Genomic DNA, 40961 nt, shown 5'->3' with positions numbered 1-40961 from the left:
ATTCAATATACAGAATTTAATTTTCAAAAGTGTTCAATTTGAAATTGCAATTTTCCAAAATAAAAAAAGAGACATCACAGTCTCTTTTTGCAAATTAAAACTACTTGTTCAATTTTTTCATTAAATTATTAACTAATTTTTCGTTGTCTTCAGCAGTTTCTGATACATAACAAGCTTCGTTAGCTAATTCCTTAATGTCAGCAGTGTTCAATTTCTTCATTAAGCTTCTGATACGTAAGATTGAAGTTGCACTCATTGAGTATTCATCAAGTCCCATTGAAAGTAAGATTGGGAACATAGTGTTATCACCAGCAGCTTCACCACACATACCACACCAAATACCGTTTTCATGAGCACCATCAATAGTGTGCTTAATCAAACGAAGTACTGATGGGTTATATGGTTGGTACAAGTATGACACATTATCATTACCACGGTCAGCAGCCATAGTATATTGAATTAAGTCATTAGTACCAATTGAGAAGAAGTCAACTTCCTTTGCAAATTGATCAGCTAAAACGGCTGCAGCAGGTACTTCAATCATCATACCGACTTGCAAGTCATCACCAATCTTAACGCCTTCTTTAGCGAGCTTATCTTTTTCTTCAGCTAAAATTTGCTTAGCTTCACGTAATTCTGCTAAAGTACCGATCATTGGGAACATAATTCCTAATGGACCGTATGCAGATGCACGAAGTAAAGCTCTTAATTGAGTTCTAAAGATATCCTTGTATTGCATAGAAAGACGGATAGCACGAACACCTAAGAATGGGTTCATTTCTTCTGGAAGATCCCAGTAATCAAGGTGCTTGTCACCACCGATATCACAGGTTCTGATAATGGTTTGTTTACCATTCATACCTTCAATAACTTCCTTGTAGGCATCAAATTGAGCTTCTTCAGTTGGAAAGTCACTAGAGTCCATGTACAAGAACTCTGTTCTGTACAAACCAATGGCTTCCGCACCATTATCCTTTACACCTGGCATATCATTAGGTGTACCAATGTTAGCAGCAATGATAAATTTCTTGCCATCTGCAGTAACTGATGGTTCATTCTTAAGCTTAGCCCATTCTGCCTTTTGCTTAAGGAATGCTTCACTCTTTTGCTTGTAATCAGCTACTTGAGCGTCACTTGGATCAATAATTGCATCCCCGTCAAGACCATCAGCAATTAACATATCGCCGTTCTTAACATCCTTAGTAATTGAGTCAGTACCAACAACAGCTGGCAATTCAAGTGAACGAGCCATAATAGCTGAGTGAGCTGTACGACCACCAATATCAGTAACAAAACCCTTAACATACTTTTTGTTAAGTTGAGCAGTGTCACTTGGAGTTAAGTCGTGAGCTACAACAATTACTTCATGATCGATTGAAGCAGGATTTGGTAATTCCTTACCAAGAAGGTGAGCCATAATACGCTTTGAAACATCACGTACGTCAGCAGCACGTTCTTGCATGTAAGGATTATCTGTCATCCCTTCAAAAATAGCAATAAACTTCTTAGCAGTCTCATCAAGAGCAGCTTCTGCGTTGATCTTTGAATCCTTAATTTCATTCTCAATGGCACCAGTAAATTCTGGGTCATTTAAAATCATTAAGTGTGCTTCAAAAACTTGAGCTTCTTCATCGCCCAAGCTTTCTTTAGCAATATCATGAATCTTTTCAACTTCAGCAGTTGAAGTCTTAATTGCATCGTTGTAACGAGCTACTTCAGCTTCAACATCAGCAATTGAAGATTTAGAGAATGAAAGATCAGGCTCCACAAGAAGATATGCTGGAGCAATAGCGATACCATCACTTGCAGCAATTCCTTTTAAAGTCTTGGTCATTATTCAGCTAAACCTTCTTTTTTCATAGTGTCGGCAATTGCGTCCAATGCGTCCTTTTCGTCATCACCTTCAGCAGTGATAGTAACATCAGCATTTTGACCAACACCAAGTGACATAACACCCATGATTGACTTCAAGTTTACTGACTTACCGTTGTATTCCAAGTTAACATCTGAGCCAAACTTTGAAGCAGCTTGTACTAAAAGAGTAGCTGGACGTGCATGAATACCTGTTTCTGCAATGATATGAAAATCGCGTTTTTCCATTATAAATATCTCCTTTAAATTGAAAAATTAAACTGGTAATAAATACCCATTCGAGTATTAGATTATCATGTTTTTACAGATTAGACAACTGCAATGTAACAGTTTACATTATTTATTCATCGGTATTCGTAGCGGTATACACAATCGCGCCGCCTCTTTCTGCCCTACCGGTAATATATTGTCTTTTTCCATAATTTCTAATAGTCTTTTGAAGATCAAACGCATCTTTTGGCTCAACTTTATACTCTTTTATCTCACCTGAGACTAATTGATCTAGAATTTTCTGATAATCCAAAAATATCACCACTCTTTTAAAATTTTATAATTTTTCCACTATTAATTCTACTATTTATATTCAATTTTCAAAAATATTAATATTTTGTTTGCGGTAACAAAAGCATTTCTTACAAAAAATAAGTGTTTGAGTCTTAGCACTTGACTACCAAGAGTGCTAATAATATAATTTTGGTACAGTTGAAAAGAAAGGCGGTACTATATTTTGCTTTGCCAAAATTGTCATGAGCGGCCCGCTTCTATTCACCTTTTCACTAAGGTTAATGGCCAAAGCCGCGAAATAGATTTATGTCAACACTGTTATCAAGAATTAAAAAATCAACAAGGAAATCAAGGAAAAATGAATAATAATGAATTTTTTGGCGACTTTGATGATTTATTCAACGCATTAAACGGAAATAACAACAATGCCGCAAACAATAATAATGAAATGAGAAATAACGATCCTAGAATGCAAATGGGGGGAGGCGCTGGTAATGGTGGTCAAAACGGCAGAAGCCTACTTGACCAATACGGAACAGACTTAACTGCCCTTGCTAAAAAAGGCAAAATTGACCCAGTAATCGGTCGTGATAAAGAAATTGCTCGGGTTATCGAAATTTTAAATAGAAGAACTAAGAACAACCCTGTTTTAATCGGTGAAGCAGGTGTTGGTAAGACTGCCGTTGTCGAAGGCTTAGCTCAAGAAATCGTAGATGGATCAGTACCAGCAAAATTGCAGAACAAACGAATTATTTCATTAAATGTTGTTTCACTTGTTCAAGGTACCGGTATTCGTGGTCAATTTGAACAAAGAATGGAACAATTAATTAAAGAATTACAACAAAACGACGATATCATTCTTTTTATTGATGAAATTCACGAAATCGTTGGTGCCGGTAATGCTGAAGGTGGCATGGATGCCGGTAACATTATTAAGCCAGCTTTGGCTCGTGGCGAATTGCAATTAGTTGGTGCTACTACCATCAAAGAATACCGCGATATTGAAAAAGACTCTGCTTTAGCTAGACGTTTTCAACCAGTTGAAGTTAAAGAACCTTCAATTGACGAAACAATTCGCATCTTAAAAGGTATTCAAAAATGCTACGAAGACTATCACCATGTTCACTACACTGATGAAGCCATTGAAGCTGCCGCAAAACTTTCAGCACGTTATATTCAAGATAGATTTTTACCAGACAAGGCTATTGACCTTCTTGATGAAGCAGGTTCTAGAATGAACTTAACCATTCCTTATATTGATAAGGATAAAATGCAAGAAAGAATTAATGCCGCAGAGCAATTGAAGGAAGAAGCCTTAAAAAACGAAGATTACGAAAAAGCAGCCTACTACCGTGATCAAATTGAAAAATATGAAAAGGTTAAAGATCAAAAGGTAGATCCTGACAAGTCCCCTGTTATTACTGATAAGATCATGGACAAGATCGTAGAAGAAAAAACAGGCATTCCTGTTGGTGATATTCAAAAGCAAGAAGAAAACCAACTGCAAAATCTAGCTGCTGATTTAAAGGCTCACGTTATCGGCCAAGACAAGGCTGTTGAAAAAGTAGCTCGTGCCATTCGTCGTAACCGAATCGGTTTCAACAAGTCAGGCCGTCCAATTGGTTCATTCCTCTTCGTTGGTCCAACTGGTGTCGGTAAAACTGAGTTAGCTAAGCAACTGGCTAAGCAAATGTTTGGCTCAGAAGATGCAATGATTCGTTTCGATATGTCTGAATACATGGAACAATACTCAGTTTCCAAATTAATTGGTTCTGCTCCAGGTTACGTAGGCTACGAAGAAGCTGGTCAATTAACTGAACAAGTTAGACACAACCCATATAGTTTGATCTTGCTTGATGAAATTGAAAAAGCTCACCCAGATGTTTTGAACCTCTTCTTGCAAATTCTTGACGATGGTCGTTTAACTGACTCACAAGGTAGAACAGTTTCATTCAAGGATACCATCATTATTATGACTTCTAATGCAGGACAAGGCATTAAGAACGCTAGCGTTGGCTTTACAGCAGAAAACGAAGATGAAGCTAATGAATCTGCTAGAAATAATATGAGCCAATTCTTTAAGCCAGAATTCTTGAACCGTCTTGATGATGTAATCGAATTTAATGAATTGACTAAGCCAGACTTGCTTAAGATTGTTGACTTAATGTTGCAAAATACCAACAATATGGTTAAGGATCAAGGCCTACACATTGATGTAACTGCTGCTGCAAAAGATAAATTAGTTGAAGATGGCTTTAATCCTGCCTTAGGTGCTCGTCCTCTTCGTCGTACCATCCAAGAAGAGATTGAGGATAATGTGGCTGATTTCAAACTTGATCATGCACAGGCTAAGAATTTAAAAGCCGATGTTGTTGATGGTAAAATTGTAATCAGTGATGAAGCAAATAATGAATAGGATTTAATAAAAGACAAAGTCCAAGTTATACCAAAAGATTTCGAAGCAATATTAGAAATCTTTTTTCTTAAAAATAAAAATATGCTACTCAATTTGAGGTATACTAAATTTGAAGAAGTAAAGCTAACAGAAACAGGTGAATTCCATGCATTTAATTGATGTAACCAATAATTACTCTGATTTGGTTCACAGTCAGCTCAACACTACCGATGCAAACTATGTTAAAGTTTATTCTCTTGGTAATACTTCAGTTATTTATACTGAAAGTAAGGATTCTATCGGTATTGCACTTGAAAACCATGACCGTCGTGTTCGCGAAGATGAGATTGAATTCGTAATCAAGCGTTTAATTAAAGATTATGATTCTTCATACACTTTGACTGTAGACAAGAGTCGTCATGTAATCGAAATTCACGTTGACAAGTAATCCAAATATTGTTGTATCAAAAGTGTCTGGAAAAAATAACTTCCAGATGAATGAAAACGATCAAGATTTTCTTTTTCAAGAATCTTGATCGTTTTTTCGGTCTCTTTAAATTTTTAACAATAAAAGATGGTCCTTCATCCATCTTCTTTGCCCATATTTGTTCAAAACCATCATAAAGGCCAATATCGGTTTCGACCTCTTTTTGCCTCGCAGATGCGTTCTGCGCATGCCAAATACGTTCTTCAAATGCCCGAAAACTGGCTCTAAGGTTTTAAAATCTGTTGGGTTAGGAAAAATGGCATAATCTACTACATATTGATCAGTAGTCGCTGCTTGAATATTGTAGCCTGGCTTCAACTGACCGTTTTTCATGTGGTCTTCCTTCATATGCATAAAGGTAGCGTCATGATCGGTCTTAGAGTAGCTGTTACGCCTAGCAGAAATTCTTCAGTCAGCTGGTTAATTTCTTCTTCAGTTTCTCGAGCCAATTTCTCCAAGCCTTGACTAGTTTGAACCTTTTCTTTTTCCATTTTTTTGACTACTTCTTTTTCTTTAGTAATCAATTCATCGTAAAGCTCAACTGCTTGACCTTTCAGCTTTTCATGATACTTTTCAACCGCTTTGCGCCAAACAAAAGTATAGCGGTTGGCATCAGCTTCGATTTTCGTACCATCGATAAAGACAGCACCTTCATTGATTAAGCCTTCATCTTCCAAAAGGTTGGTAAAGTAGATGAAGCTCTTTTTAATCAGTTCATTGGCATGATTGCTTGATTTATTTGTCCAATTAGCCGGTAAAGTATCTTACACGCGATTGTACTGCCATGTTTAGTAATGCTTAAACTTAGAGTTCATCTCTCCAGATTGATACCGCTCACGATCGATCCCAATAAAGACACTGATCTTATTTAGATTAGAAAATCTGCGTACATCGCCTAGTTCAGCCAGGACTCTGACTGCCATGTTTTGGGCAAAAACAGGTATGCTTTCCAAGCTTTCTCTTTTTTGACTGAGCTTGATCAATCTTGTTACATAATATTTACCTGCAAGATTTCTACGCTATAACTGGCAGCCACAGGGTAAGCCTCTAACATTTCTTTAGCTTAGCAGCAGTATTTCGTGCATATCTTGTACCAAAGCCCTTTAAATCTAATAGCCAGTTAACAAGATTCTCTTCTTCTGTTTGCCGCACTAAATTGCAGTGAGGACAGTACTCGATTATTTTCCAGTAATTATAGCCTGAAGTCGTACTGAATAAAGTTTCTATTTCAAGCAAAGTGGATTGCAGTACTTGATATAACAGTTACTTGCGGTCCGTTATTATCGATTTGAGTATTACTAAAATCTAATTAAGAAATCTTACACTACGGTAGTTATTACTGCATAAAATGGTAATAAATTTTTATTACGTTTAAATTTGTCTATCTTTTCCCAATTTTTTGGTATAACTTGCTTAACCGGTCTATTTACAACATGATTACTAGAATTATTCATACATATAGTCTGTGCAAGAGCACCTATTTTTTCAAGGTAAATTTCCAAATTGTGAGTATTACATACACTTAAGTTTAATGCTAAAACTGTAATTACAGATTCGAAAGTGGGATGCAAAAATGGATATTCCTTTTGAATAAATTCATCGGTTAAATAATTCTTTGAATCTTTATGATTCGTATAAGAAATAGGAATTACACTTTGAACATTTTCATCTGTTAATTTTGAAATTCTAGCTATATCAAAATTAGAAATTTCATTAAACTTATAGTTATTACGATTTAAATTCCAATTTGAAAGCATCCCATAGTATCTACCACTAGAGCGATGCTTAAATTTATCTATTACGAACCCAAATTTATCATAAATATTAGCTAATTTTGAAATATTTGTAAATGTAACAGTATTATAATCATCATAGTCTTTAAAAACAAAACTACAATCAAATAAAGTACTAATATAATTATAACATCCTAAAACATGCCCACTTTCAAGTACTTGCAGTGAATTATGAATAGAACTATAAGTACTTAGTGCTATTTCACGTTCTTTTACTATGTAAATTCTATATTTCTCAAACTCTAAACTATTACTTACATAATGACCCACATTTGAAGTTCCTGGAATTAATCCTACTAACTCTCTATTAGATATTCCAACAAAAATTTTAATTGTATAAAATAAACGTGCAGAAGGATAACCTAAATGTTCAATTTATTATTGCAATTTACGTTAAAAAATATTTACCAATTTTCCATTTTCTAAGTCAAAATGATGCGTAAATTTCTTCATCGTCGTTGATGAAATATGGTGGTCAATTTCAATTACTGTTAATGGTGAATTCAAAAAGACATTATGAATTTGCTCAGCAGTTTGCGGATCAAGTGAAGCAGTTCCTTCATCAACTACTAAAATTTCTCTTTGGAAGAGAAAAGCACGCGCTAATTCAATTCTCTTTCTTTCCCCACCTGAAAGATTATGCCCATTTTCTTCAATTACGGTATCTAAGCCATGTTTTTGAAGGTAATTAGTTAATCCTGCTTGTTGAGCCGCAGCCACGATTTGCTTTTGATCAAATTGTTTACCAAGAGTTAAATTAAAGCGTAAAGTCTCATTAAAAATTTGCGAAGATTGTTGAACTTCACTAAAAATTTGCGTTTCAACAGCCTGATCATTAACCAAAACTCTTCCCTTCTGCGGAGATAATTTACCCATTAACACCTTAAGTAAAGTAGATTTACCTTCACCAGACTTTCCAGTTAACAGAATTTTATCTCCTTTATTAACACATAAACTCACATTATTAAGCACTGGACTATCAGCTTGATAGCCGAAAGTTACATTGTCCATATTTAATTGCTTAAATTTGACTGGAGCTTCATCTTGCTTAGTCGTTAAAGGCTTGAAAGATAACAACTTAGCGGTCATTGGTTTAGTAGCAGCAATCTGATTACGAATACTATTAATACTAAAGAAACTATTTACAATCCAGGCACTAGAGTATTGCACGGCCACAAAAGAAGCCAAAGCAATGTGTCCTTGAATTACCATAATAATGCCGATTCCAATTGGTAAGAAGTCTAGTGAGTAAGCTAATAAATCAACGTAAAAATCACTTTTAGCAATTGTATCGTCACGTTCACGTTTATTCTCAACAGAATTTTTAATTACTTTACTACCCTTCTTTACAAATAGAGATAATACATTGTAATTTAAAACCGTATTGATATTTTTGAGTAAATCCGACATAAACGTTACATAACTACCTGTTGATTTACTCCAATTGGATGACTGCTTGGCTGTTTTCTTGCTAAACAAACTAGGAATAAGGCTTGAAAGACTGGCAAAAGCAACAAAGACTAATGTCAGGACTACACTATTTATCAGCGCAACAGTAACGATACCAACAATTTTAACCACAGTAGATACTAGTGAAAATAACTGTCTAAAGTACTTTTCTTCAATCAGGTTAAGATCATTATTAATGAAAGAAATTCGATTAGAAATTTCTTTTTCTCCTGTTTTTACAAAATCCGTCTGCATCAGATACTCACGAACTTCTTGATTAAATAGTGCTACATTACGATTAATTACTCGATTATTTAAGTATTCTACAATTACAAGTAAGATTTGCAATACTGTAATTACGATAATCATTCTCACCGTATTTGGAATACTTTTACCTGTAATTAACGCAAAAATTTCGGAGTATGACCATGTGCTAAAAGGCAAAGATAATCCGCTTAAACATGACAGAATAATACTGAGCGAAAACCATTTGAGGTCAATAAACTTTTTCATAAATGAATCTCCCTTTCAATTAAGTTGGATTCATTATCTGCTTTAGTTCACGATAAAAATAGCTTTCTGCAAAAATGATCTTCAATCTGCATATATGCAGATTATTCTGGAAGAATAGACAGAATATTTTCTAAATTACTTGCCTTGATCAATTTCTTAATAGCTAATACCTGCTCTGTATCTCCAGCAAAATAGCATTGATAAAAATGACCAATGATTTTATATAAGACTAAAGATGGCGTTTGACTTAATTGCCCAAGTAAATAAATAGGCTCTTTATTATCTTTTACAAATTTATTTTCAGCACAAGTATATAAATAATTCACACAAATAGTGGCAATTGTTGTTTGCATTTTTTCTGTCTGCTCAGACATTTTATCATTATAAGTAGTGAAAATTTTTTGAAAGAAAAAAGTAAAATCATCATGAGTAAAGATAGAAGCACCAAAATTTGCTAACAAATCTAAACTAAATTCATCTTGAAGCCAATTATCGCCTGCAAATAAACGCTGCAATATTATATTTTTATCTTTGACATCAAATTTACGTTTTCCTTCAAGTAAGGTAAAAATCAACTTAGCTTTGATTTTTAGAAGATCATGATGCGGCAGTTGTTGAATTTTTGTTACCAATTTTCTAACTTGGTTAAGATCTTGATTATAATAAGCAATCTGTAATTGATCACCTAAACTGTTTTCATCGTCAGCTTGTGAGATCATATTTTGCTTAAAGAATTCAGCAAATGAAATTTTATTTTTCTGCAAAATTGCCATTAAGTCCTTAGCTGATATTTCATGCAAGCCACGCTCAATTTTAGAATAATGAGCTGGTGATAAAATTCCTGCTACAAATTGTTCTTGTGTCAGTCCCCGCGATTGACGTGCTTTTTTTAGTGCCGCATTAATTCCCATAGCTTTTATTTTGCTTTAAAGTTTTTCTGTTAATTCAACATCTGGATATTTGTCATGGAAGAAACGTTCCGCAAATTCATTTTCAAATAAGAATAACGGATTACCATAACGGTCCTTAACTAATAAGTTACGAGTATTAGACATGCGTGGGTCAAGCTGTTCCGGATCAATCCAGCGCGCAACACGATGACCAATACTGTTCATTTCAACTTCAGAATTATATTCATTCTTCATTCTGAATTGGAACACTTCAAACTGCAATTGACCAACAGCACCAAGAATATACTCATCCGTTTGATAATTGCGGTAAAGCTGAATTGCACCTTCTTGGACTAGCTGGTTCATACCCTTATGGAATGATTTTTGCTTCATCACATTCTTAGCAGTTACTCGCATAAATAATTCAGGTGTAAATTCTGGTAATGGTGGATAAACAATCTTGCGCTTACCAGCATAAATACTGTCACCAATTTGAAAATTACCAGTATCGTATAAGCCAACTATATCGCCAGCTACCGCATCAGAAACTTGTACTCGCTCGCTTGACATGAATTCAGTCGCATTATTTAAACGAATTGGCTTATCAGTTCTAGCTAAAGTTACATCCAAGCCTTTCTTGAATTCACCAGAACCGACTCTAACAAAGGCGATTCGGTCACGGTGATGAGGATTCATATTAGCCTGAATCTTGAAGACAAAGCCTGAAAATTCTGGATTTTCTGGACTTAGCTCCTCATCCCCATTGACTGTGTGACTCTCTGGTGCTGGAGCCAAATCAACAAAGCTGTTCAAGAATGTCTCAACCCCAAAATTGGTCAAAGCTGAGCCAAAGAAGACAGGAGTTTGATCACCCATAGCAATCTTCTCGCGGTCAAACTTGTTCCCAGCTTCTTTAATCAAATCAATTTCATCCAGAGTATCCTGGAATTGAGGATCTTGACTAAGTGGCTCACTATCAGGCAACTTACCATCTTGATCTAATGGTAAAAAGCGATCTTGATCATTTTTGCGGTAAAGCTCAACACGATTATTAGCGATGTCATATAGACCCTTTAAAGTTTGACCTGAACCAATTGGCCAGTCCATTGCTACACCCTCGATACCAAGCAAATCTTCCAATTCCGCAATTAAATCTAATGGTGGACGTCCATCACGATCAAGCTTGTTCATAAACGTGAAAATTGGAATACCACGTTGCTTAACAACCTTAAACAACTTCTTTGTCTGTGGCTCGATACCTTTAGCAGAGTCAATTACCATGACAGCTGAGTCAACGGCCATTAATGTACGGTAAGTATCTTCTGAGAAGTCCTGGTGTCCTGGCGTATCCAAAATATTGATACGTTTGCCTTGATATTCAAACTGCATAACCGAACTAGTAACAGAAATCCCACGCTTCTTTTCGATTTCCATCCAGTCACTAGTAGCAAAATTGCCAGTTTTACGTGCCTTAACCGTACCTGCTTTACGAATTACCCCACCAAACAAAAGCATTTGTTCAGTAATCGTTGTCTTACCTGCATCGGGGTGAGAAATAATTGCAAATGTTCTTCTCTTTTTTACTTTATCTGCTAACTCTTTGTCCATTAGTCCTCGCTATCTTCTTCCTTTTTTGATTCATCAATCGTTAATAATACCGTCAACAAGCGTGACCCCTTCATCCTTCTAGTGGTCAAAGTCATCCCATCACCAATATCAACTGTTAACTTTTCTTCCTTAGCTGGAATCACTTTTAAAGTATTGATCACATAGCCTGCTATCGTATCAACATCTTCCATTTGAAGATTAGTACCAAATTGCTCATTAAAATCATCTAATGGCATCTTACCGTAAATAATGTACTTATTTGGAGCTATTTGGTTAAAAAGAATCTCAGTGTGATCAACTTCATCATCAATATCGCCCACAATCTCTTCAACCAAATCTTCAATTGTAGCTAAACCAGTTACACCGCCATATTCATCTGTCAAAATTGCTAATTGTCGTTGCGTTTGCTGCATTTCCATCAACAAATCGCCCAGCTCGGCAGTTTCTGGTGCAAACAGCGGCTCAGTCATGACATCTTTATAGTCAAGATTATCAAAACCCTTTTGTTTAGCCTTTCGTAAAACCGTTCTGATATGAATAATCCCTACAATCTTATCCTTATCACGTTGATAAACGGGAATTCTAGAATATGGCTCACGAAGGATTTCATCTAGATTGTCTTGAAAACTGACTTCTCGATCAACCATGAAAGCATCCGTTCTAGGTACCATTACTTCACGGGCTGTCTTACCCTGAAAGTCCAAAATACCTTCTAGCATTGAAAATTCTGTATCATCAATTTTATGACTTTCATGTAAAGTAACAATTTCTTTTTCTAAATGATCTTTAGTCCCCACTTTTTTATCGCCGGATAATCTATTTTTTAAGCGACCAAACAGAGTTCCCGCTCCAGGATCACTATTCATTTTCGTACTCTCTTTCTTAAAAAAGTTATCTAAATATAGCTATTATAGCATAGAGCCAATAACAATTATGTTAAAATAGCACATAAGACTAGGAGGTTCGTCATGAAAAAAAGTCATGTCTTACTCGTTTTTACATTTCTTTTGCTAATTCCCTATATCTGTAGCTTAGCTATTATTGGAATCGGCTATAATGCATTAGTTTTACATTCAGCTGAACTTTATCGCACATTAATCGGCTCATTAGTTGGCGCAATCATTATGTTTGCTGTCAAGGCTACTATTCAACGGCCTGTTGATTTATTAGCTGTTCAAACCAACGATGGCTTACTGAAGCAGCTTTTACGTTTCTTCAGTATCAGACGACGCTACTGGCTTTTAGCAGCTAATATTATCTTAGACTTTGTTCTTTGCTTTGCTGCTACCTACATAATACGTGCTCTTTTAACACTTGATCAAATCGTAGGCAGCTCCATCGGCTTTGTTTTGTTAATCATGTTTGTTTCAACTTGTCTTGGCGCTTATGTTGAATACGATAACCTGTCAATCGACCCTGAGCAGCATTAATTACTTGCTGGCCTTCAAGTACATTACTTGGGCCAGTTTTTTTGTATCCATGTCAAGATCCCAAGTAATATATGGCGTGTCACTGTCACCCAAATTTTCATGTACTTCAATTCCGCTAGCAACTACTTTTTTGGCAAAATTTGGCACGGTACTAGTCAACGGTAAGTTGAAAAAGACTAAAGTTTGATTCTCTTCTACTTCCTCCGCTACCTCTGCAGCTGGTAATTCAAACTTCATTAAACCCGTTGGCACTTCATCTTTTGCTACATCTGCTAAAACGCCATACCAATACATAAAGCTGTCCTCACCTGATACCACTAGGACAGAACGCTTATTTTCTAAATTATGATCAGCTAAAAATTTTTGAAAAGTTTCATCATTTTCCATTTGCTGATTAGCTTCCATAAAGCTCTTTTGAGCATTCATCAAACCAGCTGGAAATGGACGACCAATAAATAATCTTGATTCAATATTTTTCTTCATTTTTTCTCCTAATATTCTACTAATTCGTCTAAATCAATTATTTCACCGTTTAAAAAGGCATCAATCTCACCTGATGAAAAACCGTGACTAAACAAATATTTTTTTATTTTAAAATTGCGTTCAATTTCTGGAAGATTTCTAAAACGCTTGTAAGCCTTAATTCCTTGTTTCTTCAAAGCTTCTGTTTGTGCATTCTCATCTTCTTTAAGATCCATTGCATCAATAATAACGTTACTAATCCCGCTATCAAAGCCATGCGTTAATAATTTAGTACGCATCTTACGCTCTAATTCACGCTGTGAAATCTTGCCAACTTGATGGCTCATCGACTTAATCACGCGTTGGCCCACTTCGAGCCAATCTTCTTCATCAATTTCATCTAACTTATCCTGACTAATTTCAGGATCAACGCCTTTTTGCGTCAACTTTCGTAATAAACTTTTAGGGCCATCAGAGCCAACACGCAAATCATTTTTGATAAACAGCTTGGCATATTGACGATCATCAAGATAGCCTAATTCATTCAATTGACTAACAGCACTATTGGCTGCTTCATCAGAGATTTCGTGTTTTTTTAAATATTGCAGCACCTCAAAGATGGTCCGAGGCTCGTAACTCAAAAAATGAGCCGCTAAATCACTAGCCTTAGCATCAGCATCAAATTGCCTAATCTTTTCAACCTGCTCATCATTTAATTCTTTACCCTTAAGCAGCACAAATTCTGCCAACGTTTTCTCTCCGGCAGAAAAAGCATATTTTCCATCAATAAAAACATTATAGCGACCTGGTCGTTTTTGTGCACTTACTTTGGTTATGATCAACTTGTTTCACCTCGCATATTTTTCTACATCCATGCTAGCAAATTTTGCTAAAGCTTGCTAAGAACTTTTTCCAGGTAGTACAATTAATTGAACACAATTTAGTTTTTAGTAGAAAGAATTAACGATGAACAGAAAATTTACCCATAATAAATCAAAACATGAAAAAGACGTCATCATCACTATTAAAAGTTTAGGAATTAATGGTGAAGGAATTGGTTACTACAAGAAAAAGATTATCTTCATTCCTGGTGCCTTGCCAGACGAAGTAGTAGTTGCCAAGATTGTTAAATCATATCCACACTACATCCAAGGCGAACTGGTTAGAATTAAAGAAAAAAGTCCAGATCGCGTAGACTTCCCTGAAGGTGTTGATCCCGAGATTGGTGGCTTAGAATTAGTACACTTGTCTTACGACAAACAACTTGAATTCAAGAAGAACAATATGCTTGAATCATTACGCAAGTACCATCCTCGTAATTACAATAAGTATAAAGTTAAAAATACTATCGCTGCTCCTGACCCATGGCATTATCGCAACAAGGCTCAATATCAAATTGAAAAAGATCATGGTCAACTTAAGCTTGGACTTTTTGCTCCAAATTCCCACCGCTTGATTGACTTACCAAAGATGCCAACTCAAAGTGAAGATACACAAAAAACGGAACGTAAAATCAAGGTTTTAATTGAAAAATTGCATGTTCCTGTTGCCAACTATCGTCGTCATTTACCTGGCATTAAGACCGTAGTTGTCCGTCAATCAGAAGCAACTAAGGAAATCCAGGTAACCTTGATCACGATCGGCCACAAGATTAAGAACTTAATCCCTCTTGCTAAAGAAATTATGAAACTTGATCATGTAGTTTCTGTCTATCAGAATGAAACCGAATGGCAGAATCCACAAGTTTGGGGAAATAAAACCGAAAAGCTTTTGGGCAAGAATCAAATCACCGAAGAAATCTTAGGTAAAAAATTCGCCTTATCACCACGTGCCTTCTTCCAATTGAACCCAGTTCAAACCATCAATCTTTACTCAGAAGCATTGAAATACTTAGACCTAACCCCCGATCAAACCTTGATTGATGCCTATAGTGGTGTTGGTACCTTAGGTATTTTGGCAGCTGACCGCGTTAAGCAAGTTGTTGGAATCGAAACCATTCCAGAGGCAGTCAAAGACGCACAACATAATGTCGAGCTTAACCACATCAAAAATGCTGATTATATTCAAGGCAGTGTTGAAAAGATTTTGCCAGAATTACAAAATAGTGGTGTTGCAATCAATGCTTTAATCGTAGACCCACCAAGAACGGGCTTAGCTAAAAGCTTGATCAAAACCCTCTTGCGGGTTAAACCTGAAACTTTTGTCTACATCTCATGTAATCCCTCAACCTTAGCTCAAGACTTAGTTTTACTTAGCGAGGCATATGATGTTCGGGTCATCCAAAATGTAGACATGTTACCACAAACCCCACGCTGTGAGGCAATTGCTAAGTTAGTGCTCAGAAAAGATAGATAAATCCAACAACCTAGTCTTTGGCTAGGTTGTTTTTGTATATAAAAAAGCGGCTACTGGACAATCCTGTCCCTTAGTAGCCGCAATTTCAAGTGGATGAGGTAGCTCATCAATTGATAGTCACGATTTTTAGTTGTTTGGTATGTATTTAAACAATGGCATTATCGCAACCAATATTAACATTCACTTGTTCGGGTCTTTACATAAAATGTAACTTTTAATAAATTGGAGTTTTTGCGAACAGCCAATGATAATTAATCAAATAATTTTTAATTAAGCTATTTATGGCTGACACCTCTACGTATAGAGAATCTTTCAAGTTTCCAATAATAATACAATTCTGGAGATAAAAACTTACTTATATTTTTTTATAGTTGTTAACTTTTATTTCTACCTCTTCCACACTATTCATTATATCTAGTTGTGAAACCGTTTACAAGAACTAACCCACATATTTTTGCAAAAATCTTTCTACTTGTTGTCGATATTGCTTTGGATACATTGGATAAGACAAAGCATGCCCTGCAAGTGGCGCAAGCCAAATTTGCTTTGGAGCAGCTGTTGCCGCATAATTTTGCCAGACCATTTTAGTTGGCACAAAGTGATCCTTGCCGCCATGAATAAATAAAAATGGTCGCGTATTTTTATTTAACTGAGCAACCGCAGAAGCATCTTTTAAATAAAAGCCATTTTTCACTCTATTAATTCCACTAACCAAATCAACTATTGGAAACCGTGGAAAAGCCTTCATATGAAATAAATTTTGAGCTTGATAGTTAATTTCACCTTTCACGGTTGAATAACCACAATCTTCAATAAAAGCTTTCACTTGTGGTGGCAAAAGCATACCGCTTACCATCATTTCCGTTGCACCACCCATGCTTTGACCCATAATTACAATTTTGGCATTTGTACCAGTTTGATCAATTACTTGATAGATCCAACGCAAAATATCATCTTTTTCAACCCAGCCATAGCCGATATACTTACCTTCGCTACGCCCTTGGGCACGTGCGTCTGGAACGAGAACATTATAACCAAAATCATAAAACATTTTGGCAAAACCAGCCATACTATCTCCATCACTCATAAAGCCATGTAATAAAATTGCGGTTTTTTTGGCATGTTGATCAAGGTACTGGGCGAACAAAGTTATGCCGCTATCAGTTTTTAAAGTCCATTTTTTCTTAGAAAAATCTCTAAACCAAACCTTATCACGATAAAGTGGATCCTTGCCTGATAATTCTCTGGAGTCAACTTTTTTATTAAACGGTGTCATCGCCATCTTGAAAAAGTACTCGCTTGCCGCAAACAAGCCAGCTCCAGCAATTAATGCGGAAGACAATAATAGTTTCTTTTTCATCTTTTAACACTTCCAAATTCAATTATTTCACTTTTCATTTTATAATTAAATTGCTGAAAATTTACAATCCTTATGACTTAATTATACTGAAAAATGCGCTTAACAGACTTACTTCAATTAATCGATGACCTGAACCTGAATACTAAATTTTATCTAAAGCATGATGACAAACTACTTAAGTGGGGAAAACTCACTATTGCCGAAGGAAAATGTCTGCTGCTACCCGGGCAAACAGCAATGACCAAACAAAAATTGATTAAATTAGTTGGCCACATGCGTGGTCGCGGCATCCCCTTGTTAATGGTCATTGACCAAAAAGAATATTCCATTTTCGGCCTACAGATTCGCGAAGATACTGGACAAGCAATTTTAATGTAAAAAAAGAGCACAAATGTGCTCTTTTTCTTATTCTTTTACGCGGTATTGACGAATATGATCCTTAGTACCAGCAAAATACCAAGTACCTACTTCATCGTCGCTAGTTAATTCTAAGCCATCCTCAGGATCTAACAAAGCCGTATTGAAGACGTCTTCATATTGCTTAACTGTCAGCTTCTTCTGCCGATCAAGCATTGCTTGATCAGCTGTAGGATCAATTTGTTTTTCATATCCTTCAACCAACTTGCCACTATAAAACTCAGCCATTGCACCTGAACCATATGAAAACAGGCCAATTAATGAGCCAGCGGGTAATTCACCATTCTCTAGCAAACTAAGTAAACTCATATAAAGTGAAGCGGTGTAGATATTACCTACTCGGCTTGATAATTGTTTAGCAGCCGCAAAACTACGCTCCAACTTGATCATTGTTGCTTGATCTTGCCCCTCAATAGCAATATTGTTAGCCTTCATCCCCATCTTAGTAAATGGCAAATGGTAAGTAATCGCATCAAAGTCGCTTGTTTTCAATCCTTTTTGCTTCTTATAATCAGTAAAGGTCTTCTTGAAGAAATCCAAGTAAACTTGAGTCGAATACTTGCCGTCAACTAAAGCGGTGCGAGAATAATTTGGTCTCCAGAAGTCGTTAATATCTTCGCTGTAAGCTGAATGACCATTATTTAGGGCTAAAATGCTTGGGTCAGCTTTGATGAGCATTGCCACGCTACCGGCTCCTTGTGTTACCTCACCAGCAGTATTAACACCATAGCGAGCAATATCACTACCGATGACAATTGCGGTTTGTTCAGGATGTACCCGAACAAAATCACGTGCCATCATTAAGGCTGCCGTTAAACCAAAGCAAGCTTCCTTTACTTCAAAAGTTCTTACTTCTGGCTTCAACTTTAAGGCTGTTTTTACAAATAAAGAAGCTGACTTTGATTGATCAATACTGCTTTCAGTCCCAAAAATTAATAGACCAACTTTATTCTTATCAATCTTGTCAATAAACTTTAAAGTCGCATTAATTCCCATTGAAACTGCATCTTGCGTAATATCCGCAACACTCATCTCTCTTTGACCAATGCCAACTAAAAACTTATTTGGATCTTGCTTTCTTGCGTTCGCCAAATCGACCATATCAACGTACTTGTCTGGCGTAAAAAGTCCAATTTGATCAATACCTACTTGCATTATTTTTCCTTTCTTATTTTTGCTAAAAGCTCCTTAGCATGACTTTCAGAATAATTTTTTTCACTAATCATCGCAGCTAGTAGCTGCTTGCGCTCATGTTCGTCATCGGTTAATTCAGTGACTACGTTTCTAGCCTGCAACTTCATATGCCCTGCTTGAATGCCGACAGTAGAAATTGCCAGCAAAGCTGCTAGGTTGTTGGCTAAAGCCACGCTAACAATAATCTTAGCTAGAGTTTTACTCGTGATTTTTTGTCCTAAAATAGCAAAACTTTGTTGGACGTCATGACGGGCCTTAATTGAGCCGCCAACTACTCCGATCGCCATTGGCAACGTTAATTCGCCAACTAAATAACTACCCTGCATCGTCCACTTTGATAAACTGCGATATTGGCCATCATGATTGGCTAAAACTGCAGTGGCTGCTTCAATTGCCCGATAATCATTGCCTGTGGCGATTAAGACGGCGTCGGCTCCATTCATGATTCCCTTATTGTTAGTTACCGCACGATAAGGATCGTCAATTCCAATTTTTCCTAATAGAGCAACACGTTGTGCAACTTGCATCCCACCAATCGTTTGTGGATCAATCTTCACTTTAGCCGTGGCCAATTGGCTAGGATAATTTGATAAAATCGCAAATAATTTTTCATCAACACCAGCATAATTTTCTAATTTAGCCGCTAAAAATTCCAAAATCGAGTTGGTTTTATTCGCGCCCATCGCCTCAGCTGGATCAACCAATACTTTTAAGTAAAGCAAATCCTCTTTCTGCACAGCAGTTATTTTTCTAGTACCACCACCATGACGGACTAAGCTGGAAAACTTTTGATTAGCTAATTCGACTAAGTGCGGAAATTCTTTTTCTAATTCAATTAATGAAAAAGAATTGTTGACCTTCAAAACGATTTGACCATAAATCCCTTGTCGGTCGCTGCTAGCTGTCACACCACCATTTCTAGCAAAGATACTAGCTCCATGATTGGCGGCAGCAACTACTGAGGGTTCTTCAACAGCCATTGGCACCCAATATTTTTGTCCATTGACTATTAAGTTTTGTACTACACCTAAAGGCAAACGCAACTGCCCTACAACATTTTCACTCAATTCATCTAGACGTCTCAAAACCGTATCATCGATTTGCCCTAATGCAATACCTTCGTCCTGTAATAACTTACGTCTAGCTTCAGGCTCTAATTGATAAAATTTCATTCTGCATTCTCGATTTCATAAGCAATCGCCTGACCGCCACCGATACACAAAGTAACCAGGGCACGTCTGCCTTTTCTCTTCTTTAATCCACTAATTGCACTAGCAACTAAGCGTGTACCCGTTGCACCTAAAGGATGACCTAACGCGATTGCGCCACCCATAATATTCAATTTATCAGTTGGAATTTGTAAGTCGCGAGCTACCGCTACGCTTTGGGCCGCAAAAGCTTCATTTAATTCGATAATATCATAGTCATCAAAATTACGTCCCGTCTTCTTAAGCAGTTTTTTAACCGCATAATATGGAGTATAACCCATCAGTGCAGGATCAAAGCCAGCTTCCGCAAATTCACCTAACTTGGCAATTGGCGTTAAGCCTAACTCTTTCATTTTCTCCTTAGTTGCCAGAACTAACATACTTGCACCATCAGTCAAAGGAGACGAGTTTCCGGCAGTCACTTCACCATCCGCCTTAAAAACAGGCTTTAAGTTACTCAATGCCTCAAGCGTTGTATCCGGACGAATTGGTTCATCATGATCTAAACTTTGACCATCAATCTCCACATCCAGGATCTCATTATCAAAAAATCCGGATTTAACTGCTGCAGCTGCCTTTTTATGCGACTGCAATGCAAATTCATCCATATCCTGACGACTAACATGATATTTCTCTGCTACGTTTTCGGCAGTAATTCCCATATGCTTGCCAGAAAAAGCATCCATCAAACCATCGTTAAGCATAGTACTTACTAGGTGATCTGCTGGATCATTTTTGTTTTCTTTTTTAACAAAATAAGGCGCATTAGTCATGCTCTCACTACCGCCGACAGCTACTAGATCCAAATCGCCTAGTTCCATCTGTCCTTGAGCTAGACGTAAAGCTTTCAGACTTGAGCCGCAGACTTCATTAATTGTAACGGCTGCAGAAGCTTCACTCATCCCTGAATGTAAGGCAACTTGGCGAGCCATATTCTCACCTAAGCCGGTATCCAAAACATTCCCCATAAACAGTGCTTGAACATCAGCTGGCTTAATATTGCCCGCCTTCATTGTTCCTTTCAAGGCCATTACACCCAAATCAATTGCAGAAGCATCCTTAAAAAATCCTCGGTACTTGCCAAAAGGTGTTCTTTTAGCTGCAACAATATAAATGTCCTTCATATATTTTCTCTCCATAATGTGTATTTTTTAACAAATATGATAATAGCAAAAAAATATTAAGAAAAACATAAAAAGACTACGCCGCAGCGTAGTCTCCCTAATAATTAAGCTTATTTTTTATTTTGCTTACCTTCGGCTTCAAACTTCTTGCTCAATTGCATGATATATGCCCGCAATTGTTCCTTAATTTCTGGGTGCTTCAAACCATATTCAATTGAAGTTTCAAGGTAGCCTTCTTTGTTACCAACATCATGACGTTCGCCTTTAAAGACATGAGCAAAGACACGTTGAGTCTTGTTCATTGTATCAATCGCATCAGTCAATTGAATTTCACCGCCACGACCTGGTTTTTGGTTAGCCAAAATATCAAAAATTTCAGGTGTTAATAAGTAACGACCAATAATGGCATAATCACTAGGTGCTTTATCAATATCAGGCTTTTCAACGAATGACTTAACATTGATCAGTCCTGGCATGATCTCATTTTCCGGTTCGATGACACCATACTTAGAAACTTCTTCATGTGGCACAGGCATAACTGCAATTGTAGAAGCATGCGTCTTGTTATAGCGATCGATCAATTGCTTGGTCAATGGCACCTTATCTTCCATTAAGTCGTCGCCCAACATAACTACAAATGGTTCATCCCCAACAAAACTGCGAGCACGGAAGATGGCGTCTCCTAAACCTGCTGGATGCGGTTGACGAGTGTAATACAAGTTAACGCCTAAATCAGTAATTCCTTCGGTTAGGCGAAGCAATTCTTTTTTACCCTTTTCTTCCAAATCTTGTTCTAGTTCTGGATTAGAATCAAAGTGATCTTCAATTGGGCGTTTGTTCTTGCCAATTACAATTAAAATATCTTCGATTCCTGACTTTTTAGCCTCTTCAACGATAAACTGAATTGTTGGTTTATCAACGATAGGTAACATTTCCTTAGGTAAAGCCTTAGTTGCAGGTAAAAATCTAGTACCCAAACCAGCTGATGGGATAACGGCTTTTCTTACTTTCATAAAAGCACACTTTCTATTTCAATTTTATAAGTTCATCATAACAAAATATGCATTTTTCAGCTACTTAGTTTTTCGTCTTTTCTTTTGAATATAACTGGCAATACGACCAGCAGAATATTCAACTTGTCCAACACGGTTTCGCACAATAGCAGCGTTAACACCAACGCCAAATAAAAATAATACTGCTGCAATATTCAACCAGAGCATAAAGATGATAAACGTACCAACAATGCCATAATTCTCCCAAGTAATCGGGAAATGGTGTAAATAGAAACTAAAAAGAAATGATAGGGCTAACCAGCCTACAACAGTTACAAAAACTCCTGGCCAAATTACTCTCTTTTTGAGTTTTATATTAGGCAAAACATAGTTCAAATACCATAATGCTAGCATCATAACCAATATTAATACTGGATAGCGATAACTAAAGATCTTGCTAATTTCATTAAGTGGTAGCTGAAAAATCGGTCCTAAAAAGTTGAGTACTTGTTGCCCAAAAACCAAGGCCAATGTAGCAATTGTAAATACTAGAATCATCAATCCTGTAAAAACAAAAGTAATAGTTCTAGTCCAAAGAAAATTAAGCATTGATAATTTTAATTCAACTTGATGAACCCCATAAAGTCTATTTTCTCCAAGACGAATTGCATTAACCATATTTGATAATGACCAAACTGCAAACACAATACCAAAAGAAATATAGCCTGTTGATGTAGTTTTCAATAAAGAATTTATAATTGGCATAATGAATTTTGACACTTGGTCTGGAAAAACCAAGTTCAAATATTCAGCAATAGGCGCAGTATCAATGTGAAACAACGGTAACACGTTACCAATGATAATAATAATCGGAAAAATAGAAAACAAAATGTAGTAGGCAATAATAATTGAACTAGCAAATATCTCTCCTTGAGATAAGGTGGTTCGTAATGTAGAAATAAATTGCCCAATTTTTAAACCAAAATGGTTTTTACCATTTTTCATCCATTATCCTAATCATCCATCTCATCAAAGTGAGGGATGTACTTTTCTAAGCCATCGTAAGGATGCTGCAGAGTCAAGATCTTAGGACCATCCTTTGTAATTGCAAAGGTGTGTTCAAATTGAGCAGCATTAGAACCATCTGGAGTTGCGTAGTAAACCCAATCATCGTTAGGATCGTCAACAGTACGTTGGTCGATGTGCCAGTCGCCACCAGCTTCTACCATAGGTTCACAAGTAATAGTCATGCCTTCACGCAAGCGAAGACCATGACCTGCCTTGCCCCAGTGAGGAACTTCTGGATCTTCATGAATTGATGGTTGAATACCGTGGCCAATTAATTCACGTACATCACCGTAATGATTTTCATCTTCAACATAATGTTGGATAGCAGCACCGATATCACCAATTCTGTTACCTAAAACAGCTTGGTCAATTCCGAGATACATTGCTTTTTTGGTTACTTCAATTAATTTCTTATCAGCTTCGGAAATTTCGCCAACTGGATAAGTAGTACATGAATCTGATTCATAACCGTTCAAGTTGCAAGTTACATCAACCTTAACGATATCGCCTTCCTTTAAGATGCGATCTTTTCTTGGAGTTTGGTGGGCAATTTCATCGTTAACCGAAATACAAGTACCATACTTATAACCTTCAAAACCTTGTTCTGAAAGGCGGCCGCCACGACTTGATACGAAGTCTTGACAAAACTCTTCAATTTCCCAGGTAGAAATGCCTGGCTTAATCACATCACGTAAGCCTTCAAACATAGTTGCAAGAAGATGTCCTGAAGCTTGCATGCCTTTAAGTTCACGAATTGATTTAATTGTAATCAAAATAATTTCTCCTTTATAAATTTTTATTTAGTTTCAGATATTTCTATTATACCGTTTTCCAAAATACTTTTAAAAGGTCGGGTTTTTGTAGAATCAAAACAAAACTCTAGAAATACCTGAAATATTTTTAAAGTTTGCTAAAACTAAACGTTTTTGCAATAGTTTCATGTATAATAAGATGTCGTATAATGCAGTGAAAGGTATGAAAAATCATGAAAGCAAGAATTGTTTATGCCAGCATGACTGGTAACGATGAAGACATGGCTGATATTTTAGAAGAAGATCTTCAAGATTATGGCTTTGACGTTGAAACAAGTGATGTCGGCTTCACTGATGCCAATGACTACTTAGATAGTGATCTTTGCATTTTTATCACCTACACCTATGGTGAAGGCGTAATGACTGATGAATTGGCAGACTTTTATGGGGAGTTAAAAGACTTGGATCTAACAGGCAAACATTTTGCTGTGATGGGTTCTGGCGATAAGACCTACGGTGAACACTTTTGTGAAAATGTTTTTGACTATGAAAAAGCATTCAAGGATTGCGGCGCAACTGAAATTACTAAACCCGTAACAATTGAAAATGCGCCAGATGATGATGCAGTCGCTGCAATCGATCAAGCTGCAAAGGAAATGGCCGATAAGTTAAATGGCTAATAACAAAAAAGACGTCACAGCTGTTGATCAGGCACAAATACGCCGTCTAGGTCAAAAATTAATCAAGCGACACCGTAATCTTTGGGTTTACATGGTTTTCGGCTTTGTCGCTGCATTAATCAATACCTTAGTCTTCATGGTCTTACACTCATGGTGGCATAATGTGATGGTAATTTCTAACACCATCGCCTTCATCGTCTCCAACCTGGCATCTTTCTGGTTTAACCAAAAGGCTGTTTTTATCAATAATGTCGATCATGAACACAGCACGTGGCATAAACTAATCGTCTTTTTCACTTATCGCGTCATCAGTTTAATCCCTGATACATTAATTATGTTAGTCGGCTTATCCTGGCTGCATTTAAACGCATTACTAGTCAAAATTATCGACCAAATTTTAGTCGGTGTATTTAATTACTTAACTACTAGATCAGTCTTTCAAAAGCAAGAACATACTATGATTGAACGTGCAAAAATGCGCATTCAAGAACAAAAAAATAAAAGAGATAGCAAAAATTAAAACTGTCTCTTTATTTTTTTACTCAAAATCTTTTGGTTTACTTTCACTATCTTGATTAAAGTAATAATAAATATCATCCATAATTCGATCAGCTGCATGTCCATCTCCATATGGATTTTTGGCATTAGCCATCCGATCATATTCGTTTTTGTTTTCTAACAAAGCTAGCATTTCTTCACGCACCTTGTCGACTTCAGTTCCAACTAACTTCAAGGTACCGGCCTTTACGCCTTCAGGACGTTCCGTCGTATCACGTAAAACCAAAACTGGTTTACCTAAACTAGGAGCTTCTTCTTGTACGCCACCTGAATCAGTCATGATAAAGTATGAACGTTTAGCTAAGTTATGGAAATCTACTACATCAAGCGGCTCAATCAAATGAATCCTTGGATCACCACCAAGCACTTCATTAGCCACTTTTTGTACTCGTGGAGATAAGTGAACTGGATAAATAATTTCTACATCAGGATGCGAATCAATTACTTGCCGCATTACTTTAAATACTCGGCGCATTGGCTCACCTTGATTTTCTCGACGGTGCATAGTAACCAAAATTACCTTATTACCAGGAGTAATTGCGTCCATTACCTCATGATGATAATCTTGTTGTACAGTCTGTGCTAAAGCATCGATTGCCGTATTTCCAGTAACGAAAATAAAATCAGAATGGTGATTTTCCTTCAGTAAATTAGCCTTACTCAATTCGGTTGGTGCAAAATATAAATCGGCTAAATCATCCGTCATCTGCCGATTCATTTCTTCAGGATATGGTGAATACTTATTCCAAGTTCTCAGACCTGCCTCCACATGTCCCAATGTAGTTTGCTGATAAAAAGTAGCTAAAGAAGCCGCAAAACTAGTCGTCGTATCGCCGTGAACCAAGACAATATCTGGTTTCTCTTCTTTGATCACCTTAGATAAATCAATCATCACTTTAGAAGTAATTTCTTCTAGAGTTTGATTTTGGTGCATAATATTAAAGTCATAATCCGGTTTAATTTTAAAAATATCTAGCACTTGGTCCAACATTTCGCGGTGTTGTGCGCTAACGACCGTTACTTCTTCAAAACGATCATCTTTTTTTAGTTTCAAAACAAGTGGTGCCATCTTGATTGCCTCTGGACGCGTTCCAAAAACAGTCATTACCTTAATTTTCCTCATTAAAAAATTCCTCCGCTTAACTATTTTACTATACCTGATTTTAGACTATCTTGCACCCGCTTTCTGTGTTTTAATGGAAGTATTAAATTGAAAGTTGGTCGATGCATGAATTCATCATTACTATTATTAATTACAACTGGTTTAATTATTTTGATTGGAACGTTTTGCCTTGTTTTTGGTATGGACAAAAACAGACCCGCTAAAACTAGAAAATATTTACTTTATACTGCACTAATCTGTGTTTTCCTAGTTTGGGGCTTAATTACTGCAATTATGCTTCAACCCTTAGGATAATAAAGATATCTTTTGGATAACCAAAGCATGTAAAAAGCCTGCAAGTTAAATACTTGCAGGCTTTTTTCTATGACCCCGGTGAGATTCGAACTCACCTCTACGGTTTAGGAGACCATTGTTCTATCCAGATGAACTACGGGGTCAAACCTAAGATTAACTTTACCAAAAAAAGTGGTAATAGTTAACCTTTTTTTAGAATTGTGGATTAAAAAATGTTTTCGGATGGTTGGTATCAGCAATCTTATCAGCTGCTTTAACAAAAGGCATCCAAATTAGCAAAGCAACAATCATATTTAAAATGCTTAAAACAATTGCACGCCAATCATAATTGCAAGCCAGAAATGGGCCAATAACTGGTGGCATGATGCTAGGTACTGCCACTTGAACTGGATTAACCAATCCCATAATGCTAACCCAATAAGAAAAGGCAACATTAACTAGTGGCGCTAATACAAATGGAATTAGATACACTGGATTTAGCACTACAGGCAGGCCCAAGAGAATTGGTTCGCCAATGTTAAAAATTCCTGGAGCTAGTGAGATTTTGGCAATTGTGCGATAATCACTGCGTTTAGAAAACATTAAAATCGCCACAATTAGCATTAAGGTTCCACCAGCACCGCCAAACCAGGCAAAGACATCAAATGAGCCACGTACCCATACATATGGTGGAATATTTCCATTACTAATCGCTGTGATGTTATCATTTTGAGCAGTCATCCAAATTGAATCCAAAATTGGTGATAGAACCCCTATACCATTAATTCCAAAAAACCAAAATAACTGCACTAATAAAGTAATGACAATTACCGTACCAAAGCCTTGTCCCCACTTTACTAATGGAGTTTGAATTGTGGTAAGCAACCAATTTCCAAAATATTTACCGGTAAGAATTTGGAACAAATAATTAATTCCACCTACACCAAATATTGCAATCATTGCAGGTAATAAAGAATCAAAAGCAGCTTGTTCAGCATGGGGCAAGTTCGATGTCACATGCAACATAATCCTTGCTTTATAGCAAGCATAATAAATAAAAAAGCCTAATGAGCCAAACAAAATAGCAGTAAAGAGGCCAGTAGTTGAGAACTGACTAATGTCAAATGCATTATGCAGTGTAACATTATCACCATGAAATTTAATCTTAGCTATATTGGCAATGCTTAGTGCAAAAGAAGATAATGCCACAATTGAAGCAGCAAGTCTATTTCCTTCAAAAGCTTTTGCTAGTTGATAGCCTAAAGCCAATGCTAAGAAAAAGGCAAATAATGAAAATGTCCCTCGCCAAACTAAATTACTGATTGCTACCAATGGCTGCATCGCAAAAGCAAAGGCATACCAGCCTAGATGATCATGAGCTGCTTCAATTAAGCTCTTAATTAAAACTGCTAATGATCCTGCCATTGTAATTGGCATTAATGAGACAAATGCATCCCGTAAAGCAACTAGCCATCTTATCTGACCCCATCTACTAGCTAGCGGCAAAACATAGTCCTCTAGCCATCTAACTAAACGAATCATTTCTTTCCTTTCAAGTAATGTGGATGATATCCCTTGTTCTTATTACGTTTCTTGCGTTTTTTAGTTTTATTTTTCTTAGTCGAAGTCTTAATGGGCTGCTCTTTAGCCTGCTTCTTTTCCTTCTTGAGTTTAGGCTTTTCAGTTGTTAAATGATAGCCTGCAAAGTAGACACGCTCTATTTGTAATTGATCTGCCAATAATTTCTTCAAATCACGAAAATCGTGATCATCGCCTAAGGTAACCACATAACCTTCAGCGTTCATTCGACCTGTTCTTCCTGCCCGGTGCATGTAAGTATTAGTCTCGCTCGGAATATCAAAATTAATCACATAGGTAAGGCCTGGAATGTCCAACCCACGCGCAGCCAAATCCGTTGCTAGCAGCAATTTCGTCTTACCAGTAGCTAGGTCATTTAAGGCTTTTTCACGGCGTTCTTTACCAAATTCATTAGCTAATAATTCGAACTTAGTCTTAGTATGCCCAAAAATACCAGCAAAGCGCATCATCGTTTTATTTGAATCAAAGAACAAAATTCCCTTAAAGTGATCCAACTTAGTCATTCGCTGCAAAAATTCAATCTTGTGTTGATTGTCTACTTGCAAAAAATAATGTTTAGTCGCTGAAGCTTGTTCATTTCTGACATCTACTAACAAGAAATGACGGTTAAAAACTTGTTCCGCATCCCGTGTAATCTCAGAATCGGTTGCTCCAAATAATAAGATTTGACTGTCTGGACCCAGATTTTGCCCTAATGCTGATAACAATTCCATTTTAGTAAATTCTAAAATATCATCGGCTTCATCAATAATCAAAGTCTTGATCTGGTTTACTTTAATTCGACCACTTGAGAAGAAGTCAAAAAAACGGCCTGGTGTAGCTACGACCACTTCAGGATGCTTTTTCTTCAGATTGTCTTCTTGTCTCTTTCTATTGCCAGCACCAACCAAGCTGACGCCTTTTAATCCTAAAGCGTGGATGTAAGGATTAATTGCATGACGAATTTGTACAGCTAATTCAGTCGTTGGCGCAATAATTACCACGCTGTTAGCATTACCTGGCTGTGCTTTTTCCAAACTAGGAAGTGCATAAGCCAATGTCTTACCCGTACCTGTCTTAGCCAATCCAACCAGGCTCGCACCATTGCGAATGGCATCATAGCTTTCTTTTTGAATTAAAGTTGGCTGGTCCTTGTGTTCTCTAATTAAAACTTGTTTGATTTTTTCTTGATACATTATTACTGTGTTAATTGCCCATACTTTTGCTTATATTGACCAACGGTCCCGTTATACGCGTACATCGTTACCTGGCTTTCTAAGCCTGAAACATTCCTTACGCGTCCGTTAGTAGTGTAGCACCAAAATGAATACTTTAATTTATTCGGTGCCTTACTGTTTGATGACATAAATAACGTTTGCGGATTAAAGTAATGTTGATATTTATGATCAACTTTCACCATGACTCTTTTGCCAGCTGCTTGCAATAAAGCCGCAAACTGCCCCATTGACCGCAAATATCTCGCTGAACGAGTAGTCACTGCCGGTACAATTAGAATTGGCAGCGAGCCCGTATTTTGTCCTACTTGCTTAAAAAAGTAGCGGTAATGCTGCATCGGAGTCGATTCATTGCTATAGGAAATCTCACTACCAAATGCCAAGTTCGTTCCTAAAATTTGGTCGCGATAAGACAGATAGTTTTCATCAAAATATGATCTGCCTTGGGTTGCTTTCAAATATATAAAGGAAACGCCATTAGATTGCAATTTATGTAAATCAACATAGTCAATATCTTGATTTAACTCAATCCCAATCGCACTTGAATTAGCATCTGGCGGTAAAGTTGTTTGCCGCTTAAAATTGAAAAAGCCAATCAAAAGAAATGCAATCGCCAGAATTAATAAAGTCAAAATCGCTGGCAAAGTATACTTATGCTGAAATCTTTTCATCGGCTAAATTCCTCCCTTAATTATTTTAACCGAAAAGCCTATCAATACAAAAATTTCTAGTCGATGTGCTAAAATTTAAATAATGTAAACGAAGGGCAACAAATAAATATGAAACGACAAATCTCATTCGGCCAAGCATTGGCTACCGTAGTCGGTTCTGTCATCGGAGCTGGCGTATTTTTCAAGATCGGAACAATTACTGCACAAACTGGCAGCACTTCAATGACCCTGTTTGTATGGATTTTAGCTGGGATCATTTCAATTGCATCAGGTTTGACCATTTCAGAAATTGCCGCCAGCTTAAAAATTAATGGTGCCATTAAGTATCTTGATTACACTTATGGCCGCGTGTGGGGTTTTCTTTTTGGCTGGGCACAAATGATTGTTTATTTTCCAGCTCAAATTGGTGCCCTAAGCTCAATTTTTGGCGTTCAGTTTGTCTCCTTATTTGGAATTAAGGCGAGGTATTCTAACCTAATAGCTATCTTGCTAGTGCTTTTTCTCTTAGGAATTAATCTAATCGGAACTAAATTTTCTAGCAAAATGCAGTCGGTCATCACTATCCTAAAAATCATTCCAATTGCTTTAATTATTATTTGGGGATTATTTAACCCTGCCAAAATACCTGCACCAATTATTCCGTTAACAGTCGGCACTGGACATTCATTTCCAACCGCCATTAGTCAAGGGTTACTTTCTGCGTTATTCGCCTTCGAAGGCTGGATTGTAGTGACTAATTTGGCTAACGAAGTCAAAAATCCAGAAAAAGACCTTTCACGGGCAATTATTTTAGGTCTTTCAGCAATTACATTGATTTATGTTTTAATCAATTATACTTTCATGACCGTTTTACCTATTGATCAATTAACTAATAACAATAATGCCGCGTTTCAAGCTTCAATGAAATTGTTTGGTCAATTTGGTGGAAAACTAGTCACTGTGGGAATTTTAATTTCTGTTTACGGTGCGGTTAACGCATTCATGCTGACAGGGATGCGCACGCCTTATATCTTGGCTCAAGACAATTTATTGCCATTCTCCAATAAAATTGGCAAGGCTAATATCCATACCGGTGTCCCAGTAGTTGGCGCGTTTATTGTTGATGCTATTGCAATTGTCATGATTCTACTAGGTAATTTTACTGTTTTAACTGACATGCTAGTCTTCGTTATGTGGACTTTCAACACAATGTTGTCAGTTGCCGTAATAATTTTGAGAAAGCGTGAGCCAGAATTAAAACGTCCATTTAAGGTTCCATGGTATCCGATCATTCCAATTATTTCCGTGATCGGTGGTATCTTCATCGTTGTCTCAACAATTATCAATCAATTTGTTCTTTCAATTATTGGTATTGGTTTAACATTGTTAGGACTGCCAATTTACTATTACATGCAAAAGAAAAATAATTAACGAAAAAAGCCGCCGATTTTGGGCGACTTTTTGTTTAAGTAAATATATTTATTAATGTTGTGAAGCACCGCTAGTTGCATCATTTTCTTGATGATCTTCATAGGCAGTATTGGCAGCAATTCGACCAAAAGTGAAAATATCTGCCAAGGAGTTACCACCCAAACGATTACCAGCATGAATGCCACCAGCATTTTCACCAGCAGAATATAGGCCATCAATAATTTGACCATCTTTATTCAAAACATGTGCCTTAGTATCAATTACTAAGCCGCCCATAGTGTGGTGAATAGCAGGCTTTCTCGGAGTAGCATAGAATGGTGCAACTTCACATTTGAGGCCTAATACATTCTTATGGAAGTCTGGATCCTCGCCACAATCAACGTAAGAATTATAATCCTGGATAGTTTTAACCAAAACTGCTGGATTCATTCCAATTTGTTTTGCCAAATCTTCAAGCGTATCAGCTCTAAACAAGGTTCCAGCCTTAACTTGCGCATCAAGTGACTCTTGGGTTGTATTGTAAGCAGTGTCCTTAATCTTATCGTCCGCAATTTGATAAATCAAACCACCATTTTCGATAACTGCCTTAGCCAAAACATCCCGTTCCGCAAATTCATTAACAAACCTCTTACCCTTTTTGTTAACCATAATATAGTTAGCAGGCGGAGTTACAACACCAGTGAAAAGCTCACCGGTCTTTGGATCAGCTACTGGCATTAATTGGATAAAGCCCATACCGAATAAGTCTGCACCAGCTTCAAGACCTAAGTTAATCCCATCGCCAGTAATTGCAGGTGAATTAGTTGTTGTACTATCGTCTGCAATGTTTGGCCAATAGGTATTGTATTTTTGAACCATCTTAGTACTGGCACCAAAGCCACCTGCCGTTAAAATTACTGCCTTAGCATGCACAGTCAAAGTACTACTGTCAGCGCGTGTTGCAATTACACCGCGTACTTTGCCATCTTCAATAATTAGTTTTTCAACACGAGTTTCAAGATATGGATCGACACCATGCTCTCTTATCCAATCACCCAAAACATGAATAAAGGCATAACCTAATGGCTCTACTGGCTTATGACCTCTGCGCCACAAACCACCAACTGGCTCTGTAACTTGAGAATTATCAAACTTAACACCCAAATCTTGGAGCCATTTAACAGAATTTAAAGCATTAGTTACCAATTCATGTACCAAAGCATATTTACCATGAATTTCGTTACCTTTTAAATCCGTCCTTTTACCACCTAAATAAGTTTGAATTTCATGGAGTAAAGTCGAATCAAATAAATAATCTGTACCAGAATCAATATATTCTTTGATTTGTCTTTGTAATCTTTCAAAATCAAAGCGGTATTCTAAATCAATTTGTTCAATTGGCGTATTAGCCAAGTCTTCTAAAGTCTGTTTTTCACCAGGAAGAGCCTTAAATTTACTTTGCCATTCTGGTTCAGCCGCATTCATTGGACCACCAGCACGGCTAGTATTACCACCGATCTGTGGATACTTTTCAAGAACAGCCACCCTTTCACCATGTTGAATTGAGCGAACTGCAGCTGCTAGACCAGCGCCACCTGCACCAACTACAGCTACATCAACAGTAATTTCTTCATCTTCTACCTTTGTAGCAGCGGGCTTTTCACGGTTTTTCCATTCGGTTGAATCGCCGCCTGCTTCATCAATTGCTTCGGCTACGCCATCAATCACACCATGACTGGAAATAGTCGCGCCACTGACCGCATCAACGTTTAAAGTTTGATTTTCCACAATTGTTTTAGGCAAACGTCTAAATACTTCATCGGCTACTCCCTTAGTTTCACCTGATGAATCTACTTTGATTGAAGTAACTTTATCGCCATCAATGTCAACTTCCATTGGCATTGATTCGGAACCATGACCTTTAGCTTTTACTTGATATTTTCCTGACTTCATTGCTTACACCTCTAATAAGTTTAATTTTATCCACAAGTTAATATTAGTGCGTCATCTGTTGATGTATCAAATATCAATTTCACTATACTTTCATAACAAAATTGTTATGAAATAACTATGTTTCGTTCTCCAAATAAAAAAAGCTTAATGCAAATAGTTATCCACATTAAACTTTTTAATTGCATGCTTTAATTAATAAACTGAAACTTGAAAGCTAAGATTAACGCTCCTTCCCCGCGCCTCTTGGCTTTTTCTTATCAAAATAAAAACGCAGGATCTCTCTGCGTTATACTTTAAATGTCAACCTGAAAATCCTACGCAATGAACAGTATAGAACAAATCGACACAGAAAACGATACTAAATCCTTAATTTCTTCATTTATCAAACTAATCGGTCTAGCTAAGTTAACTAAACAAGTCAACTTTAAGCGTAAATCTACCGTTTCATTAACCATGATCATCTCTTGGTTGATGTCAGTACACTTTGCTCGGCTTTCCTTATTCAGAGCTAAGAGTGACAAGCGTTTTTCCGTTAGAACTGCTCGCAATGTACTTAACGATGGCAGAATCAACTGGCAAAAACTATTATGCTTGATTGCAGCTCGGCTCATTGGCTGCTTCAAACATCCGTAAAAAGAAACATTATCTTTATTCAAGCATAGTTGAGGCTCAATATCATGGACATAGCTTTTTATTAAAGCTCGTCTTTGTCTCAAACCGTGGAAACAAGAACAAGTATTTGGTTTTAGCTACTACTCAGACAAAGCTTAGACCTGAAGAAATCGTCCAACTTTATGGCCGTGGATGGCAAATTAAAACATATTTTAAGACGTCTAAGCAATATCTTACTCTAGATAAATCTCAAGCTCAAAGCTATGACGGCCAATGTGGCTATATCGCAGTTACAGCAATAACTTATGATCTATTGGCCTGGCAGGAAAGACAAAATACAGATGATAAGACAATCGGAGATTTATTCTATCTAATGAACGAATCCTTACCTGATATTAGATTCGTAGATGCATTGGTCTACTTAATTTCAGAATTAAAAGAGCTTAAACAGAATAGTTTTGAAAAGATAGATGAAGTAATCAATGACTTTATTAACCAACTGCCACGATTCATACAAATTGCACTGAAACAGATCATATAAAAACTAATTACGTCTAGAAAAGCTCAATAGTGACAGGGCTTGAGCTTGATTTTGATGCTTTCAAGTTTCAGTATTTAAATTAAGCTTCAGAGGCGCCTGATACAGCATCTGCTTCTTGTTCATTTGAAACAGTAGAATAATTATAATTGGTATTATCCGCAGCAGTCGTACCTGCAACAAAACCAGAAGCATAGCTCCAGGAATTCATCATACTTGGCATTGAATCATGACCATTAGCACCACCAACAATTTCTCCTGCAGCATAGAAGTTACTTACGGGATTCATATCATTGTCAAGAAGCTGCATTTGATCAGTAGTTTCATATCCACCCAAAGTTGTGCAGAACAGAAGTTTTTGTTCAATTATATAATATGTATCGCCTTCGAACTCATGCATAAACTTCTTGTCTCTACCAAACTCAGGATCATAATCTGCTTTAACATCTTCAGTATAGTTATCAACAGTTTCCTTTAGCGTTTGATAATCAATACCTGCTTTTTCTGCCACGGTCTTCAAGTCGCCTTTGACCAGAACTGGACTCTTCTCGCCATCCAAATCAAAGAATGATTGAACTTCTTCTTTGGTAAAGCCATACTTAAGCATTAATTCATAGAAACGGTCCCAGGTTCTTTGATCCATGACAATGTAAGCTACCTTACCCTTTTGTTCGGCAATCGCATCCCTAAAATGCGTATAAGGTGCAGATTCGTTAACTATTCTCTTACCATCAGTATTAACAAAAATAGCCCCCATATCGGTCGCTTCTTTAGTTGAATAAGTTGTTAGCTTAGCAATACCAGGTTCAACTTCCAATCCATGTGGATATACCTTATACCAGTCTAAGTTACGAGTAACCAAATTCATATTTTTGGCAAAATCAAAATAATCACCGGTTGAAGTCATTGGACCATAATATGGAATATCAGTCTTATGAGCCTGATAATCACGTGCACCCCAACCACCAGCAGCTAAAACAAGTGACTTGAAATTGACATTAATTGTCTGGTGCTTGCCTTCAGCGGTTAAAGATACCAGTTTGCCAGCCTTATCTTTATTCAACTTTTCAACACGGGCATCTAAGATAATTTGTCCGCCTTTTTTTTCAAATGCCTCAGCCACCTTAGTCACTAATTCATATGAGCTTTCACTAGGCATTTCAATTTGACGATTTACACTATGTTCAACTGTTTGGGTTTCCGCTTTTTGATAAGTCAAATTTGCAAATTCAGTAATAAAGTCTACGGCCCTACCAATATTGTTAGCTAATAACTTTGACAACATTGGATAATTGGTACCGCGGCATTCACGAGTAATATCTTGAACTAGTCTATTTGGCGAATCCTTCTTTGCCGTTTCACCAAATAATTCTGCAGAAACTTTAGAGCCAGTTCCTACAACATTTGAGCCATTTAAAATAGTTGCTCCACCTAAATAGCCATTTTTTTCAAGTACAACTACTTTTTTACCCATCGAAAGAGCACGACTTGCCGCCATTAACCCGGCCATACCGGAGCCAATTACAGCCACATCAACATTTAGTTGCCTTTCTTCATGTACGACTTCTGGCTTTTTTCCGTCAAGAGCAATGTTATTTTCGGCTAATGCTTTTTTACCAGAATCTAGCATTGCTTGAGTCATCAATGATGCCCCAGAAACAGCGTCCACGTCAAAACTTTGATTATCAATAATATTTTTCTTTAATTTACCAAAAGCTTGATTAAAAATTGCAGGAGTTTCCGAATTCTTGGTTACTTTGACATCGCTAATTTTATTGTTTTCTAAATCAATCTCAAAATCAATTTGACCATTGCGACCATCTGCTTGAGCTTTAATAGTTTGTTTGGTCATAAAAACTACTCCTTTACTTGTTCTTTTTACTAAACCGCCTACATTATAACCACAATATTAAATCTAAAAAATAAATTTAATTTGATATTTTAATAGAATTTTTTTATCAAAAGCAGTAAATAAAAGCGAGTGATCATTCTCACTCGCTTGATTCTTTATCTAATTTTCATCCTTATTTATTAGCGTAATGTTGAATAACTTCTGGCTTCAATACCCCAACATAAGGAAGGTTACGATACATATTTAAAAAGTCCAAACCATAACCCACTACGAATTCATTGCCAACCTTTGAACCATAATATTCTAATTCAACATCGGTAGTTCTTCTGGCTTCCTTATTTAGCATTGCACAACACTTAACGCTCTTAGCGCCACGTGCCATAATGTGTTCTTTCATGAATTTCAAAGTTAAACCCGTATCAACGATATCTTCGACAATTAAAACATCGCGATCCTTCACGTCAGTTACCAAATCTGATACTATCTTGACCTTACCAGTTGACTCAAAGCCATCACCATAACTAGAAACATCGAGAAAATCCAGTTGATGTGCTACGTCCATTTGTCGAGTTAAGTCAGTCAAGAAGTAAATTGCACCCTTCAAAGCCCCAACAACTACCGGCTTTTTACCAGCATAGTCCTCAGTTAATTGCTTACCTAAACGGACGCACATCTCATGAATGTCATCTTCTGTGAATAATTTGTGATCTATAATTTGGTCAATATTGTCGCCTTTTGCCATTTAATCTACCCTTCAATTCAATTTACATATATTATTCCTAATAAAAAGAATTATAACATCTTTAAACAAAAAAAGCGTCATTTTCAACGCTTCCTCTGAATAATCTCTAATTTTCATACTTTGATTGATCGTCTTTTTGATCTTTATCCTTAATCGGTTCAACGATAAACCAGCGCATAAAGCCTTGTTCGATACTGTCTAAGGTAAACTTATATCCTTCAAGTTCAATTGATTCACCCTTTTTCAAGTTAGGATAATGTTCCATCATGTAACCACCAATGGTAATAATATCGCTATCTTGAAAGGCCTTCAGATCTGTATGGAAGAAACGCTCAAAGTCATATAAAGTCGTCTTACCTGAAACATGAACTTGACCATCCTTGTCCTTGATAATGTAATCATCTGAAACATCATCAATTTCATCCTTAACAGAACCGAAAAGCTCTTCATAAATATCCTTATCAGTAACGATCCCACTAGTACCACCATATTCGTCAACTACTAAGACAATTGGTGTGTGCTTAGAAATCATCAAGTGCAAGATATCTTGAATTGGCATTGATTCAGGTACCGTGATAATAGTTCTAATAATTCTTGTTACTGGTACGTTGCCATCAATTTGGCTTTGTTGCACAATGTCGTACGCATAAACATAACCCACAACGTCATCTTTATCATTATCACGCACAACTGGAAAACGACTGTAGCCTTCTTCCAAGTATTTTTTCAAGGCATAGGCAATTGTATCAGTTGAATCAAGTACTGACAATCTTGTTCTGTCAGTCATGATGTCCTTAGCAACCTTATCGTTTAATTCGAAGGCTCTTTCCATATAAGTTAAGTCTTCTTTATCAAGCGAACCACCATGAACCGCATTACGTGACAACTTGATGATTTCAGATTGTGAATAAACTTCATTTTCTTCATCAGCTGGAGTAAAGCCCATCAATTTTAAGATTCCATTGGAGCTAGTATTTAATAGCCAAACGAATGGATAAACAATCGTATGGAAAATATGAAGTGGCGTAACGATCCCCATCATCATCGGTACTGGCTTGTCAATCGCAATATTCTTAGGCACAACTTCAGTTAAGACAACTTCCAAATAAGTTAATAAAACTACGCCTAAGATTGCACTAACTGACTTGATGAGTGATTCATTCATTGGCGTCAAATGGAAAAGATCTTCCAAGATGGTTGCGAATGTATCAGCCGAGAACCAACCCAAGACTACACCAACCAAAGTGGTACCAACCTGAGTAGTTGACAAATACTCATTCAAGTTGTGCGTCATATGCAAAGCACGACGCAACTTTTTCTTATTTCCTTGACCCTTAGCAAGCATATCTTCGAGCTGACTTGGTCTAGTTTGAACTAACGCAAATTCCGCAGCAACAAAGAATGATGCAACGATAAATATTAATAATGTTGCAACTAAATTAGTTACTATTTGAGCTGGACTCAAAGTATTATCACCTTTTTTTACAAATATATTACTAAAACCTATTTTACCATTTCTTGCCTAAAATAGTGCAGTTTTACACAAGGGATAACGGTTTTTTGTAATTTATTCGACCACCTTGTAAATTTCATTAAACGGTACACGCTTTGGAATAAATTTAGGATCATTAATTTCAGCATTCTTGTCGATATAGCCAACTGCAATTGCCATTCCGACAGCTTCATCATCTGGAATTTGGGCATATTCTCTAACCAATTCTGGGTATGAAACCATTGAGTGAGCTGGCATCACACCTAAGCCACGGTTAATGGCTAAAAGCATGATACTTTGTGCAAAAATTCCTAAGTCAAAAACGGACCAAGCTGGAGATTTCTTCGGAACCGTTAAAAAGATAATTGCTGGTGCATTGAACATTGTTTTATTCGCATCATTAAATAATTGAAGCTTATTTCTGAAAAAGAAACTTTGGGATGCACCCATCGTAGCCATATTACGACTTGGATAAGTATCCCAGTCTAGTGATAGCATTGAAGCAAAATCTTCATGTGCAGCTTCTTTATCATCAATCTTTTTAGCTGAAGCAGCCTTAAACTTGCTTAAAGCATCCCCCATCAAAACATATGCACGCCATGGCTGAGAATTAAGCAATGAAGGTGATTGCTGTGCCATTTTAACGATTCCAGCAATTGTTTTTTCTTGTAATTTTCTATTAGTAAACTTCCGCGTTACATGTTCCTTTTCATAAACATCCTTAAAATTCATTTTTCCTCAATTCCTTTTTGCTTATATAATAACAATCTATATTTTATTATAGTAAAAAACTGTTAAAAAGCTTAATTATTGCTCTTTTCTTGCTTTTTCTTTTCTGCTGCCTGTTTTTTTAAATAAGCACTCATTGCAAGATCATTTTTTCGCATAGCAATAAACGCAGTAATGGTTAAAGTTAATCCGCCAAGACAAATCACAAGTAAGCCAATCGGAAACAAGAAGTCTGCTCCCTTAGGAATAAATGATGCCTTAATTACCCAGCATGCTATACCAATTAACATCAAAACTATACCCACAATGACTGCCTTAGTGTTCGGTCGATATCTTTTCATAAATGCCCTTCTTTCTTAATTAACATTCTAACAGAAAAAGCTTAGCTTCAACGTAGAAGCTAAGCCGAAAACTATAGAAATAGTCGTTAAATTTTTACATGAGAGAGGGGAAAGTTGACTATTTAAGTTCGATAGTTTGTACTTTTTGGGAATGTTCAACACTGCCTTTTTCAATCGGAGTAACTGACTTAATCAGGTCCATGTTGGTGTAGACAACGATGCAGCTGTCATCGTATCCCTTGTCTGTAATCATTTGGAAATCCATTGTGGCTAAGGGTTGACCTTTCTTAACTTTATCGCCTTGACTAACATTCACTGTAAACGGAGCACCTTTTAGTTCAACAGTATCAAGACCCAAGTGAATCAAAAACTCAATACCTTGGTCATTCGTGATACCAATAGCATGTTTAGTTGGGAAAAGTGTGGAAATACTACCATCAACTGGTGCATAGATATGATTATCCTTAGGCTTGATAGCATAGCCATCACCTAACATCTTAGTTGAGAAGACATCGTCTTTTACATCAGTAATTGGCATAATGTCGCCATCAACTACCGCATCTACTTCAATACCCTTATTCTTTTTCTTAAAGAAATTAAACATAATTAATAACCTCTGGATTTCTAAAATTCAAGTAATAATATCAACATAAAGCTTGCGAGTAATAAACCAGCTGCAGTAAGTGAAATTGCGATTATTACTCGACTAACACCATCTTGCGTTTTCTTCAAAGCTTTTGCTCGATAAAAACCTAAGATAGCTAATACTACGCAAAGCAAGTTGCCAACAAAGAGCTGAGCAATCATCTGACTTCCCATCAAGAAGCGATAAGTCTGTCGATTGATTAAAAACTGCTTGTGGTTTAACAACATATAGTAGCCTAGTATGAAGTCAACGATAGCAACGATTGTACTAATCGCAATCATCGGCTGCTTCATAATCATCATCCGAATCGATTGACCAGAAGCACCGCTTCGTAGTGCAATCATCGCCCAAAACAATAGTGGAGCAATGAAAAGTACGTATGAATACCAAGTCAAAATCTTCTTAGTATCCAAGTGCATGCTTTCGGTTATTCGATCGATAAAGTTGCCAACTTTTCGTTTACTAATTGCCCACATTGATCTCTACATCCTCTCCTTGACTCTGTTGCCAAGCTACATATTCACTAATTACCAAATCAATTAAGAAGTACGCTGGGGTAAAGGCAACCTTCCCGCTCTTAAAGTCGGCATCATCAGTAAAGGCAATCGTTGGAAAATAAATGTTGTGCTGCACTAATGAAGCTAATTTATTTTGCTTCAGGTTAGTGAACGAAACA

General features: G+C 36.8%; 40 protein-coding genes, 1 tRNA gene and 2 pseudogenes (1 of these 43 only partly in view). 10 read left to right on the top strand and 33 right to left on the bottom strand.

The genetic code is table 11. The features are described 5' to 3' along the window. Positions 1-100 precede the first annotated feature (100 nt). The 3 genes from ptsP to CP363_RS03980 all read right to left on the bottom strand — a co-directional run bounded on the left by ptsP (position 101) and on the right by CP363_RS03980 (position 2395). A complete protein-coding gene (gene ptsP, locus CP363_RS03990; RefSeq protein WP_005718607.1) occupies positions 101-1834 on the bottom strand; it encodes a phosphoenolpyruvate--protein phosphotransferase in 1734 nt (577 codons plus the stop codon). Next, positions 1834-2100, bottom strand: coding sequence for a phosphocarrier protein HPr (locus CP363_RS03985; RefSeq protein ID WP_005718606.1), 267 nt, complete (start codon positions 2098-2100; stop codon positions 1834-1836). Before CP363_RS03985 ends, ptsP begins: the two co-directional genes overlap by 1 nt. A 112-nt stretch (positions 2101-2212) precedes the next feature. Further along, entirely contained in the window at positions 2213-2395 is a 183-nt protein-coding gene (locus tag CP363_RS03980; protein ID WP_005721524.1) for a hypothetical protein, read from the bottom strand. A 204-nt stretch (positions 2396-2599) separates the two neighbouring features. On the opposite strand from CP363_RS03980, the gene CP363_RS03975 reads away from it, so the two are divergent. Both CP363_RS03975 and CP363_RS03970 read left to right on the top strand, forming a co-directional pair. Next, positions 2600-4792 (top strand): ATP-dependent Clp protease ATP-binding subunit, encoded by a 2193-nt coding sequence (locus tag CP363_RS03975; protein ID WP_098035869.1) that lies wholly within the window; start codon positions 2600-2602, stop codon positions 4790-4792. A 145-nt stretch (positions 4793-4937) separates the two neighbouring features. Next, complete coding sequence (locus tag CP363_RS03970) at positions 4938-5219, top strand: DUF1827 family protein (RefSeq protein ID WP_005728539.1); 282 nt, start codon at positions 4938-4940, stop codon at positions 5217-5219. 258 nt (positions 5220-5477) lie between these two features. Here CP363_RS03970 and CP363_RS03965 read toward each other — a convergent pair. The 7 genes and pseudogenes from CP363_RS03965 to CP363_RS03935 form a co-directional block, all read right to left on the bottom strand. Continuing rightward, positions 5478-5995: pseudogene (locus CP363_RS03965) on the bottom strand (IS5/IS1182 family transposase); the annotation flags it as partial. A 51-nt stretch (positions 5996-6046) separates the two neighbouring features. Further along, positions 6047-6211, bottom strand: coding sequence for a transposase (locus CP363_RS03960; protein ID WP_013086033.1), 165 nt, complete (start codon positions 6209-6211; stop codon positions 6047-6049). A gap of 366 nt (positions 6212-6577) precedes the next feature. After that, positions 6578-7321 carry a hypothetical protein gene (locus CP363_RS03955; RefSeq protein ID WP_013086031.1) on the bottom strand — a complete coding sequence of 248 codons (744 nt, stop codon included), beginning with the start codon at positions 7319-7321 and terminating at the stop codon, positions 6578-6580. Positions 7322-7444: 123 nt separating this feature from the next. Continuing rightward, a complete protein-coding gene (locus CP363_RS03950; protein ID WP_013086030.1) occupies positions 7445-9013 on the bottom strand; it encodes an ABC transporter ATP-binding protein in 1569 nt (522 codons plus the stop codon). 101 nt (positions 9014-9114) lie between these two features. Then, the gene (locus CP363_RS03945; protein WP_089150110.1) at positions 9115-9924 is read right to left on the bottom strand and encodes a helix-turn-helix domain-containing protein; all 810 of its coding nucleotides are present in this window, start codon (positions 9922-9924) and stop codon (positions 9115-9117) included. 15 nt (positions 9925-9939) lie between these two features. Beyond that, a complete protein-coding gene (locus tag CP363_RS03940; protein ID WP_089145893.1) occupies positions 9940-11511 on the bottom strand; it encodes a peptide chain release factor 3 in 1572 nt (523 codons plus the stop codon). Beyond that, positions 11511-12377: a hemolysin family protein gene (locus CP363_RS03935; protein ID WP_005726242.1), complete on the bottom strand. Its 867-nt coding sequence runs from the start codon at positions 12375-12377 to the stop codon at positions 11511-11513. The genes CP363_RS03940 and CP363_RS03935 overlap by 1 nt, the downstream gene beginning before the upstream one ends. Before the next feature lie 102 nt (positions 12378-12479). On the opposite strand from CP363_RS03935, the gene CP363_RS03930 reads away from it, so the two are divergent. Further along, a complete protein-coding gene (locus CP363_RS03930; protein ID WP_005718600.1) occupies positions 12480-12941 on the top strand; it encodes a hypothetical protein in 462 nt (153 codons plus the stop codon). On the opposite strand, the gene CP363_RS03925 is transcribed toward CP363_RS03930, so the two are convergent. Together CP363_RS03925 and recX are read right to left on the bottom strand one after the other, a co-directional pair. Continuing rightward, a complete protein-coding gene (locus CP363_RS03925; protein ID WP_005722693.1) occupies positions 12942-13424 on the bottom strand; it encodes a hypothetical protein in 483 nt (160 codons plus the stop codon). It abuts the gene before it with no gap. A gap of 8 nt (positions 13425-13432) precedes the next feature. Next, a complete protein-coding gene (gene recX, locus CP363_RS03920; RefSeq protein WP_098035868.1) occupies positions 13433-14245 on the bottom strand; it encodes a recombination regulator RecX in 813 nt (270 codons plus the stop codon). Positions 14246-14369: 124 nt separating this feature from the next. Here recX and rlmD point away from each other — a divergent pair, with 124 nt between their 5' ends. Then, the gene (rlmD, locus tag CP363_RS03915) at positions 14370-15758 is read left to right on the top strand and encodes a 23S rRNA (uracil(1939)-C(5))-methyltransferase RlmD (protein WP_023487988.1); all 1389 of its coding nucleotides are present in this window, start codon (positions 14370-14372) and stop codon (positions 15756-15758) included. Positions 15759-16197: 439 nt separating this feature from the next. On the opposite strand, the gene CP363_RS03910 is transcribed toward rlmD, so the two are convergent. Further along, entirely contained in the window at positions 16198-17118 is a 921-nt protein-coding gene (locus tag CP363_RS03910; RefSeq protein ID WP_198995779.1) for an alpha/beta hydrolase, read from the bottom strand. A 93-nt stretch (positions 17119-17211) separates the two neighbouring features. Here CP363_RS03910 and CP363_RS03905 point away from each other — a divergent pair, with 93 nt between their 5' ends. Further along, positions 17212-17496, top strand: coding sequence for a hypothetical protein (locus tag CP363_RS03905; protein WP_089146976.1), 285 nt, complete (start codon positions 17212-17214; stop codon positions 17494-17496). A 27-nt stretch (positions 17497-17523) separates the two neighbouring features. Here CP363_RS03905 and CP363_RS03900 read toward each other — a convergent pair whose 3' ends face one another. The 6 genes from CP363_RS03900 to map form a co-directional block, all read right to left on the bottom strand. Continuing rightward, positions 17524-18690 (bottom strand): hydroxymethylglutaryl-CoA synthase, encoded by a 1167-nt coding sequence (locus tag CP363_RS03900; RefSeq protein ID WP_098035867.1) that lies wholly within the window; start codon positions 18688-18690, stop codon positions 17524-17526. Beyond that, positions 18690-19901 carry a hydroxymethylglutaryl-CoA reductase, degradative gene (locus CP363_RS03895; protein WP_098035866.1) on the bottom strand — a complete coding sequence of 404 codons (1212 nt, stop codon included), beginning with the start codon at positions 19899-19901 and terminating at the stop codon, positions 18690-18692. Before CP363_RS03895 ends, CP363_RS03900 begins: the two co-directional genes overlap by 1 nt. Beyond that, positions 19898-21061 (bottom strand): thiolase family protein, encoded by a 1164-nt coding sequence (locus CP363_RS03890; RefSeq protein WP_005724262.1) that lies wholly within the window; start codon positions 21059-21061, stop codon positions 19898-19900. The genes CP363_RS03895 and CP363_RS03890 overlap by 4 nt, the downstream gene beginning before the upstream one ends. A gap of 110 nt (positions 21062-21171) precedes the next feature. After that, a complete protein-coding gene (gene galU / locus CP363_RS03885) occupies positions 21172-22074 on the bottom strand; it encodes a UTP--glucose-1-phosphate uridylyltransferase GalU (RefSeq protein WP_005718590.1) in 903 nt (300 codons plus the stop codon). A 60-nt stretch (positions 22075-22134) separates the two neighbouring features. Next, positions 22135-23058 (bottom strand): YihY/virulence factor BrkB family protein, encoded by a 924-nt coding sequence (locus CP363_RS03880; protein WP_005725308.1) that lies wholly within the window; start codon positions 23056-23058, stop codon positions 22135-22137. Positions 23059-23066: 8 nt separating this feature from the next. Then, positions 23067-23894, bottom strand: a complete 828-nt coding sequence (gene map / locus CP363_RS03875; RefSeq protein ID WP_005721525.1) for a type I methionyl aminopeptidase — start codon at positions 23892-23894, stop codon at positions 23067-23069. A 212-nt stretch (positions 23895-24106) separates the two neighbouring features. Here map and CP363_RS03870 point away from each other — a divergent pair, with 212 nt between their 5' ends. After that, positions 24107-24553, top strand: a complete 447-nt coding sequence (locus CP363_RS03870; RefSeq protein WP_005718584.1) for a flavodoxin domain-containing protein — start codon at positions 24107-24109, stop codon at positions 24551-24553. Then, entirely contained in the window at positions 24546-25073 is a 528-nt protein-coding gene (locus CP363_RS03865; RefSeq protein ID WP_005718582.1) for a GtrA family protein, read from the top strand. Before CP363_RS03870 ends, CP363_RS03865 begins: the two co-directional genes overlap by 8 nt. Before the next feature lie 18 nt (positions 25074-25091). On the opposite strand, the gene wecB is transcribed toward CP363_RS03865, so the two are convergent. After that, positions 25092-26234, bottom strand: a complete 1143-nt coding sequence (wecB, locus tag CP363_RS03860; RefSeq protein ID WP_005724265.1) for a non-hydrolyzing UDP-N-acetylglucosamine 2-epimerase — start codon at positions 26232-26234, stop codon at positions 25092-25094. A 105-nt stretch (positions 26235-26339) separates the two neighbouring features. Here wecB and CP363_RS03855 point away from each other — a divergent pair, with 105 nt between their 5' ends. Beyond that, a complete protein-coding gene (locus tag CP363_RS03855; RefSeq protein WP_005724266.1) occupies positions 26340-26528 on the top strand; it encodes a hypothetical protein in 189 nt (62 codons plus the stop codon). A 70-nt stretch (positions 26529-26598) separates the two neighbouring features. Here CP363_RS03855 and CP363_RS03850 read toward each other — a convergent pair. The 4 genes from CP363_RS03850 to CP363_RS03835 form a co-directional block, all read right to left on the bottom strand. Beyond that, positions 26599-26671: transfer RNA gene (locus CP363_RS03850), tRNA-Arg, on the bottom strand. A gap of 49 nt (positions 26672-26720) precedes the next feature. After that, a complete protein-coding gene (locus tag CP363_RS03845) occupies positions 26721-28049 on the bottom strand; it encodes a PTS sugar transporter subunit IIC (protein ID WP_065988994.1) in 1329 nt (442 codons plus the stop codon). Next, a complete protein-coding gene (locus tag CP363_RS03840; protein ID WP_005718576.1) occupies positions 28046-29281 on the bottom strand; it encodes a DEAD/DEAH box helicase in 1236 nt (411 codons plus the stop codon). Before CP363_RS03840 ends, CP363_RS03845 begins: the two co-directional genes overlap by 4 nt. A gap of 2 nt (positions 29282-29283) precedes the next feature. Continuing rightward, positions 29284-29991, bottom strand: a complete 708-nt coding sequence (locus CP363_RS03835; protein WP_098035865.1) for a GH25 family lysozyme — start codon at positions 29989-29991, stop codon at positions 29284-29286. Between the two features lie 108 nt (positions 29992-30099). Here CP363_RS03835 and CP363_RS03830 point away from each other — a divergent pair, with 108 nt between their 5' ends. Next, the gene (locus CP363_RS03830) at positions 30100-31401 is read left to right on the top strand and encodes an APC family permease (RefSeq protein WP_005725298.1); all 1302 of its coding nucleotides are present in this window, start codon (positions 30100-30102) and stop codon (positions 31399-31401) included. Between the two features lie 51 nt (positions 31402-31452). Here CP363_RS03830 and CP363_RS03825 read toward each other — a convergent pair whose 3' ends face one another. After that, complete coding sequence (locus tag CP363_RS03825; RefSeq protein WP_098035864.1) at positions 31453-33333, bottom strand: flavocytochrome c; 1881 nt, start codon at positions 33331-33333, stop codon at positions 31453-31455. Between the two features lie 321 nt (positions 33334-33654). Here CP363_RS03825 and CP363_RS03820 point away from each other — a divergent pair. Next, positions 33655-34486: pseudogene (locus tag CP363_RS03820) on the top strand (hypothetical protein). Between the two features lie 79 nt (positions 34487-34565). Here the strand turns inward: CP363_RS03820 and CP363_RS03815 are convergent. The 8 genes from CP363_RS03815 to CP363_RS03780 form a co-directional block, all read right to left on the bottom strand. Beyond that, a complete protein-coding gene (locus CP363_RS03815; protein ID WP_098035863.1) occupies positions 34566-36335 on the bottom strand; it encodes an FAD-dependent oxidoreductase in 1770 nt (589 codons plus the stop codon). Between the two features lie 172 nt (positions 36336-36507). Then, on the bottom strand, positions 36508-37077 hold the full coding sequence (gene hpt / locus CP363_RS03810; protein WP_005718562.1) for a hypoxanthine phosphoribosyltransferase: 570 nt from the start codon (positions 37075-37077) through the stop codon (positions 36508-36510). Between the two features lie 106 nt (positions 37078-37183). Further along, the gene (locus CP363_RS03805) at positions 37184-38542 is read right to left on the bottom strand and encodes a hemolysin family protein (RefSeq protein ID WP_035443138.1); all 1359 of its coding nucleotides are present in this window, start codon (positions 38540-38542) and stop codon (positions 37184-37186) included. Positions 38543-38644: 102 nt separating this feature from the next. Beyond that, positions 38645-39301, bottom strand: coding sequence for a nitroreductase (locus tag CP363_RS03800; RefSeq protein ID WP_013086012.1), 657 nt, complete (start codon positions 39299-39301; stop codon positions 38645-38647). Positions 39302-39372: 71 nt separating this feature from the next. After that, entirely contained in the window at positions 39373-39639 is a 267-nt protein-coding gene (locus CP363_RS03795) for a hypothetical protein (protein ID WP_005718555.1), read from the bottom strand. 118 nt (positions 39640-39757) lie between these two features. Continuing rightward, positions 39758-40243 carry a PTS glucose transporter subunit IIA gene (locus tag CP363_RS03790; protein WP_005718553.1) on the bottom strand — a complete coding sequence of 162 codons (486 nt, stop codon included), beginning with the start codon at positions 40241-40243 and terminating at the stop codon, positions 39758-39760. 20 nt (positions 40244-40263) lie between these two features. Then, positions 40264-40761: a hypothetical protein gene (locus tag CP363_RS03785; RefSeq protein ID WP_013086011.1), complete on the bottom strand. Its 498-nt coding sequence runs from the start codon at positions 40759-40761 to the stop codon at positions 40264-40266. Further along, positions 40748-40961, bottom strand: partial view of a MurR/RpiR family transcriptional regulator gene (locus CP363_RS03780; RefSeq protein ID WP_089143544.1) — the 3' portion only. Its footprint extends 596 nt past the window's final position; 214 of the gene's 810 nt are visible here — the last part of the coding sequence; its start codon lies beyond the right edge, outside the window; its stop codon occupies positions 40748-40750. The genes CP363_RS03785 and CP363_RS03780 overlap by 14 nt, the downstream gene beginning before the upstream one ends.

It is taken from the genome of Lactobacillus sp. UMNPBX12 (assembly GCF_002553955.1).
GTDB classification, from domain to species: Bacteria; Bacillota; Bacilli; order Lactobacillales; family Lactobacillaceae; genus Lactobacillus; species Lactobacillus crispatus.
Note: the sequence above shows the minus strand (reverse complement) of the source record. Positions and strands in the feature narration are given on the sequence as shown.

Coding starts and splice junctions, on each gene's coding strand:
- ptsP (WP_005718607.1), bottom strand. CDS start 1,834: ATGACCAAGACTTTAAAAGGAATTGCTGCAAGTGATGGTATCGCTATT.
- CP363_RS03985 (WP_005718606.1), bottom strand. CDS start 2,100: ATGGAAAAACGCGATTTTCATATCATTGCAGAAACAGGTATTCATGCA.
- CP363_RS03970 (WP_005728539.1), top strand. CDS start 4,938: ATGCATTTAATTGATGTAACCAATAATTACTCTGATTTGGTTCACAGT.
- CP363_RS03950 (WP_013086030.1), bottom strand. CDS start 9,013: ATGAAAAAGTTTATTGACCTCAAATGGTTTTCGCTCAGTATTATTCTG.
- CP363_RS03945 (WP_089150110.1), bottom strand. CDS start 9,924: ATGGGAATTAATGCGGCACTAAAAAAAGCACGTCAATCGCGGGGACTG.
- CP363_RS03940 (WP_089145893.1), bottom strand. CDS start 11,511: ATGGACAAAGAGTTAGCAGATAAAGTAAAAAAGAGAAGAACATTTGCA.
- CP363_RS03935 (WP_005726242.1), bottom strand. CDS start 12,377: ATGAATAGTGATCCTGGAGCGGGAACTCTGTTTGGTCGCTTAAAAAAT.
- CP363_RS03930 (WP_005718600.1), top strand. CDS start 12,480: ATGAAAAAAAGTCATGTCTTACTCGTTTTTACATTTCTTTTGCTAATT.
- CP363_RS03925 (WP_005722693.1), bottom strand. CDS start 13,424: ATGAAGAAAAATATTGAATCAAGATTATTTATTGGTCGTCCATTTCCA.
- rlmD (WP_023487988.1), top strand. CDS start 14,370: ATGAACAGAAAATTTACCCATAATAAATCAAAACATGAAAAAGACGTC.
- CP363_RS03910 (WP_198995779.1), bottom strand. CDS start 17,118: ATGAAAAAGAAACTATTATTGTCTTCCGCATTAATTGCTGGAGCTGGC.
- CP363_RS03905 (WP_089146976.1), top strand. CDS start 17,212: ATGCGCTTAACAGACTTACTTCAATTAATCGATGACCTGAACCTGAAT.
- CP363_RS03900 (WP_098035867.1), bottom strand. CDS start 18,690: ATGCAAGTAGGTATTGATCAAATTGGACTTTTTACGCCAGACAAGTAC.
- CP363_RS03895 (WP_098035866.1), bottom strand. CDS start 19,901: ATGAAATTTTATCAATTAGAGCCTGAAGCTAGACGTAAGTTATTACAG.
- CP363_RS03890 (WP_005724262.1), bottom strand. CDS start 21,061: ATGAAGGACATTTATATTGTTGCAGCTAAAAGAACACCTTTTGGCAAG.
- galU (WP_005718590.1), bottom strand. CDS start 22,074: ATGAAAGTAAGAAAAGCCGTTATCCCATCAGCTGGTTTGGGTACTAGA.
- CP363_RS03880 (WP_005725308.1), bottom strand. CDS start 23,058: ATGAAAAATGGTAAAAACCATTTTGGTTTAAAAATTGGGCAATTTATT.
- CP363_RS03870 (WP_005718584.1), top strand. CDS start 24,107: ATGAAAGCAAGAATTGTTTATGCCAGCATGACTGGTAACGATGAAGAC.
- CP363_RS03865 (WP_005718582.1), top strand. CDS start 24,546: ATGGCTAATAACAAAAAAGACGTCACAGCTGTTGATCAGGCACAAATA.
- wecB (WP_005724265.1), bottom strand. CDS start 26,234: ATGAGGAAAATTAAGGTAATGACTGTTTTTGGAACGCGTCCAGAGGCA.
- CP363_RS03855 (WP_005724266.1), top strand. CDS start 26,340: ATGAATTCATCATTACTATTATTAATTACAACTGGTTTAATTATTTTG.
- CP363_RS03845 (WP_065988994.1), bottom strand. CDS start 28,049: ATGATTCGTTTAGTTAGATGGCTAGAGGACTATGTTTTGCCGCTAGCT.
- CP363_RS03840 (WP_005718576.1), bottom strand. CDS start 29,281: ATGTATCAAGAAAAAATCAAACAAGTTTTAATTAGAGAACACAAGGAC.
- CP363_RS03835 (WP_098035865.1), bottom strand. CDS start 29,991: ATGAAAAGATTTCAGCATAAGTATACTTTGCCAGCGATTTTGACTTTA.
- CP363_RS03830 (WP_005725298.1), top strand. CDS start 30,100: ATGAAACGACAAATCTCATTCGGCCAAGCATTGGCTACCGTAGTCGGT.
- CP363_RS03825 (WP_098035864.1), bottom strand. CDS start 33,333: ATGAAGTCAGGAAAATATCAAGTAAAAGCTAAAGGTCATGGTTCCGAA.
- CP363_RS03815 (WP_098035863.1), bottom strand. CDS start 36,335: ATGACCAAACAAACTATTAAAGCTCAAGCAGATGGTCGCAATGGTCAA.
- hpt (WP_005718562.1), bottom strand. CDS start 37,077: ATGGCAAAAGGCGACAATATTGACCAAATTATAGATCACAAATTATTC.
- CP363_RS03800 (WP_013086012.1), bottom strand. CDS start 39,301: ATGAATTTTAAGGATGTTTATGAAAAGGAACATGTAACGCGGAAGTTT.
- CP363_RS03795 (WP_005718555.1), bottom strand. CDS start 39,639: ATGAAAAGATATCGACCGAACACTAAGGCAGTCATTGTGGGTATAGTT.
- CP363_RS03790 (WP_005718553.1), bottom strand. CDS start 40,243: ATGTTTAATTTCTTTAAGAAAAAGAATAAGGGTATTGAAGTAGATGCG.
- CP363_RS03785 (WP_013086011.1), bottom strand. CDS start 40,761: ATGTGGGCAATTAGTAAACGAAAAGTTGGCAACTTTATCGATCGAATA.